This window comes from Paenibacillus hodogayensis (assembly GCF_039536325.1).
Classification (GTDB): Bacteria; Bacillota; Bacilli; order Paenibacillales; family NBRC-103111; genus Paenibacillus_AB; species Paenibacillus_AB hodogayensis.
In genome coordinates, this window is sequence record NZ_BAAAYO010000001.1 from 1332953 (window position 1) to 1390623 (window position 57671).

Consider the following 57671-nt stretch of genomic DNA (forward strand, 5'->3'; position numbering starts at 1 on the left):
ACGCACTCCATATGGAGTGCGACTACTCTATCCGCTACACAAAGTCGCCGATTAAGCGTTTCAATCCACGCACTCCATATGGAGTGCGACTTGTATATAGTGCAACTCAAGCTGCCCGTAAAGTGTTTCAATCCACGCACTCCATATGGAGTGCGACAGCAAAAATCGCGTGATCAATACTAAATTAGCATCAATCACTTTGATTTACGCAAGAATCGATCTAAAATAATCATACGTACAAACTTGACTTTTTTTGAAATCAATCATTTTCGATTGATTTCGACAAATTTCGAGGTGCGAAGGAACCGGGATTTTTATGGGAGCTTCACATTCGCACCTAAAATAAGCGAGCCTTCCATATCATAGGCCACTTTGGCCAGACGTTTTCGCCCCTCGCCGGTAACGGTACTTACATCGTACGTAATTAAAACAAGCATAGTACAACAACTTCGACAGAAAAGGACGATATTCCTCCAATTCCCCCTGAATCGTTATCACGAGCAGAAGCGCTTACGCTTAAGGACATATCCCGTGAGCGCCCCACACCCTCGCGTGAGCCATCCCGTGAAACAAAGCGATCATTTACCCTTCCTTCTTCGGCACGATCAGCTTGATTTGGTTATTCTCCTTTGTTTAATACCGAAAGCGCATGTCAGGCAATACTCGCATGGATTGCCCCTTTACAAACGTTTCCATTCGGCATACAGTAAAACCAATCTATCGCCCGCAACTCGGACGGTGTGCAGCGCCAAGGAGAATCCGAATAAAGCCGTATGCAACCTTCGAAAATGGGAGGAGGTCGACGTAATGTTTCTAAGATCGTACCGCTGCTGCCAGGTTAGCTCGGAATTTGGCGAATCGAGCGGAGGTATCCATCCTTTCGACGAACTGCTGTACATCCGGGAAGGTCATGCCGCCTTGGAATGGCGAGGAGGCTGCTTAGAGGCACCCGCCTCAAGCTTGTTTCTGCTAAACCGGGATACGCCGCACCGGCTCGTCTACAAAAGCGACAAGCTCAGCTTCTGGTTTATCGAGCTGGATATAATCGAACCGGACTGGTTTGTAACAGAGGAACAGGCCATTTGTTGGAACCGCTTGCAAGCCGGCAAATTAAATGATTCGTCCGTACTGAGAGTTCTCCGGCAAACGCTCGATTCGCTTACGGAATCGCTAGATAACAGCGAAAAGGGTATGCCCGAGTTCGGCGAGGAAATCATGCTGCTTGACGTCAAGAAGACGATCCGGCTCATTCAGGCCTACCTCGGCCAAAAGCCGGTTCCCGCCGCCATTCGCGACGGATCGACGCGGGAGCTTATCCATTCGCTGATGCGGCATATGGAAAGCAACTATTTCGACGATTTTAACCTGGAGACGCTCGCTAAAATCGTTCATTTGAATCCGTCCTACCTGGTACGGGCATTTAAATGGACGGCGGGCATCACGCCAATCCAATATTTGCACAAGCTTCGACTCGGTGCCGCCATCAGCTTTTTGGCCAATACCGACATGGGGGTTCAGCAAATCGCCGAGGCGACCGGCTTCGGAAGCATTCACTATTTCTCAAGGCTGTTCAAACAAAAATACGGCGTAAGTCCGCTGCAGTGGAGGCAAGCGCAAAGGAAGTAGGCGTAGTAAGGGGGCCGGAAACATAACTCTTGAACGGCCGATCTGCGAGCAGCGCAAACGCCGGGCTTTATAGAAAAGTCAATATTGTGCAAAGCGTCTCCCCCACACCGGGTTTCCCAAAGGTTTCGTTCCGAACCCCGTCTTCCCTATACTCATGCATATCCTCTAAAGACTGCTCTCCCTAATGCGGTGTACTGTAGGGATGTAACGAAATTACGTATGAGGGGGATGCAAATGAAAGCAGGATGCCGAACCGTAATTGCCGCCGTTTTAGTCGCCGGCTTGGCGGCCGGATGTGGCGGGCAAGTCGGACCAGAAGCGGAAGGCGGAAGAGAAAGCAAAGCAGACGTTTCCGCGCCCGTAACGTTAACGCTGTACATGCCGTCGGCTTTTCCGATCCAGGATTATATCGTGAATACTGTGAAACGCAAATTTCCCCATATTACCCTGCAAACGATCGTACGGGGCCCTGGTAAGCAGCCGGCGGAGCTTATTACGGCCGGAACGATTCCCGATTTGATTTACCAAAGCACCCCCTGGTATGCCGAGCTGCTCGATTTGAACATGCTATCCGACATGAACGACCTCGTGAAAAAAAATAAATTCGATTTGGGCCGGCTGGACCCGATCGCCATGGATGCCATCCGCATGTGGGGGGGCAAAGGGGAATTGTACGCCATCCCGTTCTACCGCAATTTCGGGGTGCTGTACTACAATAAAGATATATTCGACAAATTCGGAGTAGGCTACCCGCAGGACGGCATGACCTGGGAAGAGGCAGCCGATCTCGCCCTCAAAGTAACCCGGACCGACGGCGGAACGGAGTTCAAGGGGCTGGACGCCAGCGGCACCTACGAAGGCGTGTCTCAGTTGTCTGCGCCATTCGTGAATGAATCGGGCAAAGCGAACCTGCAGGCGGAAAGCTTCGTGACGATGATGAACAACCTGAACCGCATTTACACGATCCCGGGCAACAAAAAGGGCGCCAATATGCAAGATTTTTACAAAGGCACGGTCGCGATGTCGGCGTTCTGGAACGTGATCAACAACTTCGAGGAGATGTCCAAAAAAGGGACGGCGATGAATTGGGACATGGTGTCGCTGCCGACCTACAAGCAGGCGCCGGACCGATCGTACCAGGTCGATTCTCACAATTTAAGCGTTTCGGCGCTCAGCAAGCATAAGGAGGAAGCGTTTCAGGTTATCGCCTATTTGCTGTCCAAGGAAGTGCAGTCCGAAATCGTCAAGGACGGTTACGTATCCGCGCTCGTGGACCCCGATCTGCAAGCTTCCTTCGGCTCCAATCTGCAATCGCTCAAAGGCAAAAACGTGAAAGCGATCTTCAAGCTGAAATCGGCTCCGCTGTATAAAGTTTCGAAATACGACCCGATTGCCCAAGACGCTCTTGGGAAAGCGCTTACGGAAGTATTGGCGGGCCAAAAAGACGTCAATACGGCGCTGCGCGATGCAAACGAGCTGGCGAACCAGAACATCGACAAGCAGCGAGGCAAATAACGGTCGTTGGTTTATAGGCTCACACCTATCGCCGATCGGTTTCCAATGCTCCCACCAACCGCACAAAGGGCAGCTCGCCAGGCTGCCCTCTATCGTATTTTAATCTACACACTCCGTATGGAGTGCAACAGCCTACTAACCCATCCCCCAAAGCTTTCCTGCCAGTTTCAATTCACGTACTCCATGCGGAGTGCGACCCCGTTTTCTCCGCAAGCTGCGTGTTGATACTGCCGTTTCAATCCACGCACTCCATACGGAGTGCGCCCCCAGTAAGTACACGCCCGTCAGCGCCTAATCTGTGTTTCAATCCACTCACTCCATACGGAGTGCGACAGCAAAATTGCGTAATTAATACTAAATTCGCATCAATCCCATTGATTTGTGAGAGAATTGATCGAAAATAAACATACGTATAAACCGGCGGCAGATGCTTGCTTCAATGTATGAGTCGGATGAATTCCTATACGCCTAAGCATTTCTAAATCCATTTCCTATAACTTTTGAGGATACATGTTTCATATCCGTTCGATCAGCGTCACACCTGCAGGGAGCCTGTCACGGTCCAGCGTAAACGCATAATCGCTGAAGGAACGAACAGGTCCCTCCGAGACTTTAACCGCTTGAATCAAATCCAACAATTGATGCGCCGGGGCATTGCCGAGTTTGCTTGAATGCTCGAATACAATCAACTTCCTCACAGTCATTTGTCCACGGGAAGCGGAACGATCATGTTCGAACAGGTTGGACAGCGCTTCTAGCAGAAGATTCAAATCTTCCTCCGTGAACCCCGTCTTCTCTGCCAAATAAGCCGAAATATAGCCGTCCATTCGGTATAAAGCATACGGCACAACATGCTTACGCCCCATTTCCCGGTCTTTATCTGCCCCTTCTTGTGTTACAGCTTGACGAGTAATCGTCACTTCTTGAGCAAAGATCGGATCCAAGCTGCGGGCAAATGTGAATTGTACCGGTCCCCGCACTTGTCCGGTGTTGACCTTGGTCGTCATCACCGCTCCGAACGTACGAATGTCGAAAAAGTTGTTGCACATCCAAGCCGTTAAGCGGGCTGCCTCCTCGCTGTCTTTAGGCTTTAGGTCCTTAGCGTCTGCGTCGGACGGTCTGAGTGCCCTGTAGGCTTTGCGGTGCTGTTCGTTAAGAACGCCTCCTTCCGTCACATAAATGTGGCACCCAGGCTCGCCGGATCGGGTCAACTCTACATAATTTCTGACTTTACGCTTCAGGCATACATCCGTCACGATACCGTGTCCGGTCTCCGGATCGATGCGAGGCATATTGCCAGCGTCCGGGTCTCCGTTCGGATTACCGTTTACAACTTCAAAAAACAACGAGAACTCCAGTCGTTTCGTAAGGGCCGTATCCCTCTTATTGCTCAAATCTTGCTCCAACGTCGCCATAATCTTCTCGCCTCTCCCATTTCAAATATGATTCAAATCTAATGTAAAAGTTTCTTCTGCCCCATGATAGCTTTACTGTGCCGCCTCAGCAGCTGCCGCAGCCTCCTGTTTGGCCTCGGCTGCTGCCTTGATCTGCGATGCGAAATGCTGCTTCTGATGGTAATACCCCAGTACAAACACGCCTTGGCGCTGCAAATCCAAATGAGCGGGGAAGCTGTGAACTTCCTGTAAAATCTCTTGCACCTCACGGTCGCGGAAATCGCCATACCGGGATTTGCTCATATGATGCTGAGAGAGTTTTAGCAGAATAGGGAATACGGCACCCGGATTGGAGGAAGCGGCGCCAAAATAACGGTCCTTGATCGTCGCGTTTAATTTCCCGCTCGCCGCCTCCTGCTGTGCTTTTTCTAAAACGGCAAACAGACGTCCTAGCCTATAAGCGGGCTCCTGAGCTTGCGAATTCAACTCCACAGTCAGCTCCTCCTTTAAATGGTCGTTTCTGAAAATGCGGCTATACCGGCTCAAGTAAGCTTTCACAATCGAAACACGCAGATGATTTACGGTACCGTCTGCACGAATACGATTGATGATCATTGTAAACAGGGATAGCGGATAAGCTTTGCCTTGAATAACTGCCCGAAGCAGCTCTCCCCCAATAATAGACGGCGGTCCCTCTCCGACCTTTCTCCCGTCTCCGCCCACACGCATCGTTTCAGCCAATATTCGGTAGATCGTTGGCGTCTTCAAGTGGTGCTCTTCGTACCCCGCTAATGCCAAGTCGGCAACATGCCGACCGAGCCTGCTAACCAATTCCCCGAAGTTTCCCTGCCAGAAAAAGCGGACAGCGACCCGCGCATTATTTGGAGATAATCCCATGATGAAAAAGGGCGTGTTTCCTTGCGGAACCATATCCGAGTCAAGACGCGCTCCATTTCTGGCCCGTTTCAATATGTCTTGCACCTGCTCCGTCAGTTGCGTATCCTCCACAGGCTCCGGCTGCGAATCGAAATAAGCTGCAAAGGATGCCTCTATTTGCTCTGCATCCGTCGCTTGTCCGGACCAAAATACGACCGTCATATCCCCAATCCACATTCGATTGCGCGGGGAGGAGAGCAGATGATTCAGGGCCGTCGTATACCCGAACATGGCGGTTCTGCCGACCGGAGAGTTATAACTTTGCATACTGTCTTTACCGTAGGATTCCGCAGAATGAAAGTTAAAAGAAACCAACGACGCGCCGGCCGATTGGGCGTTACGAATGCCTTTGATCTTATCGTGCGTACGGGCAATCGGCACATTCGACTCGCCCGTCAAGAGGCATTGACTATTGTAGTCGGATTCAGCATCGGCTTGTTGGCGAGAAACAATCCAAGCAGTCCGCACCGCATCCGCCTCATCTATGCGGGCATGCTGAGTACAAAGCCGAAAAGCCATATTCGTATCGATGCCCTTGTCCAAATCGTTCATAATATGCTGAAGCTGCGGATGCTCCCGAACCCGTTCGGGATCCCATAGATCGTAAAAAGCCAGCATGGCTCGAACTACCGCAAGCTTCTTCTCGGATTCCTTCGCGTATTGCAATACGTCGCGCGCCAGTTGACGGGATGCTTCGAATTTACGCAAAGCATCCGTCTTTTTTTTCTCGGCAATCTTTTCGTCCGGGACTACCGAATAATGCCCGAGCAAATATTCGGCTTTATCACTCAGAAAATAGGGCGCTATTCCGCTGGAACGGCTGGACTGCTCTGGGACAACTAGCAATTGCGGTACCATTTTCTTTCCTTGTTTCATACGAATATCCGTTACTTGCAGCAGGCTCCCATCCGGCTCGATCTCCAGTAAATACGAAACTTTCCCCGCACTAAAGTATAGCGGACTAACCCCCGACGACGGGTCTTTCGCCAGATCCATATAACGTTGGTACAGTGACTGTAGGATCATACGAATTCAGCTCCTTCTTCCCAAGAAGGAACTTCAATGACTCCATTTCGCAAAGCAGCCCGAAAAAAACGCGGAGTCATATTTCGTTGGAAATCGATGTCATGCAGCATCCAACCGAGGTCACGATCCCCTGTATCTGCGTAAAAGGAACGCGGGAGCAACGCCTCTGTTTCCACTAAAGCAAACTGGGCGGCAAACTCGCGGCAGCCAAGATAGGGGCGATGAAAACATTGCCCCTGCCGGGCACGGCGCAAAAAAATGTTGTAATGCTTCTCCGGTGAATCTCCTTCTCCGACCGCTTGTGTCATCTCGAAGTGAGCCTCAATGACATAATCCGGATTTTTCAACATAAGCGTGGCTCTTTGCTGTCTCTCTTCCGTTACGTTCTGATACAGGACAGCCGTCTTCCCGCTTATAGCGCTTTTAATGGCCGAGGTTGATAATTTATTCTCGATCTCGTTGCGGCGAACGCTTTCGAAGCGTATTTCATTCAACACATGAATACGGTCGATCACCCAGCGGATTGCCGGTTTCCAGTGAATGGCTTCCAAGACACCACGCGCGGCGGAAGGAGTCATCGCATCGTAGCCGACTCGTTCCACCTTCATTTCCGGTCTAGTAAAGCAGGCATAGTCACCCCAGACATGGAGCTTGATTCCGTAACCCAAGTGAAAAACACCTCCACATCCTTGTACGACTAATTTAAAATGAGTTAAAATGGTGTAATAAGTATCAAACTAGGAGGAGTAGAGAAGTGTTGCCCCACTTCTCTACTAATTATACTTGGTTGAGGAATTACATTTATAAGCATAGAGCAGATAGTCCCTTACATAAACAAATAAGGGCTATTTGTGTTTAATCGAAAGAGAAGCAAAAGTAGTTGCCAGCATATTTCCAAACATTAGCATTAGGGCTAAACACCCATACGTAGTCAACATTCAATCCCTCCTTAGATAATTTCAATATTTACCCAAATAAGTATATCACCGTATTAAACCATTTTTCAATATATTAATATTAAAATATAGAAACATATCAATGAAATTTAGGTAGTATTTCAATGAAAATGAACATAACACTTACCTGAAGGCAAGTGTTATATTCAAAATCATAGAACGCATCTCAATGTTTCAATCCACACCCCTACAATAGGAGCGACTTGATAAGCTATCCTTGTAGGACAGGTCAATTCAACTCCAATTATATGGGGCGTTTTAAAAAGTTGCAAATATCAAGTTAAGAATCGTGAACTTCCTCCGCATGAAACTTCTCGGAAAATGGCCGTATACCTATGTCCTCGTCATACCAACGGTCCGGATTCAACAAACGGTATACGCCCTCCCGAACCTCTACAATTTCCCCAGCTTTAAGGAAAGCCGCAAATTCGTTAGGATACAGTTGTACTACATAGGACTGCAATTTGCGCAAAATATCCGTAAACTCTGTAGCGTTAGGCAGCGCCTCCAGTTGTTTACGAGACGCATCGTCGTAGCCTACAATAACCGGCTGGGCATCCGTCTGGATCAGTCTGAAGGCGCGAGAAACCGTTTCAAAAGGGAAAGAGAGCTTTCTGGCGTGCTCGTCAAGCATGGACAAGATGCCATATTTGTCTGTCCTGTCATACCTTCCACCTTTCTCTCCTAACGTCTGATAAAAATACAGCTCCTTAAAATAATGCTGCAAGGCCTCTAAGCTTAACGGGTCCTGAGCAAACAGTTTCAACGTTTTGGCGGATGCATTCGCGGTCAGACCGAACCATCCTGTCCGCAATGTCTCAGACGTCTCAAATACATAAGCCGTGCTTCTGGGACTAGTACCATTACGATTGCACCGTCCCACTGCCTGAGCAATGGAATCCAGACCAGCCAATTCTCGGTAAACGACTGGAAAGTCTATGTCTACGCCGCATTCAATCAATTGAGTACTGACCAGAATACAGGGGAGACCGCGATCGAGCCGGTCGTAAATTTGCTCCAGCTTCCGTTTTCGGTGATGCGCGCACATCCGAGCGCTTAAGTGAAAGACCGACTCCGTATTGATGGAGGTACGAATTTTTGTATAGAGTGTTCTTGCCGCCTTTCGCGTATTCACGATACAGAGTGCCTGACGGTCACGAGAAATCCGTTCCGTCAACAGATCATAATCCGTGTGGCCCATCGACTCCAGACTCACCCGCCGAAACTGCTCGAAACGGAGAGGCAAATCGGAAATCATTTCGCGAACGGAGACAGGCTTGGTAAACAAGGGCCGAATGTCGGGCTGGGTCGCCGTACTTAATACGACCGTAGCTCCGTAATGACGGGAAAGCTCCTCCAATGCGTGTAGACACGGTTTATAAAATTCTCCGTTCATCAATTGGGCTTCATCCAGCACAATAATGCTGTTAGCCAGGTTGTGCAATTTACGGCAACGAGATCGTTTATTCGAAAATAACGACTCAAAAAACTGCACATTGGTCGTGACAACGATAGGAAAATCCCAATTTTCCGCTGCCATGGCCAGCTTTCTCCTCATTCGCCGATGTTCCTCCAAAGTATCGTCCGCTTCTTCGTCCAAATCGTGCTGAACATTGGAATGATGCTCCAGCACATGTTCCGTGCCGAGCACCTCGCCGAATTTTTTGGCAGTCTGTTCAATGATACTTGTGTACGGAATCACGTAAACGATACGGCGAAGCCGGGGATGACGAGATGCGTGATACAGAGCAAATCCCAGAGAAATCAATGTCTTCCCGCTGCCAGTAGGAAGGGTGAGCGAGTATATTCCTGGCTCACCGTCGGCTTGTCGCAAGCACTCCTCCAATAATTCGGCTCGGATTTTATCGATCCAAGTACGTGGATTTGAAAAATTCGTCTCCATGTACCGCTTGTATCGCGGCAGCAATTCAGACACTGATGGTTGATATGCACGCAGCCGGGCTTTGGCAGGATCGGCATAACGCTGCGTGTCAAGCGAATCGGCATCTACGAGACAAGAAAAAATCATGCGCACAAACATCGAAAACTGCATACCCGCATGCATGCCTGGGGGATGGGGAAAGGCCGGCGGCTTATCCGTTATACCGGGCAGATGCTCTTCCATCGCTTCCCGAAAAGGATCGATGGGTTTAAGCAGCCTCCTTGCCAAGCAGCGCTCATCGCCAGCGTCGTTTCCGAAATCGGCCAGTCCCGTATGGTGCCCGGCGATACAATAGGCAAGGAAAAGGTAAAAGCGATTTCGGTCATCCTTCCAAAGCACCTGGATATATTGCGCTCCGGCTGTGGCATGATCGACAAGAAAAGGTGAACCATTTAGCCTGCGCTGAAATGCAACTGAAAACTTCCCAGCATCATGCAGCATTCCAGCTAACCTCCCCCAGGACTCAGCGTGAAACTGGGAGGCGAAGGAAGCCGCTATGTCCGCGACCCCATGCAAATGAGCAGTCAGGGTCTGCCATAGATCTTTATCAGCTCCTGATGTGCGGTGGGCAAAATACTGGATAAATGCCAACCCCTTCATAAACTCTTTTCTGGATCAAAAGAACCAATATATCCCGTATTATCCCTAAAACCAGTTCTTTTCTATTAATCTCAATTCTACCTTATGTTTTATATTCCTTCTTTTCCAAATTTTAATTAATAACAAAAATTCCATATGAACAAACCGTCAGAGAAATTTTCCCGGACGGTTTGTTGTGACTGTTTTGAAAGCACGCGGGAGATACGGTCGTCAGCTACGAGGTATCGTCGTTCTCGCCAGAACTATGACGAGCATGGTTTCAATCCACGCACTCCATACGGAGTGCTACTGGACGAATACCCTCCATTCCTATGGAAGTAGGTGTTTCAATCCACGCACTCCTACGGAGTGCTACAGCGAAAAAAGGGACATCGATACCTAATTCCCATGAGTCATAGCAAAATCAAGAGAATCCAGTGAAAATAAACATATATCCAAACTTGACTTTTTTAAACCCACTCAAAATCGACAATTCATGACAAATTCTGAGGTGCGAAGGAACCGAGATTTTTATGGGAGCTTCACATTCGCACCAAGAATAAGTCTAGTCGAGTTTATTTCTGCTGGCAAGCATAAAATACGGCATTCCATCCAGGCTTGCCGGGCCATAGACCCGAAATACAGTGGAAGAAATGCCCTGCTACCTCCCACCAAACTTGTATTCATCCATATAAAAAAAGGAAGCCCTCCGCAGGCTCCCCTAGCTTTTCACACATCAAACTCCAACTGCTTCTTAGCCTGCGCAATGAAGGCGACCGGCGTAGGCGTAATCTCTTTGTTGTACTCGACGGCCCCGATTTTGAGCACGAGCTCGACTTTGTATTTTTGCGCATATTCGGTACTGTTCAAGAGGTCGACGCGGCTCTTGAGACGATCGATAACGAAGTTGGCCCCCTCCCGGTCGGTGAACAACAGCATACCCCATGTCGGATTGTCCCGGTTGAGCAAATACAAGGAATCGTTCGTGCGGATGCTGGTCTGGCCGATCTGGGACAAGTCGTGCACGGCCTCCATCAGCTTCTCCTCGCTCACCATGCGCCGGATCTCGTCCCAATACTTCACGCTGAGCACGAGCAGGGTCAACGGGATGTTGTAACGCACCGACAACGCCATGAAGACGGTCGCGTCGCTTTGAAAGGATAAGCTGTTTTTGAGGCTCGTGCTCTCATCCATCGTCGCCAGCGACGAATTGATTTTTTTCAAATCTTCATTCTCGATCTGCAACTGCTTGCTGGCCATCGTGAACAACCAAGTCGCTATCGTAAATACCGGGGTCATGATCAGCCAAAAATAGTTTTGGGTCCCAACGAGGCTGCCCGCCACCACGGTCTGATACAAGGTGAACGTGCCGTAGCCGAAAACAAACAGGATGTTCAGGATCAAGCCGGTCGTCACGTTCGTAAAATAGGTGATGACCGCGATCAGAAAAGCCAAATTCAGAAAGATGATATTCTGGACATACAGGTTCGGATCGGCAGCCGTAAACACGATGCTCACGAAGCAAGCGATGAACAGCAGCAAGAACGCTCCGTCCGATACCGTGCTGCTTTGGAAACGCCTCATCGTCCTCTCCCTCGCTTCGTTGTCTTCTTATGCTTGCGGATCATCAGAATCAGGGAAACGAGCACCAGGATGAGCACCAGCGCGGCGGCCGCGGTAAAGCGGACTACGTCCTTGCGGGCCAGCACCTCGTTCAGGATGGAGGGGGCTTCGGGCTCGGCCAGCTTTTTGAAGCGGTACGCCTGAACCTTGCCGTCCTTATCGGTCACGACGCCGTCCCCGGACACCTTCCACAGCGTGCCTTCCATAGCGATCAGCTTGGAGGCCAGATAAGCATATTCCGGCGCCCCGCCCGTAACGGCCAACAGCCCGTTTCCTTTCCCGTAAGGTGATTCGATCAATTGCAGCGAACCGATACGCTTCCCGTAGCCGGACTCGATGCTCATTTTCTCATTGGAGAGAAATCCTTCCCCGTTCGGATCGTAGCGGAAATAAAGACTGTCGTTGTTGTCGCGGATTACCTTGTTGTCCCGGTAGCTGCCGAACGCAATGACCTGCCGTTCTTTCAGCTCGGCCGCTCCGACCTGATCTTCGTAGAAGCGAACCTCGCCCGTATTCGTCTGGGCGTATTGCCCGAGCAGATTGAACAGGCTCGTTATCGTCTGATACGTATAGGCGTCGCGCTTATTCGGGAGCACGACCCCCACCTGATTGTAGCTGCCGTCGCGGAGGAACGGATACGGGTAATTGTTGAAAAGCAAATCGGCCCGGTCCTTCGTGTTCAATTGCAGCACCGAATCTTTGCCGACAAACGCCCACGGCATCTGGTCCTGGTTTTCGATGCAACCCGAGTTGCTTTTCAGTTCCAGATCGAAGGCCACGGTAATGGTAAAGTTGCCGGAAATATTGAGATTTTTCGGAACCGGCAGCGCCAGATGATCGCCATCCGCCAGCTCGGCGGACAGCTTCTTGCTGCCGATCGGCGTCTTGTTGATCAGCACGGTAATCATGGAACGGTCCATATCCAGATTGCGCGCGTAGCGGAAATCCAAATTCAGCTTGCTCGCATCCGCCAAGGAACGGTTGCCCGGCAGCGCGATGAAATACGATTTCTCGCGGTGCATCGATCCGGTCAACTTGTCCCCGCTCTCGGTCAACGTCAAGTTGCGGCTCACATTGACGGCCGGCGTCTCGACTTCCGTCGACGCATCGACGACCTTGACGTTCGCCTCGAGCTGATTGAGCAGCTCCTGATTCGCCGCCAACCGTCCGGCCTTCACGAGCAGGCCGGCATCCCGGGAAGTGACGATCAACGTCGGCTGGCCGGCCGGACGAACCAGCTTGAGCAGCGCTTTGTCCTGAAGCTCGGCCGTACCTACCAACGCTTGCAGCTCGGCAGGCAGGTTGTCGTAGAGAGCGACCAGTACGACCGCCCGCTTGCCCTTCACTTGGTCCGGGCCGTACTCCACGAGCGGAATGATGCGGGATTTCAACGAATTCGCCTTGGCCAAGCCCGACAGGGCATACGTCGCCGCTTCCAGCTCGGCCGTATCGCCTTTGGCGGAGACGGCCACTGCATTGGCGCCCTCCTCCACCGTATCGAGGCCGATAAAATGCCGGTTGAAGTCGCGGATGCTGTCCTTCATTTCCTCATTGGCGTACTGGACCGACAGACGCGACGTGTCGAACACCTGCAGCCAGTTGTCCCGCGTATCCGCAGGCAGGCAGGCGAGCTGCGGGTTCGGCTCTGCCGTCTCCACATGGCCTTGTATCGTTAAAGCATTGACCCCTTTCACGAGCAAGGAAGCGGGCACCGCCACCGCCAGCTGCTGCTTCTGAGCATCGCTCGCCGCCGGACGGAAGGAATGGAAGGGCGTGCCGTTCAAAAGCAGCGTTACGCTGGAACGCTCGCTTTGCGTCAATGGGGACGCTTTGTAATCCAATAGAAGGCTGACCGTCTGCACCTGCCAGTAGTTTTCGATCTGAAAAAACTGCTCGACGGAAGGCATCCAGCCGGACAAGGAGGTGCCCTGGAACGACGTCCCGTACGTTTTGGGACCGGTCGCCCCTCCCTCCGTGCCTTCGGCGCGGGCCGCAAGCGGATGAAGCAGCAGCAACGAGCAAATCATGGCTATTACCAGCGATCGTTTGTTCACAAATCTTCTCTCCTGCCCTAGAAGCGTTCGGTTTTGTACCACTTTACTTCTCTTTTAAACACCAAGTCCTTCAAATACGTATAAATGCCATAAACCGCGACCACCATCCACATCTGGCAATACGAGACGTACATGAGCATGATGATCCATATGTTCGAAAGCCGCATTTCGCCCTTCTCGGTCACGAGCGTAATAAATGTGCCGACCACGAACAGCGTAATCGCCAGCAGCCATAGGAAGGAGCTGAAGCTGGCGATCGTCGTTCGGACGTACCCGAGCGCGTTCATGACGAGCAGCAGATCGGACATGACCAGCGAAGTCACCAGCAAAAAATAGATCGACAGCAGGTACAATATATCAAAGCGGATAATTCTGGCTTTCGGATCGAACAGCAGCGGCAAGTTTTTGACAATGACGTACACATTGCCCTTCGCCCAGCGCGTTCGCTGCTTGAACCATACTTTGACCGTCTGCGGCTCCTGCTCCCAGGTAACGGCTTTGGGCTGAAACTTGATCTTATAGCCCATCATGTAGATACGAAAGCTGATTTCCGTATCCTCGGCGATCGCCTTCACGTCCCAGCCGCCGATCCGCTCGACGATTTCCCGTCTCATGATGAAGTTGGTGCCGGGAATGGTGCACAGCTTGAACAGCCTCCACCGCCCCGCCTGCGCCATCCATTGAAAGGACAGCGTCTCGATATTGATAAAACGCGTCAGCAGATTCGCGTCGCGGTTGCGCGTGCGGAACTTGCCGATGACCGCGCCCAGCGAAGGATCGTTTGTAATCTCCGACACCAAATAATGCAAAGCTTTCCGCTCGGGGGTGTTGTCCGCATCGTAGATCGCGATCAGCTCGCCTTTGCTCAAGGCGAAGCCGAGGTTGAGCGCATTGGATTTGCCCTTGCCCCCCGTGACGCTGTCGGTGTTCAGAATCGTCAGGTTGCGTCCGGCGTGCTTCACTTGAAGCTTGCCCAGCAGCTCGCTGCTGTTGTCGGAGGAATTGTCATTGATGACGATAATCTCGTAACGGTCGCGAGGATAGTGTAGCGCCAGCAGCGCTTCCACCGTCTGGGTAATGACCTTGCCTTCATTATGAGCCGGCACCATGATGGTGACGAACGGCACTTCTCCCGAGAGCTCCGGGTCAGGCTCGTTCTCCAGCTTCATGTAGTACAGGTAACCGGCCACGATCAGCACGACGTTCACCAGCAAAAGCGACCATATGCATATTACCGAAATCAGCATCAATACGTCTGCAAGGGTCATTGTTTTCTCCCCGGATGAATATATTTGCGTTTGTACAGCCGGTACCCGATCAACAGGAAACCGCTGAAAATAATGAGCGTCGATAAAATCAGGATAATAAACACTCGGTTTTGTACCGTGAACAGGGCATCCAGGCTTCTGGGCCCTTCCTGGATGTACGTATGCGCGGAATCCACGTCCTCGTAAACCTTGTTCAGCAGGAGCGTTTTGCCGTCAATCTGGAGAAGCCCGTGCGCGGACTCGATCTCATGACGATCCGTCCGTACGGAATGATCCGAATTTTTGTAATCCGCGAACGTTCTCCAATCGTTCTGAAGCATCGCCAGCGTGTCCCGGAACTGCTTCTCGTCGCGTGGAAAATCGAACACCAGCGCGGCGTCCATGGGCAGAGGCTCCGTATTTCTTGCCGCCTCTCCATAGGCTTGGAGCTTCCCGGCTTCCAGGGAATATAGCAGGGAAGCGAACGTTTTGGAACGATCCGTCGGCGTCCGGTATACGATCCGTTCATTCGCAAACATGACGACGGAATCGAAGAGATCCATGCCTTGTGACGCGTAATGCTCGTCGTACGTCCAATACATCTCCGCCCCGACGGCGAGCGGCGCAATGCCGTACTCCGCCAGCGCGTTCACGAAGGCCGACATCTGTTTCTTCAGAGTCGTATAATCTTGACTGATCGTCGAGGCGACGAACGGCGCATGCACCACAATCGTACCATTGCGCGACTGCACATATTTCAGCGTCTCCAGATAGCGCTGCACCGCAGGGTAATCGAAATTGTCGAGCACGGGCCGGACGCTTGCCATGAACGGAATGCCCGACTCGTACAGCCGGTCCGCCATACGCCTCAGCATATCCAGATCGGAGAAAGGATAAATTTCTTTGAAAACGGCGTAATACCGGCTCTCCCCGCTGGCTCCGAGCCAATCCCGCAGAAGATAAGATACCGCAATTTCGCTTAAATCGCCTTTTTCCATAAACGGCACATACCCGTAACGGCCCTGGACGACCCCGTACGGAGACGTTTCCGGCCGGTTGCTGGAGCTCCAGCTGCCGTAAGCCTTGCCCTCGTATCCGACGATAGAAGAGAACAGCTCGGCTCGAATGGACGGCCCGGTGAACGGCCCGATCTTCAGTCGGACAATCGCTTGCCCGCCCGGCTCTTCCCGCAGCTTCAAGGCTTGCGCCGCCTGTTCCGGCAATTGGGCCCCGATATGCAGATAGCGGCCCCGGTACTGCTGCAGATCGGTCAAGTAGGCCGCGGGCGGGCCGGTCAAGTCCGGCGCATTGCGGATGACGATTACGTCGTCATAGTTTTTTAACGTATCCGGTTCGTACTTGTCGAACGATTTCAACGTCACCTGGACATCGAACGAAGCCAGCAGACGCTGGAGCGCCTCAACATTCCCCTCCTTACGGGTGCCGTGAGACAAGCTGTCGTACATGAGCAGCGTCTGTACGGGCCGATCATCGCCGCCGGAGCCGGCGGCCTGGGCGAAGAGGCAAGGAAACGCAAGAAGGATACATAGCGGCAATAGCAATATCGGTAAAACCTTCTTCCGGAACATCGCCTTCCTCCCATCGTGTAGAAGATCCGCCGAACCCGACTTTAGGACAGAGCGACTGCGCCTTTCTGCTCCAATACCGGACGGGGACCTGCCTCCGGTTCCGGATCCGGCTCGGGATTGCGGAACATCCTGCGTCCGAGCAAATCGGCCAGCGTCAGGAAGGTGACGAGATCGAAGCTTGCCGTGAACAAAAATTCGTGCTTGGACAAGTCCGCGTCGCCCGCCCCGATAATCGAGACGAGTATCCCCGATAGCCCGACTAAAATCATCATCGTCATCAGCGGCGTTCGCACCATATGCCTGACATGGCCCGAACGGGCGGCCTCGACGAACGAAGGCATGTACATCCCCACCACGAGCAGCGTCCATATGATAATGAAGCCGAACGTTTTCGGGGCGAGCGCATCCTTCAGCACGCTGTAGCCGGAGAAAAACGAGGTCTGCGTGCCAAAGGGCTTCCCGACCGACAGCTCGTAGTTCCCCATCGCCGGCGGACGGATCGTGAAACCGCTGCGGGCGGCCAAATTGAGCATTTTGCCCGCCTGGTCGAGATGCCCCATATAATAAGTCAAAATGGAGACAAAACCGTACTTGCTGTAAAACTCCTTCTCCAGAACTTCGGAATTAACGTCCACCGTCGTATAAGCCAAATAATGGTTGCTGCGATTGAGAACCGCATATTGCTTATCGATGCCGAACGTCTTGAGCGTTGCCTCCGGGTCGGTGGAGTCCATGAGCACGCCGCGCGTCATCGCATGGTATTGATTGATATTGACGAATTCCTTCGGAATGAGCGTATACGTGCCGATCCCTGCTGCGAACAAACCGACCATGATCCCCGCTGCTATCGTCCTGTACGTCCTGCCCGGCCGCAGCCAGATCAGGATGGCGCCCGCGAAGCCGATAATAAGGCCCACGGGAGCGTTCTGCTGCTTGCTGGTCGTCAAAATCAAGGCGCTGACGGCGAACACCGCCAGCATGACATAATCGTTGTACCGGTTCCGGTAAAGCAGCAGCCCGGAGGCGATGACGAGCATGGCCGTAATCATCACGACGCTTTCGCTGTAGAACGAGCTGAAATAGGCGGTATAGCCGGTATCCGCAAACATAAACAAGGCCAGCGCGGCAATGACATATCCGATCTTTCGCGAAAGCCTCCAAGTGACGGCCTCGACCAGCAGGAAAACCGCTATCGTGTACAAGACGGTGAAGATAGCCGTCTGAAAGCGGATATCGAATACCGCCGAGCTGTGGAATAAACCGTTCAGCAGCATCGCCATACGGATGAACAGCGTCTGCGACGAAAATAATGCATCGCCGTTCTCGTTGTAATATTGCAGAACGCCGAAGGTTTTTACAAAATAGCCAAAGTATTGGCTGTCGTAATCGGGCGCATTGAAGTACAATCCGTTTCCGTACAAAATCCGGAAGAAGTCGCCATTATCCGCCATCCCGATAAAAGGCGGCACGAATAAAGCGAAAACCGTGATCAGGAACACGCCGGCTGCAGCCGCCGCTGCTGGCGACACTCGCCGGACGATCAGACGCAGAACGTTACCCGCTGACATGCTGCAAGCCTTCTTTCCCGTTAGTATGCGTACGCCAGCAAAGCCATCAGATTATCGAACGAATACGCTTGGCCGGAGCCCGTATCGCCGAACCCTCCGTACAACGGGCTGGCGCTGTCCGATACTTGAAACTCTCTCATTCTCCGAATGCTATCTTCATATAAAGAGGAATCGCCGAGCTCCGCCCCGATCATCGCCGTTATGGCGTAAATCGCCGTCGACCGAATATCGGTGGCCGGCTTCCCGTCCCTCGTATACTGGCCGTACAAGGTGCCGGCCTTCACCTGTTCTTTCACGTAACGGATGCTGGAAGGCTGATGCTGCCGGACTTCCGCAAGCTTCAGGATCGTCAGCAGCGACTCGACCGTCTGGATCGTTTCCGAGCTGTAGGCGGCTTTCTTGTACACGTACCGGGTTTCGTAGAACGGAAAATCGTCGGAGATGTACCCTCTCTTACTTATACCCAACATGTTGCCGATAAAAGCAGTTTTGTCCTTGTCGGCAATAGGCAGGAGATTCAATGTTTTTACATCAATATAACATAAAGTGACAAAATCATTCGTTAGATAATAGCGAATATCGTAAAAATCGTACAAAAATCCGTCCTTTGCATTGTGCTCGTAAAACCGCAGCCCGTAAGCGTTCGCCTCGTCCGTATAGGCTTGATCGCGGAACGTTTGTCCCGCTTCGTAAAGACTGCGAATGATGCGCAGATCGTCGACCGCGGCATTGACGGGGTACTTTTTATCGTGCAGGGGGCTGTACCTGTAGCTGAACCCGGACGGAAGGTCGAAAATCCGCTTCGTTCTCGCCCACTCCTCGTCAAACTTCCGACGCTGCCCGGTTAGAGCATAATAGCGCATCAGAAGACCGGACGACTCGCTAAGCACCTCGTGTCCGGTAGCCGCCTCGGCGGATTGGCCGCTCTCCTTCAGGTTCGTATAGACGCCGTTCGGACCCGTCAGGCGGGTTTGAATAAAAGCAGCCAACAGGTCGCGGCTCGTTCTCATCGAGGTCTCGTTCCCATATGTTTTCTGGGGCAACAGGGAGATGTCCGTTCCGATCGTTTCGGGCTTGTGGACAGGCTTGCAAGCCGCCAGCGCAACGAGGAGTACCATCCCGCTAATGCCGAGAACAGCAAGCTTTCTCATAAACAACGCGCTCCCTAATGCCTATTCTCGTCGATCTTTCCATGAGCCCATTTCTGTCAATTGCTTCAACTCTATTATTATATAGCACTTCTCTATTTCATGACGAATTGTATATTTTACTATTTTTTAAATAATTGTAAATATAGGACGTTCGGCACTTCCCAAACATTCGACTGGTAAACTTTAGGTGGAATTAATCCTTATATCGGCAGCCCTCTCCAAATAGTGAAGGGCTAATCCGCGAAGGTTTGCGGGATCATTTTGGATATGGATAAGGGGGTTTCATTTCACTATTTTATGGAGAAAAAGCGGTGTGGAGGACTTGGGAGGGGGCTGGGGACGTTTTAGCGGAAAGCCTACCGTCTAGTTCTGCTTTTCGTTTCGTCCCCTGCCCCATGATATGCCAAGCCCTGCTGTTTACGGTGGCGTCTGTTGTTAGGCAAGCCTTACGATCAAATTCTTGTTTCAATCCACGCTCCCCTACGGAGAGCGACTTTGGCCGGTAAAGAGGGGCGGGCAAAAAGCTGGGTTTCAATCCACGCTCCCCTACGGAGAGCGACCGACAAAACCGGTGCCCGCGTCCGCAGCGAAAGGTTTCAATCCACGCTCCCCTACGGAGAGCGACTATCAACAATCGGCCCGCGAATCCATTCAAAACGTTTCAATCCACGCTCCCCTACGGAGAGCGACCTGAAATACCGGTAATCGGAGCCGCCAAAAAGTGTTTCAATCCACGCTCCCCTACGGAGAGCGACGATGAAAACCTCTTGCTCAACGATTTCCCCGCCAGTTTCAATCCACGCTCCCCTACGGAGAGCGACAATCAGGAACGTACGATTAAGGCCGCGATCGAGGAGTTTCAATCCACGCTCCCCTACGGAGAGCGACCGATTCGCCGTCCGCGTGAAAATGCACTCCCCGCAGTTTCAATCCACGCTCCCCTACGGAGAGCGACCGGCGCCAGAGTTCGACTTTGTACTCGTCGTAAGCGTTTCAATCCACGCTCCCCTACGGAGAGCGACGATAAACACGGCGAGGAACATGGAGATGTATTCGTTTCAATCCACGCTCCCCTACGGAGAGCGACACGGCATAATCCGCATAAACATCCAACGGGTTCGTTTCAATCCACGCTCCCCTACGGAGAGCGACGCGTCCTTCAATCAACAGTACGCCGCGCTATGGGTTTCAATCCACGCTCCCCTACGGAGAGCGACAGCGCGCCTGAGAGGCCTTGTCTGACAAGGGCTCGCAAGCGCTTCAGTGCGAATCTGCTTTTTCAGACCCTTTCGAGCGGGCTCTAACGTCCATCAAACGCCGAAATCCCTTGCGGGACAACAGGTGCGAATGTCACGGGATTTTCATGTGAGCTTGGGGTTCGCACCTAGTACAAGACTTGGCTTTGGACTGGAACCCGGTCTAGGCCCGGCGCTCGTAAAGCTGGACGATTTCCAGGATCACCTTCGTCGCTTGGATCATGTTGTCTACCGAAACATACTCGTACCGGCCATGGTAGTTCTCCCCGCCCGTAAACAAGTTGGGCGTCGGCAGCCCCATATACGAGAGCTGGGAGCCGTCCGTCCCGCCGCGAATCGGCTGAATGACCGGAGCAATACCCAGCTTTTCCATTGCTTCGCGGGCGATGTCGACGATTTCCATAACCGGTTCGATTTTTTCGCGCATGTTGTAATACTGGTCCTTGATCTCCAACTGGATGCGCTCTTCTCCGTAAATCGCCCGGAGCTCCTTCACGGCTGTCTCCAAGTCGGCCTTTCTTCCCTCGAAACGCTCGCGGTCAAAATCCCGAATCAAGTAATGCAGCTTCGTTTCCTCGACATTGCCTTGAATGGAGATGAGATGAAAAAATCCCTCATAGCCTTCCGTCCGTTCAGGCGCTTCATCGGCGGGGAGTCGGCTGTTCAGCTCCATGGCGATTTTGGCGGAGTTGACCATTTTGCCTTTGGCCGTGCCCGGATGGACGATTTTGCCTTTGCATGTAATCCTCGCCGCTGCCGCGTTGAAGCTTTCGTACTGGAGCTCGCCGAGCGGGCCGCCATCCATCGTATACGCATACTGGGCTCCGAAAGCCGCCACGTCGAAGCGATGCGGTCCCCGCCCGATCTCTTCATCAGGCGTAAACGCTACGCGGATTTTTCCATGCCGGATCTCCGGATGGCGGATCAAATAGGCCATTGCGGTCATGATTTCGGCCATTCCCGCCTTGTCGTCGGCACCGAGCAATGTCGTCCCGTCCGTAGTGATCAGCGTATGACCCGCATAACCGGCCAATTCGGGAAAATCGCGCGGAGATAGTACAATCCCCAAAGCCTCGTTCAGCACGATATCGCCCCCGTCGTACCGCTCGACGATTTGCGGCTTGACGCCCGCCCCCGTAAAATCGGTCGCCGTATCGATATGGGCCAGAAAGCCGATCGTTGGCACAGGCTTGTCCGTATTCGCCGGCAAGGTCGCCATGACGTAGCCGTTCCCGTCTATCGTCACTTCCTGCATTCCGATCCGCTGCAGCTCCTCGACCAGCATCCGGGCGAGCGTTAATTGCCCCGGCGTGGACGGGCACGTCGAGCTGCCGTCGTCCGATTGAGTGTCCACTTGCACGTATTCGGTGAATCTGGCTATGATCTCGTCCTTCACGTCGTCAGCTCCTTTTACGATCATTTTTTACTGCAAGGTGCAGCGTATTGAAAACGGTGGTGTTAAGCGCATTCCTAAGCACATGAACCAGCTTCACGATATCTGTACGCGCATAACGATGAGATACCTTACTTACTCAAACTTCATGACGCTACCCATGAACTGGTCACCTCTAATAGCTAATGCCAAAAAGAACCTTATTTGTGCAAAATCATCATCTGTTTGGAGTAATAGCGTTCTTTTGAGCACTAGAATGGCCGAAATCCCGCGAAATAAGCGAATTCTGAGAAATTTCTCTCATATTAGTGTCAAAAGGAGCATTATTCTCGTGAATTCGCTGCATTTCGGCCCTCATAATGCTCTTTTGGACATTACGAGCTCCCTCGCCCCCTCCTGCTTCAACCGACTCCCCTCAAGAGAGCGGAAGCCGGATTTCGAACACCGTGCGGCTGCGGTCGCTTTCGGCGCGGATCGCCCCTCCGTGCAGCTCGATGATTTGCTTGGCGATCGCCAAGCCCAGACCGGAGCCACCGGTGCTTTCGGAGCGCGATTTTTCCACGCGGTAAAAACGGTCGAAAATATGCGGCAAATCCTGTGGCGGAATGGGGCTTCCGTAATTGATAATCTCCACGACCGCCCCGTCGTCCGTCAGCTTGACGTTGACGTCGATATAGACGCCGTCCTTGCCATAATTGACCGCATTGCCCAGCAGGTTGTCCAGCACGCGGGCCAACTTGTCCCCGTCCGCCTGAAGCATCACTTTATGCGGAGGAAAGGACAGTCGAATTTCCATGCCGGCCTGGCGCATTTCGTATTGAAACTGCGCGGTAAGTTGACCGAGCAATTCGACCAGGTCGAGGGATGATTTGCGCAAAGTCAGGCCGCTTCCGCTCAGCCGGGTATATTCGAACAGGTCGTCGATCAGCGCGTGCAGCCGCTTCGATTTCTCGTAAGCGACGTGGACATACTGCCGCAGCTCCACCTCGTCGCGGTAGCGATCCTGCTCGATCAGCCCGAGATAACCGGTTATGGACGTTAGCGGCGTACGCAGATCGTGGGACACATTCGTGATCAGCTCGCTTTTCGTTCGCTCCGCCCGGCGTTCGTCTTCGATGGACGTTTTCAACTGCTCGGACATTTTGTTCAGATTGGCGGCAAGCTCGCCCATCTCATCGTTGTAACGCACCGGAATGCGCTCGTCGAAATGGCCGTTGGCTATACGCTGCACCGCCTTCGTAATGCGGACCAGATACACGATCCGCCTATGGCTCAGTACGAATATATAAATAACGAATAGAAAAATGCCGGCTACGATGAGGACCGTCGACAAGCCGAACATGTTGATCATTCGTCTGGCCAACACGTACAAGCCCAGCGGATTCAACTCCCGGGTGGCATACATCAGGAAAAACAAGCCGAGCAAACTTAGGCCGGCCAAGGCCAAGCTCAGAATAAACAAAGCCAGCAGTTTCCAGCGGAGACTGTAGAACAACTTACCGATCAAATGCAATCGACCAACTCTCCATGAATGGATAAGACGCTTCCTCCATTATGCCATAAGGATTTTCAGAGTTCCAATACATCCCTGAAGCCCGCGACCCGCCTGGAAAAAGCATGACAAAAAACTCCAGCACCGCGAGGAAGCGGCGCTGGAGCAGATATTCGGGGAATGACCGGAGGGATACGCAGGCTACCGGTCGAATTTGTACCCGACTCCCCAGACGGTGTGAATCCATTTTTGGCCGGAATCCTTCTCCAGCTTGTCCCGCAGCTTGCTGATATGTACCATAACCGTGGTAAAGGTTGGGGAATACGGCTCGTTCCACACCCGCTCGTAGATCGCTTCGGCGCTGAACACCCGTCCGGGCTGGCTCGCCAGCATGTACAAAATACCGAATTCGATCGAGGTCAGATGAATGGGCTTGCCGTCCATCGTCACGCTATGCGTCGCCTTGTCGATCTCCAGCGAGTCGAACGTCATCACGTTCGCGTTGCGAGTTTTGTTCGCCTTCACGTTCAGCCCGTACGCCCGGCGCAGCAGCGAGCGGACCCGGGCCAGCAGCTCCAGCGGATTGAACGGCTTCGTCATATAGTCGTCGGCGCCGGTCATCAGCCCCATAATTTTGTCCATATCTTCCGTCTTCGCGCTCAGCATGAGAATCGGCATCGCATGGCTGGAGCGGATTTGCCGGCATACCTCAAGGCCGTCGAGCCCCGGCATCATGACGTCCAGAATGACGAGACTGGGGACGCTGCGGACCAGCCGCTCCAGCGCCTCTTCGCCATTATGGGCTTTCAGTACCTGGTAGCCTTCGTTCACGAGATAGATTTCGATCAAATTCGCTATCGCCTTGTCGTCGTCCACGATCAGAATCGTTTCGCTCACTATCGGTAAACTTCCTTTCCACACGTTCGCTTCCTGTTATCATACGCCAAAAAGCCCAAAAGCGGCAATACCGCGTATCGGCAGCGGAAAAAGCGGGAAAACAAGAAAATGAAAAGGGGAAAATAAAATAAACAAAAAATTATTTTGCATACCGGACCCATTTCGATTATAGTCTAAAGCCGTACCGTTTTTTATTTGAAAACGAGGTGAATTATGGATCGCAAGCAAACGAAAATCAACTGGGTCGTCGCCGGCTTGCTGCTCGGCATGTTCGTCGGAGCGCTCGACCAGACGATCGTCTCCACGGCGATGCCGACGGTCATTACCGAATTGGGCGGCTTTCAGCATTATGTATGGGTGTTCTCCGCCTATATGATCGCGACCGTCGTCGCCACGCCGATATTCGGCAAGCTTTCGGACATTTACGGACGCAAGCTGTTTTTCCAGCTCGGACTCGTGCTGTTCCTGATCGGTTCGGTGCTGTGCGGCATCGCCGGCAGCATGACGGAGCTGATCGTCTACCGCGCGATTCAGGGGATCGGAGGCGGCGCGCTGATGCCGATCGCCTTCGCCGTCATCTTCGACATTTTCCCGCCCGAGAAACGGGGCAAGATGAACGGCCTGTTCGGTGCCGTATTCGGCTTGTCGAGCGTGTTCGGTCCGGCGCTCGGCGCCTACATTACCGATTACATCGACTGGCGCTGGGTGTTTTACATCAATGTGCCGATCGGACTGGTCGCGATTGCGCTCATGCATTTCGGCTACCGCGAGAAGGCCGTCCACCGCAAACAGCAGATCGACTGGGTGGGCGCGACGTCGCTCGTCGTGGCGATTCTCAGCTTCATGTTTGCCATCGAATTGGCCGGCTCGGATACGTACGCCTGGGGCTCGTGGCAAATTATCGGGCTGTTTGCGCTGTTCGTCGTCTGCTTCGCGTTGTTCCTTGCCGTCGAGCGCAAGGTGGCCGATCCGATCGTCGAGCTGAAGCTGTTCAAAAGCCGGCTGTTCACGGCCAGCCAGGCGATCGGTTTTCTGTACGGCATTATTATGGTGTCCGGAGCGACGTATATTCCGCTCTTCATCCAGGGCGTCTACGGCGAATCGGCCAGCGCGGCCGGTCAGACTCTGACCCCGATGATGCTGGCGGTCGTCGTAAGCAGCATGCTCGGCGGACCGTTGATCAACAAAATGTCCTACCGCAACATTATGTTGATCTCTACCTTCATTCTCGCCATAGCGATGGCGCTGCTCGGCACGATGACCGTCGAAACGCCGCGCTGGACGGTCACGATGTACATGGTGCTCGTCGGACTCGGCATCGGCGTCAACTTCGTCGTGCTGAACATTTCCGTGCTGCACGGATTGCCCGGGCAATATAAAGGAGCGGCCATTTCGCTCATTACGTTTTTCCGGACAATCGGATCGGCGCTGGGCGTTACCGTGCTGGGCGTACTGCAAAAATCCGACTACAAAGCGCGCATCGGATCGTTATTCCCCGACCCGGCGCAGGCCGAGCAATTCGCCGACCCGAAGGCGCTGCTCATCCCGCAAGTCCGTGCGGAGCTGCCTTCCGATGTGGTGCAAAATGCCACCCATGCGCTGGCCGGTTCGATTTCGTATTTGTTTATGCTTTCCATCCTCATTACAGCTGTCGGCCTCGTCTTCGTGCTGATGCTCGGTCGCGACCGGATGGAGCTGCCTTCCGGGGACAGCAAGCAAAGCGGTATGGAGCCCGGTCCCGTCGGGCATATGTAAAAAAAGCAAAGCCTGCGGGCGAGCGCAATCCGCTCCCGCAGGCTTTTTTGTCCGCCGGCTTTGTATTAGCCTTTCAGCCGTTCCTGCTCTTCCAGATGCTTGCGGAGCCGGATTAAATAATCCGGCGCATCCAGCGGATCGGTGACGATCAGCTCAATGATGCACAGCCGACTCGTCTGGGCCTGCTCTGCCGCTGCAATCGCCTCATCCAGCTCGCGGTTGGTGCGGGCTTGGGCCGTGAATGCCGTACCGCCAAAAGCTTCCGCGAGCTGCGTATAACGCCAGGCGGGAATTTGATTGTACCGTTGATTGGCGGTCTTGACGTTCAAATACTTTTCGATCGTATAGCCGTTGTTGTTCAGAATAAACAAAATCGGCCGGCAGCCGTTGTCCAGCATCGTGCTTATTTCTTGAACCGTCAGCTGCAGGGAACCGTCCCCCGTAAACAACAGCACCCTTCTATTCGGCTTCGCAACGCAAGCCCCGAACGCGGCCGGCGTTGCATAGCCGATACTTTGCCAGCCCTGCTGAACGACATAATCGGCGCCCGCCGGAAGCCGCACTTGCGACATGCCGTACGCAAAGGTTCCTGTTTCGACCACAACAATATCTTTGTCTTTCAACATGCGCTGAAAGCGCGGATAATACGAGGCCGCGCGCATCGGCTGATCCGGTTCCCCGATTATAGCATCGTAAGGGAAAGAAACGGGAGGCAACCCTCCGTTCCGTTTCCAGCCGGCCGCGCTCAAGGCCGCGATCAGATCCGCTGCCATAACCGGCTCGTATCTGGATTCCCCGACCCGTACATACTCCGGCTGAATGTCCACGAGGCGGAGACGGTCGAGCTTTGCCGTTTCATTCCCCGAATTGATGTCGGTCCACACCATCCCGACCGCAATTACACAATCTGCGCTCTCCACGATATGTTTTACTTGTTCGCTGCCGAACGCTCCGCCGTATACGCCGATATAGTTCGGGTGTCGTTCGTCAAAGCTGCTCTTGCCAAGCAGGAGCGAAGCGGCCGGTACGTTCAAACGCAGCGCAAGCTGCTGAACGGCATCCCGGAGTCCGTAGCGGAGCGTTAGCATATCTGTCAGCAGCACCGCATGGTTTGCCCCGTTCAGAAGTCCGCCGATATGCTGAACCGCCGCATCGAGCGCAGGCTGGCTGCTAACGGTTTTCTTCTCTTCCGGGGCAACGCGACGAACGATGGGCTTGGTGACCAAATCGATTGCGACCATCAAATAAACCGGCTTGCGCTTTTGCTTGGCTATGCGAATTGCCTCCGGAATCTCCTGTTCGGCATTCTCAGGCGTCAAGATCGCCGTGTAGGCGCACAAGTGCGTGTACATTTGCCGGAATACGTCAAAGTCGCCGTTCAGCAGCGTATGATGCATCAGCTTATGCGCCTGTTGATCCGTCGATTTGGGAGCTCCGACAATATGCACTAGAGGCACATATTCGCTGCTCGCTCCCGCAACCGTATTGCAGGCGCTCATCTCTCCGACGCCGAAGGTCGTAATAAGCGCCGACAGGCCTCGGAGACGTCCATAGCCGTCGGCTGCATAACCGGCGCCCAGCTCGTTGCGTCCGTTAATGAAGCGGATTCCTTCATACCGCTCCAATGTATCCAGCAGGCTGAAATTGTAATCGCCGGGAATGCCGAAAATGTCGGTAATTCCTTCCGCCTTCAAACAATCGAAAAGGTACTGTCCGAGCGTGAGAGAAGATACCGGCATGGCGGGTGCGGGTTGCTTCTTATCCGTTCTCGTCGCTATTAATGTCAATGGTCTATATTCCTCCTTGTTAGCTTTCGCAGGAAAGCCAGTTTTGCCCTTGTATGGGCAGGTCTCGCAGCTTCCGCTCTAAATTGCCCCATTTGCCCCTTCGACATTCCCGGTTGTTATCCGGTTCTACTAGTACAAAGTCAGACTCAAGGGATCGAATCTTCGAGTCTTCCCTAATACACAGGATTAGCACTGACTTTGTACTAAGGCTGCAAAAATCGGACTGCCATGGAGTCTTTGCTTAATACCTGGAATCGATACCCTTGTTCTTGCAGCAATCGGATAATATCCGGCAGCGCTTCGACAGTTGTTGTTTTACCGGCCGAATCGTGCATAAGCACAATAATCGTTTGCTTCCCTTGTGCTCCTTGCCGTACCGACTCGACGATATCCTCGCGTTTTTGCATTTTGGACGCTGCATCGGTCGAACTGACGTTCCAGTCGAAATACACATATCCCTCTTCGCTTATCGCAGCGGCAATATCGGACATAATGCGGCTGCCGCCGTGTTTGCGGGCTTGGTGGTTGTTGGACCCTCCGGGAAAACGCAACAGCTCCGGGCGCTTCCCTGTCGTCTGTTCCAATAAGGTATTCAGCTTTTCTACATCTCGCTTGAACGAAGCGACGGACTTGTACACCGTCGAGTAGTCATGGGAAAATGTATGGTTGCCGATCGCATGCCCGCTATCCGTTATTTTTCGGTACAGGTTCCGCCCTTGCTCAGAGCCATTGCCGATCACGAAAAAGGTTGCCTTGACACCAAATGTGTTTAAAATGCCGAGGATGTGTTCCGTGTTAAGGGAAGGACCGTCGTCAAAGGTAAGATAAGCGATTTTGGCGGGTACTGAAGCTTTCGGGACGGAGGAAATCAATGGCTCTCGCACAGATTCGCCAGTTGGCGCCGGTTCGCCGGACGATTCCTTGCCGGTATCGGCGGCGTTTTCCATTTGCGGCGAATGAGTAGGCGGTCCCGATTGCAACGGCGGCCCGTTCGCACAAGCAGATAATACAAACATAATCGCTGCGGCATAAATCCAACCTCTGCTTTTCAATGGTATCCGCCCCCTGTTCCAATCTATTGGTAGTATGTCGTTGTCCGCCGTTCGACTATGGGTACCAATGTTTGCCTGACGCACGATTGGAACTTCATCCGATCGACAAAAAAGCCCGCGATGGACGCGGACTTGAATGGTAAATCCGTTTCAACTGCCGCACTCCTGTTCCTTCATTCCGCCGGGATGACGTATCCTGTCTTTGCAGATAGTATTCGACTTCCCTGAAAGCGTCTCCAATCTTTGGCCCGGCACCGTTTGCGGCAGGCGCCGCCATTTGCACAAAATCGACTTTTTTGCCGGTCAAACGCGCATCGGCTTCCGTTTCGTATGGTAAACTGGTGAATATCCAATCTGGAACCGTGAACCCGTTGAAACGGTTCGTTATCGAGGTGAGCTGCCATGTACTTGCGCAAAATCGAGACTGTGGATTTACCAGCCGTGGTGGGCAAAGAAACCGGAGGGGGCATTCATCCGTACCACGAAATTCTTTTCATATCGGAAGGGACGGTACTGCTTCAATGGATAAACCGGGACTATGTGGCGTCCGCGCCCGCTCTATTCCTGCTGTCTCCGAATACCCCGCACACGCTGATCAGGAAATCGGCCTTCTGCCGTTTCGGTTTCATCGAGCTGGACATGGAGGGCTCGACGGAATTTCCGAACCTCGCCCAAGCGCGCTTATGGAACGGGATGCAGTCCGACAAAGATCCGCTCGGGGCGGGGATCGCTTCGATTTACGAGATGGCCTTCCAAATCTGGAACAACCTGAATCCGCTTAACCCGTACAAATCGATCGCCATGGACCTGATTCCACTGGACATCCGCAAGCTGCTGCTGCTCGTCTCCTGCTTTCTGAACGCGCGGGAGCCTCGGCTCGCCGACCCTTCCCGGGTTCCAGCCTTTCCGGATAAAGCCGATGCCACCGAACGGATTCATAAGGTCATCCGATACATGGAATCGAACTATCAGAACCCGCTGACGATCACCCTGCTGGCCTCCCATGTTTATTTGGACGTCTCCTATTTCATCCGGTCCTTTCATAAAATCGTCGGCAAAACGCCGCTTCAATATTTGCACGAATTGCGCCTGAACGCCGCGATCAGCTTTTTGTCCACGACAAAGATGTCCATCCAGGACATTACGAACGAGATCGGCTTTCAGAGCATTCACTATTTCAGCAGGCTGTTCAAGCAAAAGTATGGAGTCAGCCCGTCCTTGTGGAGAACGCGGCACATCAGCTGAAAGAGACCGGACGTCAGGGAAAAAACGCTTTCCCTGACGTTCGTCCTAAACCGGAGAAGTCATTCGTAGGGAACGGGCAGTTCTTTGCCGGCTTCCGCCGACGTGCCGGTCGTCTCCAGCACCGCGATGACCCGCCGCGTCTGCTCCGGCTTCACCTCGAGCTCCGCGCCGTTCATCAGATGATCGGCGATATTGCGGTAGTACGCCATCGGCTGGCTCGGTACGTACGGAATTTTGCTTTCGACCTGGACGCCATTCTCCTCGGTGTGCAGTGTCAGCTGTCCGTCGCCGTTGTCCACGACGGCGCCCTTCGTCCCGAGAAAGCGGCGGGCCGCCTTGCCGATCCGGGCGATCGAGGATTGCTGCACATGGGCGAACGCGCCGTTCTCGAAGGAGAGGATGCAGTCGATATGATCCTCGTTCGTCGTTTCATGCCAGACGCGGTTTTGCACGAATCCGCGAACGGAACGAATCGGCCCCGGCACGGTGCGGAGCAGCCAGTCGACGTAGTGCGCCCCCCAATCGTAGAACGCGCCTCCGGATAGCTGTTTATCGGAACGCCACCAGTCGCGCGGACGCTGATAGGAACCGAAAAACATCTCGACATGAAAAATATCGCCCAATACCCCTTTGCCGATCAAATCCTGCAGCGTCAAAAACCAGTCGTCCCATCTGCGGTTATGGTATACGCTCAGCATCAGTCCTTTTTGTGCCGCCAGACGGACGAGCTCATCCGCCTCCTCGGCATGGATGCACATCGGCTTCTCCACGATGCAATGTTTCCCGCTTGCCAGTATTCGCTTGGCGAGCTCCGCATGCGTGTTATGGGGAGTAATGACCGTAACGAGGTCCAAATCGTCCTGCGCCAGCAGCTCCGCTACATCGGTATAAGTGCGGATGCCAGGGAAGTCTTGGCTGGCCTGCTCCGCTCTTGCCGGGTCCAGATCGCAGGCGGCGGCGAATTCGAAACCGGCCTCCATCATTTGCCGAGCATGCGCCATGCCCATGTTGTACGCTCCGCCGTATCCGATTACGGCGCTTTTCCATACCCGTTCGCTTGCCATCGTCTTCCTCCGCCTTCGTTATTTGGCTTTAAGCTCGGCAATCTTCTTGGTGAATTCCTCGTCGGCCTGACGGAGCGCCGTATTGATATCGCTTTTGCCGGTGACGTAGTTCAGCAGTTGATTGCTTGCGCTCGTCACTCCGTCCCGATCGAATGCCGTAACCGGCGGAATGACCGGATACGTTTGGGTAAACAGCGGCTTGAGGTTTTTGCCTTTGGCAGCAGGATTGTTTTCAAACGCATGCTCCAGCAAGGTCGTGTCCTTCAGCGCGGATACGCGTCCGTTCTTGCTGGCTTCCGCCTGCACTTCGGGATCGGTGCTCAAATAAGCGATGATCTGGAAGGCCAGATCGCCATGCTTGCTGCCTTGGGGAAGCAGGAAGCCGTCGGAGAACAGGCCGGCATTGACATTCGGCTTCGCCTTGAGCGTCGGGAATGTGACGACGTCCCAACGGAACCCTTCCTTCTCCGCGGCAACCATGTCGGTGTTTTGCAGCAGCAAAATATCCGGGAGCATGGCCGTTGTCTTCGCCTTCAAAAATTCGTCTCTCGTGCCGAACGGGCTTTTGAGCGGCTGGTTCGACACGTCGTTAATCCGCTTGAACAAATCGAACAAAGCTTTCCAGCCGTCGCTCGTGAGCTGCGATTTCTCCGTTTTCGCATCGATAAAAGCAAGCTCGCTTTGCATTTGCAGACGGTTCAGGGAATACGGCGGACGAAGGCCGACATAGCTCGTATCGCCCTCGGTGCGCGTCAGCTTCTTGCCGAGCTCGATCACTTCATCCCAGTTCATATTGTCCTTCGGATAAGCGACCCCGAATTTGTCGAATAAGTCTTTGTTGTAGTGCAGGGCGAACGCGAGGACGTTGTACGGCATGTAGAAGATTTGGCCCTGGTCCGAATAAGATTTGATATTGTCGATCATTCTGGTATCGTATTTGTTAAAATCGAAGCCGTTCTTCTTCGCTAGCGGCTGCAGGTCGATCGGCACTTTGAGCGGCGTCAGCATGTTGATGTTGGTCAAGCCGCCCCAGATGATGTCCGGAATCTCGCCGGCTTGCAGCAAATCCTCGATCGTGCTGCCTTTTTGGTTTTTGACCAACTCTAGCGTCACGTTCGGGAACTTCTTCTTGACGAACTGGTTGATATATTTCTCGAAATCGTCGAGCACCGTATGGGCGTAAAATTTCAGTGTGACGGGTTCCGCAGCCTTCGTTGCGGCCGTGTTGCCCGGCGTTGCCGCGCTTTCCGGCTTTTTCTCTCCGCCGCAGGCAGCCGTAGCGGCTGCCATGGCTAGAAGCAAGGATGCGAGCGCTATTTTCTTCATGGGGTTAAAGCCTCCTGTAACCGCTTAGTCGCGGAATGATGGTATGCGATGGAACGTGGTATAGTTGGCGTCGTGGAAATTGTGGGCGCCGTTCAATGCCGTGCGGGACACGAACAGCAGATCGTCGCCGTCGACGATCCAGTCCACGTACTGGAAGCCGACCTGCCTGTCGTTCTCGGGCCAGCCGTTGTGCTCGTAATTCAAGATGTCCCGGACGACCTCCCAGCGCTCCATGTCCGCCGAACGGACCAGCGCCAGCACGTTACGCTGACCGGCATTTGTTCCGGTGACCCGGCTGACCAGGGACCAATATTTGCCCGAGCGCTCGTCGTAATGGACCGTAAACTTGGACATATTGCCGTGGAAATCGATCGTTTTGCCGAAGACGAGCGGCGCGTCGGGACGTTCCGCATCAGCATACAGCACGATCGTTCTGCCGTAATTCGGAGTGCCGCCGATCGTCTGGTAGCGGGGAATGACCGCGAGACGCCCGTCGGGGGCGACAACGGCATTGCCCTCCAGCAAATTCGGCAGCGAGCCGCCGCTGATCGCGCCCGGCCATTGCGGATCATACGGGAGGAACGGCGTCGTCGTCCAGCTTGCCGCGTCGAGCAGATCCGCGTCCTCCGGCGCGGACAGCATCCCGGTCCGATGGCCTCCGGCCTTCCAGGCGCCGCAGTCGATCGACGTCCAGATCCGGTTGCGGTGCACGATCACCGGCATCGGCGCCTTATGCGGACCGCCCGTTTCCCGAGTGCCGCCCTTCATCAATATCGTCGGGGCGCCCCACGTATCTCCGCCGTCCTCGGAACAGCCGATCAGTAAATCCCCGTATTCCGTGCTTGTGGCAAGCATATACAGCCGTTCGCGATGGACGAACAGCTTCCCCCAGAAGCAGGGGTACAAGTAGGAGACGAACCGCCAAGTCCGCCCGTCGTCGTCGGAGCGGAAAACCATGCTCAGATTTTGCCCGGCTTCCATCCAGAACACATCGTGAGAAACGACGAGCCGGCCGTCGGGCAGCTTGACGATCGAAGGACTGGCCGTCGACCGTCCGGAAAACTCGTACGTTCTATCTTCCGGATGAATGTAATTGACGATCGTCCCCGGCACGAGACCGCATCGGAACAGCCGGGCCGGGCCTACGACGGTAGCTGCGGAGCCGTCCCCCGAAAGCCGGGTCAAATGAACCCGGTAATCGATCCCGTTATCCAACCCCGATATGGTAACGCTCTTATGATCCTCGTCCGCATCGAACCGCCGTACGATCGGCTCCCGGCCTGCCGCCTGCAAATTCACCTCCAACAAGCAAGCCCGGCTGTCCCCCTCTCCCTTTCCATTCGTACGCCAGCTAATCTGTGCCTCTCTGTCTCCCGGCGCTATCCGATCGATATGCAGCTCTTCCGCGAGGCTGCCGGTTTCCCCCGTCCAGCCGTCCGTGCCGCCGCTATTCCATGCCCGCCTTGTCAAATTGCCGTTCACCCGCGTCGCTCCCCCCTCTGAATCGCCTGCTGTTGCTCGTGATCGCTTTCAGGTTCTAATCATAGCAAACCGGGCACGGCGGGTCTTTAGAGAAAATCTCTTAATATGCCTTGCCCCCTCCCGAAGAGAAATCGCTTTCTCGTGCTTGCTTCTCATACCTATTTGCACAATATCGTCATGACAAAAAAAAAGAGAAGCTTGAACAATCTCAAGCTTCTCAATGACCTTCGGGCCTGACGGCCCCGCACCGTCGGTTAACCGACCAGACTACGTCGCGCTACTTCAAGCCCCGTTAAGGTGCATAAGCGCAATCTGGCGTATCCGTTCCTTATCCTTACTTTAGTGTGGCAGCGAAACTGCCCCCGCCCTTACGGGCATTCGCGCACCAGCTCGAGAATTTGGGAGAAATCCGTAATGAGATGATCTGCCCCGTCCAGCTCGCTTGCTTCGCCGAACTCCGCGTAGCGGCAGCCGATGACGGTCAAGCCGTTGCCCTTGCCCGCCTCGACGTCGGACGAGCGGTCGCCGACCATCCAGGCGGAGCGGATGCCATGGTGCTCCAGCAGCAGCCGCACGAGGTCGACCTTGGAGCGGGTCGCATACTCCCCGGCGCTGTACAAGCCGGTAAACAGCTCCGCAAGCCCTTTGCGGCGGATCACCTCTTTAACGTACACCTCGAGTCCGTTGCTGGCGACGAACAGCTTGATGCCTTTGGCGTGAAGCGCGCGCAGCGTCTCCTCGACTCCGGGGTACAGCACCCCTTCGCCGCGCTCCAATCCTTCCGTCTGATGGCGCAGCAGCAGCTCGTCGGCGCGGGCTCGCACCCGTTCGTCCGCATCGGGCAGCACCCGCGCCCATATATGCTCCAGCAGCATGCCGAGGCTGCTCAGCACGAGCTCCTTCGGCGGCGTTCCTTTCGTATACGTACCTTCCCGGTTTAGTTGATCGAAGGCGGCATCGTAGGCGGGAAGCAGCAGCGTTTCGGTTTGGAACAGCGTCCCGTCGAGGTCGAATAGCATCGCTTCCGGACATGCTGATTTCATGATTGCGCAGTCTCCTTTTGGATAGGCCGATTTGGGGTAATACTATTACCCTATCAAAGCATGTCCGATCGTCCGGTGTCAACATCCGGCGATTTCGGAAAGCAGCGCAAAATCGCCTCGAACACGGGCGAAACGTTTTGTTCGGATTGTCTAGCAAAGAAAATAATTTTCATGTATAATGGAAATATACAAAAATAATTTTCTTATCCTGAAGAGGTGAACGCTCTCGCCATGTCGGATTTGTTGAATTCGATTCACGAGCAAATGCCGGGCCTGAACCCGAAGGAGCAGGCGCTGGCCGCCTTTATAGCCGAACATCCGCAGCTGGTCGTGCGCATGAGCATCACCGAGCTGGCCGATCAGTCCCAGACGAGCGCCGCCACCGTGTCCCGCTTCTGCAAAAGCTTTCACACCGGCGGCTTCTCCGGCCTGAAGATGCAGCTGGCCACGGAGCTGGCGCTGCAGCCTGCGGCGGATTCGTACCAGGATATCGTCGCCGGCAACACGCTGGAAAGCATCGTCTCGGCGATGGAGACGAACCATATCCGTTCCATCTCCGACACCTCACGCCTGCTCGATCCGAGGCAGTTGGAGAAAGCCATTGCCGCGCTGCACGGAGCCGGCCAGATCGACGTATACGGCGTGGCGACCTCCGGCGTCGTCGCCCAAGACTTTTATCAGAAGCTCGTGCGCGTGGGCAAAAAAGCGACCGCCTTCTCCGATCCGCATATGCAGATTACGTCGGCCTCCGGTCTTGGCGAAGGCGATACGGCGTTCGCCATCTCGTATTCCGGCGAAACGCCGGAGACGATCGACGCGCTGCGCTGCGCCAAGGAACGCGGGGCCGTGACTGTGTCGCTGACCAAGTACGGCCCGAGTACGCTGTCCGCCTTGGCGGATATTCCGCTGTACACGTCCTCGCTGGAGGAAGGCATGCGCCGGGGGGATATGGCTTCCCGCATCGCCCAACTGCACGTCATCGACATTTTGTTTACGGGGCTGATCAGCGAATCGTTCGATGATTATGTGCCCAAGCTGGAGCTTTCTTATCAACTGGTGAAAAAATATCGCAAAGAAAAAGGGAGATAACTAGCATGAATATTTTAACATTCCGCTCCACTCAAGAATTGAACGAAGCGGGGGCGGGCATCATTACCGGCCTCGTTCAGACGAACCCGCGCGCGGTGCTCGGCTTGGCAACGGGAGGAACGCCTGTCGGCATCTACGAGGAAATCGTAGGCTCCCACCGCAAAGGAATGGTCAGCTTCAAATCCGCTACCTCGTTCAACCTGGACGAGTACGTCGGCATCGCCGAGGATCATCCGGAAAGCTACCACGCTTATATGAACCATCATCTGTTCGCGCACGTCGATTTCGCCAAGGAACGCAACCATATTCCTAACGGCAACGCGGCCGATCTGGAGCAGGAATGCGCCCGCTACAACCAGTTGCTGGAAGATGCCAAGCAGATCGACCTGCAGCTGCTCGGACTCGGCCATAACGGACATATCGGCTTCAACGAGCCGGATCATGCGCTGGTCAGCGGCACGCATATCGTCAAGCTGCGTGACGAAACCCGCGAGGCGAACGCCCGGTTTTTCGACTCGATCGAGCAGGTGCCGACGCATGCGCTCACGATGGGCGTAGGCACGATTCTGAAGGCGAAGATGATCCTGCTCGTCGTGCGCGGCGCGGACAAGGCCGAGATCGTCCACCGCGCCTTGACCGGACCGATTACGACCGAATGCCCGGCTTCGCTGCTGCAAACGCACCCGCACGTCGTCGTGCTGCTGGATAACGAATCGGGGAGGCTGCTGAACGCATGAGCGCAAAACGGATCATCACGAACGCAACCATCGTCACCGAGCACGAAGTGATCGAAGGCGGCCATATCGTTCTGTCCGGCGGAACGATCGAAGCGATCGGGCGCGGCCCTGCGGCCGCCGACTCCGCGGCCGAAACGATCGACGCGGCCGGCGGCTGGGTGCTGCCGGGCTTCGTGGACGTCCATGTGCACGGCGGCTATGGCGCGGACTTTATGGATGCGAGCCGGGAATCGCTTGATACGATTACGAAATTCCACGGAGGCAACGGGACGACCTCTATCGTCGCGACGACGCTAACCGGCCCGCGCGAGCATTTGACCAAGGTGCTGGAAACCGTGCATGCGTACATGCAGGGCGATATGCCATACGCCCAAGTAGTCGGCGTTCATCTGGAAGGACCGTTTATTAACGTGAAATACAAAGGGGCACAAAACCCGGCTTATATCGTCCCTCCGCAAAAGGAATGGCTGGAGGAATGGCATGCGGCTTACCCGGAACTGATCCGCCAGCTGTCTCTCGCGCCGGAGCAGGAAGGGGCGCTGGAGCTGATTGCGTGGCTGCGCGAGCACGGCATCAACGCTGCGGCGGCGCATACCGACGCCACCTACGATCAAGTGATCGCGGCGGCAAACGCCGGACTGAACCAGGCGGTGCATACGTTCAATGCGATGACCCCGCTTCACCACCGCAATCCGGGCACCGTCGGCGCCGTTCTGACCGACGACCGCATCCATGCGGAGGTCATCGCCGACGGGCACCATGTTCATCCGGCCTGCATCGGGCTGCTGACCAAGGTGAAGACGGCGGATAACCTGATCATCATTACCGACGCCATGTCGGCGGCCGGGCTTGACGACGGCATCTACGATCTCGGCGGACTCGCCGTGCAAGTAAGCGGCGGGGTGGCGACGCTCGTCGAAGGCAACAGCCTGGCAGGCAGCACGCTGACGATGATCGAGGCGCTCCGGTATGTGACGTCCCGCGTCGCCCTGACCGTTCAGCAGGCGAGCCGCTACATGAGCGGCAATCCGGCCCGGCAGCTCGGCATCTTCGGCCGGACCGGCAGCCTCGAGGCGGGCAAGCAAGCCGACGTGCTGCTGATCAGCCCCGAGCTGGAGCTGCAGCGCATCTGGGCCGCCGGCCGGGAAATCGAGCCTTACCGGGCGTAGTCGAGCGAGGCGTTAGCCGGCTTGGGTGGTGGACAAGCAGGGGGATAGATGGTTTGGGTGGTAGATGGATTGGTGATAGATAGCCAGGGTGGTATCCGCAAAAGTGACTCCTTTTCGCTGAGATAATGCGCTTTCGAACACTAACATACGTCTCTCGCACGAAATAGCCCGCTTTGGCCGGGCTTCGCGGCACCGTAGTGTCCAAAGGACCAAAGGAACACTATATCCGCAAAAGTGACTCCTTTTCGCTGAGATAATGCGCTTTCGAACACTAACATACGTCTCTCGCACGAGATAGCCCGCTTTGGCCAGGCTTCGCGGCACCGTAGTGTCCAAAGGAGCACTATCTCCGCAAAATTGGCTCCATTTCGCAGGGATAATGCGCTTTCGAACACTAACATACGCCGCTCGCACGAGATAGCCCGCTTTGGCCGGGCTTCGCGGCACCGTAGTGTCCAAAGGAACACTATCTCCGCAAAAGTGGCTCCATTTCGCAGGGATAATGCGCTTTCGAACACTAACATACGCCGCTCGCACGAGATAGCCCGCTTTGGCCGGGCTTCGCGGCACCGTAGTGTCCAATGGAGCGCTATATCCGCAAAAGTGACCCCTTTTCGCTGAGATAATGCGCTTTCGAACACTAACATACGCCGCTCGCACGAGATAGCCCGCTTTGGCCGGGCTTCGCGGCACCGTAGTGTCCAAAGGAGCGCTATATCCGCGAAAGAGCCTCCATTTCGCTGAAATAATGCGCTTTCGAACACTAACATACGTCTCTCGCACGAGATAGCCCGCTTTGGCCGGGCTTCGCGGCACCGTAGTGTCCAAAGGAGTTACTACTTAGGTCAGCCAAAAACTGAAAATCATGGCGAATGGCAGCGGAGAGTGAGGCAAGAATGGGGAGTTGCTGTTTGCGCAAGGTGGAGATGAAGCTGCGGGCACGAGCAAATTGATCCGCTCCTTGACGGGTGCGGAACGTGCCGGAGATTTTATGTTTGACCTTGGCCATGCGAAGATCGCGTTCGGCCTGGTTGTTATCGAAAGGAACACGGTCATCCCGAAGAAAACGGAGAATCGCCTCCTTGTGAAGTCGGAAGCGCTCGCCGAGATTGGCGGCCTTGCTCTTGCTTTTCCGGCCGCAAGGCCCGGTCTTCTCCCGCTTACGACCCCGCTGCGATTCAGACTTGCCGAGCCGTAAGATCGCCTCATATCGAGAATCGATATAGGTCAAGGTGTTGGGAGCCAGAGGGCGGTTGGCTTGTCGTGCTGATCGGACCAGTCGCCAACTCTGTTGAAGCAGGCCTTTCATCTGCGAGGCCCAGTGATGATGGTCGTACTCCGCGATGCCCTGGCATTCCCTCAAGAGATGGGCGCCGCATAAGGCATGTTGAAAAGAATACTTCTCTTTGAAATAAGGCATATTGCAGTCGTGCACGAGAATGCCGGTGTAACGGGGCAAGAGGCCGAGGTCATCGAAAGCCTTGCTGCCGCGGTGTTCGTGAACCCCTTGAAACGTCCAGTTGGGGGTAGACAGATTATGCAGCCACACCTTGGACTTGTCCACCCGAAGGGTCGTCTCGTCCGCATGGGCAACCTGGGAGCTCAGTACCCGCTTACGAATCGTCTGTTCGTAGGGCGCCAGTTGCGTGTGGGCCCTATCCAGACGGGAAAGAAGTGTCGCTTCACTGGGACGATGACCGGTCAGATCGGTAAAGATCTCGCACGTCCGACTCAGGGGCAGCATTTGATACGCCATCAGATAAACCGTCCAGGTAGTCAGGCTATCTCCGTACTGAACCGGGGCGTTGACTTGGTCTGGAAAAGCGGCCTGTTGCATGGAACGGCAGTGCGGGCAGCATTTCTTCTCCGCCCGATACTCGGTAATGAGGAAGCGAGGTTGCGGGAGGTCGAACACTTGGCGCTTCTCATACCCTTCGCTAGGTTCCCCGACAAGGGAGGCGGCACAATGCGAGCAAGTCGTCACCGGGTGCAGAATAATTGTATCGGGATGTTCGGACAGGTGCAGGGTATGTCCCGTGTGGCCTTTGGGGGCTCCCTTTTTTCCACCAGACTTGCGCGAATTCGAGGGTTTACGGAACCCATCGCTGGAAGGTGGTTTGCTGCTATTTTGACTATTTTGACCCAATTGCCGTTCCAATTCGGCCACCCGATTTTCGAGTGCGACAATCCGGGCAGCCTGCTGATCGATGATTTCCAGCAGCCGGGTAATGACCGCAGCAATTTCGCTTGGTGTACCGTGGCTGATTCGTTCAATCTCTTCCGGACTCATTTTCATAGCCAGTCGATCCCCTTTTCCCTTCAAAACTCGGTTACCCATTTTTAACCAAGTTTTTCATGTTTGAAAAGGGGACCTAAGTAGTAACCCAAAGGAACACTATCTCCGCAAAATTGGCTCCATTTCGCAGGGATAATGCGCTTTCGAACACTAACATACGTCTCTCGCACGAAATAGCCCGCTTTGACTGGGCTTCGCGGCACCGTAGTGTCCAAAGGAACACTATATCCGCAAAAGTGACCCCTTTTCGCTGAGATAATGCGCTTTCGAACACTAACATACGCCGCTCGCACGAGATAGCCCGCTTTGGCCGGGCTTCGCGGCACCGTAGTGTCCAAAGGAGCACTATCTCCGCAAAAGTGGCTCCATTTCGCAGGGATAATGCGCTTTCGAACACTAACATACTAGCCTCTATCGCCAGTGTCTGCAATCCGCTCAAGCCCCTGAAACAAGGTGGCCTGCGAAAGGTTTTCGAGTCGGCCTCTGGCCTCTCCCAATAAAGACAATCGGCCCGCCATACGCGAGCCCCGCACCAAAAAAGACGACCGGTCCGCACATGGCGGATCGGTCGTCTTCGATTCACTCTTTATTTTTCCCAAAGCGCCTTGACGCCCTTATAGATCAGCGTCCCGGAAAAAACAATCATCGAAAGCAGCCCGGCCCCGTCCAAAACCGGTTCTACGCCGCTCAGGAACGAATCGGCCGCCGGCATGGCCGTCAGCACGTAACCGCCCAATATGCCGCCAACGTAGGTGAGGAGTTGTTTATCCATGGATCTCCACCTCCTGTCCGCTTGATACTGCCAGTTTATGCAACGATGCGGCAGCGTGCTTGGACAAGAGGCTGTTTTCTATGAAACTACTTTACAAATCCTTGCTCTTTGATCTGCTTCGCCGCTTCGTCGACATACGTTTTATACTTGAATGTCGTCTCAAGCGTCTTGAGGAAATCGGCATATTCGGCGATCGGCCGTTTGCCGGTGACGAACTTGATCATCTCTTCCTCGGCGAATCGGTCGGCGTCGGCTTTATTAAAGCCTGTCGGCGGAATGACCGAGCTGTCGAACGAGGAGATGCGCGGCGTCTTGATGGCGAACTCGGTCGCTTCGGCCTGATTCGGGAATTTGATCGCCAAATAGTCTTTGTTCGGGCGCCCGGTGAACTGGTACAGGTTGAAATAGTTGCCTTCCTTCGCCATCAGGTCGGTCGGCACCAGCTTGCCGTCCTTCATGTTGTAATGCTTGCCCTCCAGACCGTACATGACGAGCGTGTTGCCTTCTTTGCCGGAGATGTAATTCAGCACGTCGAACACCTTTTGCAGCTTCGCTTTGTCTTTCTCCAGCGCCTTCGGGATTACCCAATAGCGGGACGGCCGGTCGTAATCGTAAGAGCCGTCGAATTGCCCGCCCGGTCCTTTCACCGGCGTCATTTGCACCCAATCCGCCTTCGGATTGATTGCCTTGTACTGGGCGACGAATTCGTCTTTGGCGATGTCCGTCCAGCCTTTGAAGATCAGCCCGGCTTTGCCCTGGAACGCCTTCTGCACCTCGACGTTGCCCTTGTTGGTCATCAGTTCCGGATCGACCACGCCAGCGTCGAACAGCGACTTGATATACTTGAGCGCCTCCGGCATGCCGGGATCGTAATAGGCATTCATCACCTTGCCGTCCTTCTGGTAGAACGAACCGGGCAGGCCGACTCCGTAAGCGCCCAAAATGGTGGCGAAGCTGTCCAGTTTGGCGCCGGTGATGCCGTACGTGTCTTTTTTGCCGTTACCGTCGGGGTCCTGCTCGGTAAACGCCTTGGCGACTGCCGCGAACTCCTCCAGCGTGGTCGGCACTTTCAAATTCAGCTTCTCCAGCCAATCCTTGCGTACCCACATCGAGCTGAACGGCACGTCGGCAGTCCGCGGGATGGCGTACTGTTTACCGTTGACCGTCACCTTCTTCAAAATATTCGGCGTCAGGCCGACGACAAAGTCCTTCGCCGCCCTCAGCTCTTTGTCCATATAAGGCGTCAGGTCGAGCAGCAGCCCCTTGTCGGCGAATTCCTTCACATCGGGAAAATCCACGGAAAACAAATCGGGATAATTGCCACCGGACAGCCTTACCCGGATCTGGTTTTTATAGTCGTCGCCCGAAGCGATCGCCGTCAGCTGCAAGTCGACGTTCAGCTTCTTGTCGATCGTCTTCTTGACATCGTCGGCATCGGCCGCAGGCAAACCGGAGGCGGCCATCGCCACTTGCAGCTTGACCGGCGCGCCGCTTTCCGCCGGCTTGCCCCCTTCCGCAGAGCCGCTTCCATTCCCCGTCTTTGCGGTATCCGAGCCGCATCCGGCCAGGACGCCCCCGGCGAGCAAGACCGTCGCGAGTCCAAGCGGCGCCCATCTTCGGGCCGAGTGTTTGCTTTCTCTTTTGGCTTCATGCATACGTTCCATATAGGTCCCCTTCTTTCTGTCGGATTATCCCTTAATCGAGCCGAGCAGCATGCCCTTCGTAAAATGCTTCTGCAAAAACGGATACACGACCAGCACCGGCAAGCTGGCGAAGACGACCGCGGCCATCTGCATCGTGACCGTGGGCACCTGATCCTCCGCGTTCTCCAGCGGCTGCTGGGACAGCATCAAAATTTCGCGGACGACCACCTGCAGCGGGAACAGCGACCGGTCGGTCACGTACATGATGGCGCTGAAGAACGAGTTCCAATGTCCGACAGCGTAGAACAGGCCCACCGTAATCATAACGGGCAGCGACAACGGCACGGTCAGCCGGAACAAAATGCCGAACTCCTTCGCTCCGTCGATGCGCGCCGATTCGAACAGCTCCTCGGGCAATTGCTCGAAAAAGCTTTTCATGATCAGCACGTTAAAGCTGGAAACCGCTGTTGGCAAAATGAGCGACCACAAGCTGTCGATCAGTCCAGTCGCTTTGACAACCAGGTAAGTCGGAATGATGCCGCCGCTGAACAGCAGGGTGAACACGATCATGAGCATGAAGTAGCGCCGGCCCGGAAGCTGTCTGCGGCTGAGCGGATAAGCGAGCAGCGCGGTCAGGATCAGGTTGATCGTCGTACCGATAACCGTAATGTAGACCGTGACGCCGAGCGAGCGCGGAATCGCCGACGTGCCGAGCAGCTTCTTGTAGGCGCTGAACGTCAGCTCTTTCGGAATCAGCACGTAGCCGCCGTGACGCAGCACTTCGGCGAACGGGGTCAGCGACACCGAGAATACGTAAAGCAAAGGGACGACGGCGGCGAGACCTACAATCGCCAGGACAAGGTAACTGACCGCCACGAACCATTTGTCTCCCGTGTTGGTCACCATATGCTTTCCCCCCATCGTTTCGCGAAACGGTTCGACAAGTAGACGAGGATGAGCCCGATGGCCGATTTGAACAGGCCGACAGCGGAGGCGAGGCTGTAATTCCACTGTTGAAGCCCGGTCCGGAACACCCAGGTGTCAAGAATGTCGGCAACCGGATAGACGTGAACGTTATACAACACGTAGATTTGCTCGAATCCCGCGTCCAGCATATGCCCGAGCCGCAAAATCAGCAGCAGGACGATGACGTGCCGGATGCCTGGCAGCGTAATATGCCATACCATGCGCAGCCGGCTGGCCCCGTCGACGCGCCCCGCCTCGTAAAGCGTCGGGTCGATGCCGGCGATGGCGGCCAAATAAATAATCGCGCCCCAGCCGAGATTTTGCCAGATTTCCGAGCCGACCAGCACGCTGCGGAACCATTCGGTCGAGGACAGGAACGGCACCGCCTTGAAGCCGGCATCGACAAGCCAACGGTTGACGACGCCCGAATCCTGCGACAAGAACATCAGCAAAATGCCGTAGATGATGACCCAGGACAAAAAATGCGGCATATAGCTGAGCGTCTGAATGAGCGATTTGAACCAGCGTACCCGGCATTCGTTCAGCAAAATCGCCAGTATGATCGGCGGCACCATGCCGAACAGCAGCTTGTAGACGCTGATTAGGAACGTGTTGGTCAGCAGTTGGGCGAAATAGGGAGACTCGTAAAATTGCTGAAAATATTTGAACCACGGGTCCGCCCAAGGGCTGCGCAAAATGCCTTCCATCATGTCGAAATCTTTGAAGGCGATAATGACCCCATACATCGGTACATACTTGTAGATCAGGTAGTACACGACGCCGGGCAGCAGCATCAAGTAAAACTCTTTGTACGCCCATAGCCCTTTGAGCCGTTTGTGCAGCCTGGGTCCGGCTGCCGGCGAAGCGGGGCGCTTCGCATCCATGGTGTGATCGGGCTGCATCGGATGTCACTTCCTTTCCCGGAAAACAGATTGTCGTTTTGCATCTGACGGGCAAAACACGTAGATTTAAGCTTCGGCCACCACTTACGGACGCTGGGACTAGAGAACTTGCCTGGCTAGCATGCTGCCCGTAAACACTTCCTTCGAGGCGTTGAAATTCATGTACAGCCCGCCGGCAAATTCCTCGTTCCAGTCGTTCCGGGATTCCCGGCCGAGATCGTACGGAACGCCGGAGGCAGCGGCGAAGTCGCCCTCATACGTGGCGTCGATAAGGCGTCAGCCGTTATCCAGTAAGCGCTTTCTTTGTTTGCGATCCAAAACCTCTAACGCTCGAAGCGCCTCCTTTTCCAGCTGCACGGAAGAGCTCTCGTCATCAGGCCGGCGATATGGACCGACGGGTCCAGCTGGACGGTCCGCCGGCCACTCCGGGCTGCGGTAATCGCCGCTCCGACGCCACCGGGCGCCGCTCCGTATAGCGCCACCTCGTAAGCTTGCCTGGTCATGAAGCCTGTTCCTCCTGCTTCTGTTCGGTAGTGGGATGATCGCTTGCATGTTCTTGTAATAACGATAACACCCATGCCGCAACCGCATAAGGAACATTTTTTGTGTGCCGATAGAACAAATTTGGGGATATGTTCGGATTGATCTTCAGCAGCCCGGACGAAACTTGCGCCGCGACCGACCCGAGCAACGCAACCTGATCGACCCCTTGGCTAACCTGATCAATCCATACGCCGAACAAGACCGGCTCGACCATCCGGAGCACCGATCCATGGGGCGTCCGTTCAGCTCGAGCCGTGCCGGTATTCGTTGGGCGTGCGTTCCGTCCAGCGCTTGAATATTTTAATAAAATAGTTGGTGTTCGGAAAGCCGACCCGCTCGCCGATCTCCGACACCGGCAGCACGGTTTCCTCCAGCAGCTTCTTCGCTTGGCCAACCCGCGCCTGCTGCACGTAATGAATCAGCGTAACGCCGGTTTTCTTCTTGAACAGGCTGCTGAAATAAGCTTCGTCCATCGTCACAAGGGCCGCCAGTCCTCTGAGCGTCACGTCCTCGTGCAGATGGCGGTGGATGTACGCAAGCGCCTTGTCGATCTCCGGATGGCCCGTCACCGGCTGCGCGCCGGCCGTCCAGCGCTCGGCATACCGTTCCGCCCGTTCCAGAAGCCGTTCGCCCAAGGCGCGGTGGGTCGTGCAGCCCAGCAGCGAATCCGCCGGTACTCCGCCATGGCCGGCAATACGGGCAAGCGTCCGGTCGATACGGACCGCAGTCTCCTTGACCAAGGCCATCGGCAGGCGCTGACGTCCGATCGCGCTCCAGCCGGAACGAAACCGGCTGCGGAATTCGTCCATATGGCGCTGCTCGAAGCTTTGAATCCATTCCCGTTCCGTCTTCCAGTCCAGGGACGGCGCTTCCTCCGCTGCCGCCCCGCCGGATGCCGGCACGGCAGCCCCTCCGACGGCGCTCTCGTACCAGTGCCGGTCAAGCGCCCTCAGCGTCTCTTTCCAGACGCGCAGCACGTCCCGGGGGGCGGAAACGGGCGAGCACGCGAACGCCCAAGGCGCCGCGGCCCCATTCGCCCTGCGCCCGACGGGGCCGGATGCCGGATTCCAGACGAACACCGTCGTTTGCCCGGAATGGGGAAACAAATGCATGACGGTCCGGCTGTCCGTTGAGACAAGGCCGAGCTTGCGGAAGTCGTCAAGCGTAAACGGCTCCTCCCCGTGCAGGAACGATCCGACCCAGACGGATGCATACGGCTTCCCGTCGGCGTCTGCGAACGACATCGCGGCTGCTGCCGGCCCCTGCCCCGTGGCGGCTTCTCCTGACCCGCCTCCATGTATAGCCTGCCACATCTGCCCGTAAAACCGGACGAACGATTCCGAAACCTGCTGCGACCGTATCCGCAAGCTTCCTGCAAGCTCCCGGTCGACCTTGGACAGCGCCTCCCCGAGCGACTGCTTGTTCATCGAAAGCTTCAGCAAATAGCCGGAAGCGCCGTATTCCAGCGCCTGACGGGCATATTCGAATTCGTTCATGCATGTCAGCATGACGAAGCGGCAGTCCAGCCCTTCGCTCCGCGTCTGCTTGAGCAGCTCGATTCCGTCCATCTCCGGCATGATGATATCCGCGATCACGAGATCGGGCGCCTGCTCCCTCATCCGCTCCAGCGCCTCCCGGCCGTCGCCGGCCTCCGCCGTTATCGTGAAGCCCATCTCCTCCCAGTTCACAAGCTGCCGGAGCGATCGTCTGACAAACACTTCGTCTTCAACGAGCAGCACTTTCCACATCGCGGACACCTCCTTCGGAATAAGGCGCGGATACGAGCAGAGGGAAGCTTAGCCGTACGCGCGTCCCTTCGGACAACGGCTCGATGTCCATCCTCGCCTCCTGCTTGAACAGCAGCTCGAGCCGTTCCCTGACGTTATTCAGCCCGATGCTTTTGCGCTTGCGGGCGGCGTTCTGCGAGGCCGCCGGATTCCAGCCGACGCCGTTGTCCTCGACCTCCAGAAAGCAGCGGCCCGCCTCGGCATAGGCGCGAATCCAGATGATGCCCGCCCGGTCTTTGTGCGACAAGCCGTGGAAGATCGCGTTCTCCACGAGCGGCTGCAGGCTAAGCTTGGGAACGAGCGCATAGGCGAGCCGTTCGTCGCATTCCCAGCGCACCTCGAACGTACGGTCGTAGCGGAAAGACTGAATCGACACGTACGCCTCGGTCAGCTCCCGTTCCTCCTGAAGATGGATCAGGTCGGCCTCCTCGTTCAGGCCCGTTTCCAGCAGCTTGCCGAGCGACACGCAGATGGCAGCCGTCTCCTCGTCTCCTTTGCTCAGCACATTCCATTTCACCATGTTGAGCGTATTGAGCAGGAAATGCGGGTTCATCTGCGACAGAAGCATTTGGAAGCGCACCGCCTCCTTCTGCCGTTCCTCCGCTTTAAGCCGGCGCATCAGCGCCTGCAGGTCGCTTACCATCTGGTTGAACGCTTGCGCCAGAGCGAGCAGTTCCCCTTTGTAATTGCCTGTGAACAAATGGGTCATCAACTGCTTGTCGGCCACCTCCGCCATTTTCTTCTGCAGCAGCCGCAGAGGACGCGTCAATGTGGAAAGGATCAGAAACGTAATGACGACGAACAACAGCGTGAAGAGCAGGAAGCTGGTCACCATCCGCTCCTTCACCTCGGCGATATTGCCGAAGAACAGCTCCAGCGGGAACCGGCCGGCCAGCGTCCAGCCCATCGCGGGCAGCGGCATGGCGTTATATAAATAAAACCCTTCGATACGGTGGAAGCTCTCCTCTTGCCCGTGCAGGCCGGACAACGTCGCCAGCAGACGCACCTCCGTCAGATCGCCGGTTCCGCCGAGTATCGTTCCGTCGCCGTCGAGCATGTAGAAATCCTGGGTAATGGGAAAGCTTCTGGCCATGGAGGACAACCACGCCTGCACGTCGATGCCGATGCGGATCAGCCCGATCGGCTGGCCGGCGCTATCGCGGTACGCCGAATACAGCACGATCAGGCTGGAGCTTTTGCTTTCCTCCACGCGCACGTCGGATTCCTCGTAAGGCGCCCATAAGTAAGCTTCGGTGCCGTTCTTCAGATCGGCCAGCTGCGGCCTGTTCATCTGTTCCTCGTAGCTCAGCGGCTTCCTCGGTACATAAGAGGCGTACTGGCGGCCGTTGCGGTCGAGCAGCGAATAGTAGACGAAGGGGGACGAAAGCGTCTTGCTTCGGAGTTCGTTCCACAGTTCGTCCATCCGCTTGATTCGGTCCGCTTCGCCAAGACCGTCGCTGCCGTCAAGCAGCCCGGCCACGGTCGGATCCATCTCCATGCGGACGGCGATGCGGAACGCCGTGGAACGCATATCCTCGAAGATCAGCTTGAGCTGCTCCAGCTGTTCGGTGTTTTGGCGGACGATCTGCTCGGTGAACGATTCTTCGATCTGGGAAACGCTGTGAAAGTTAAGGAACGAATAGGGGAGCAAAATAAGCAGCAAAAATACGAGAAACAGCCGGTTTTTCAGCGATGAGAAGGCGAAGAAGCCGAGCTTGTCTTTCAAGAAGCACACCTCCGTCGTGTAAAGTTCGCGTGCAGATAAGTTTGAGGGTAGCATGCCTTGCGCAATTGCGCCAGTCTGTTTTTTCGGACTATTCCGGTAAATCGGAAGCGCTTTCTCTTCCTTCAACGTAATGCAGCCGGTCTTTCCGATCAAGTTTTAATTTAGTTGAAATTATAGAGAGGAGAATTCAAATACCGCAATATGGAAACAGTAAGAAACACATGGCCCACGAAGGAGCGATCTTTATGCCCAATTCTCATGGAACATTTACCAAAAAACCGCCTGCCGTAACGTTCGCCCAAGTATTGCTTTATCTTGCGGCGCTGCTGAACGTCGGTAACGGCATTTACTCCCTTGGCAGCACCGATGCCGTCAAAACCGCGATCTGCATCGCCATGATCGTGTTCGGCATTGCCGCCGCTTTCGTGGCGTCCCGGCTGAACAAGCCCGATCCCGCCCGGCGCCAGGCGGCCATCGCGTTGTGCGGCGTGCTGATCGTTCTACGGATCGTGGAGTTTGCCGTCTGGTCCAGCATCGGATTTTTGCTCGGTCTGATTTTGCCGGTCCTCGTCATCTGGAGAGTAAGCGGTCCCGAAGCGAAAGCCTGGTTCCGGTAACGGAAAAAGACGCCTCCCCAACCCGCGAAAACAAGCGGAAAGAGAGACGTCATTCGTTTGCCTATGGCTGGATTTCGTGCAGCTCGAGATCGTCGATCCACGCGTAATCGTTAGCCGTCTGGCTGATCGATCCGTAAATGCCGATGGCGACGGCGTTCGGCGCGGCGGTAAAGATCAGCTCGACCTGCTCCCAATCGGTATGGAGTCCCGCCGCCTGCCAGGTGTAGGAGATCGTGCCGTTGCCGGCCTTCAATTGTCTGACGCCCAGGGAGACGGCTCCTGCGGTTGCGTTGTTCTTGACCCATCCGCGCAAAGCATACGTTTTACCCGGTACGACCGGTACGAAGCTGGCCGAATTGGTCAATATCGTGTTGTTGGCGTTGGCCGAGTCCGGATTCATCCGTACGGAAGCCTGGCCGCTGTGCGCTACGTTTCGGTCCCACGTATTGCTGTTCAGATTCCAGCCTTCCGGTTGACTCGTGCCCGGCTTGAGAAGCTCGAAGCTAGGGTTGACGATCGGGTTGCGGTCGATCTTCACCGGCAGCGGCAGCAAGTGCCGCACGAGACCGTCCGCCGAGACCGCGATCGTCAGTCCGTATATGCCCTCGTCGAAGGAGGACGGAACATTAATGCTGCCTTGTATCGTCTTCTCCTCATAAACCGCCAGACTGACGGTTGCGGGAAGGGTTACGCCCAGCGGTCCCGCTTGGCTGTAGGTCAGCCCGACCGTCACAGGATGCGCGGAGACGTTTTTCAGCTTGACGGTGAACGGGTAGCTGCCGGTGCCGCCCGCTTGGATCGAGCCGGGAGACAGCTTCGCCTGTACCGGAGACAGCACCGCAAGCCGGGCGGCACCGCTGCGGACGAGCGGCTGGCCGTCGTACGAATAGCTCAACTCGGCCGCTATCTCATAAACCGAGGCCGCTACGGAAGCCGGAACCGCGAACGTTTCGGTGTAACTGGAGCCCGTTCCCGCCGTCAGCGTGCCGATCGTACGCTGCACGTCGGGCTGCTGAAACGCCGCCGGCAGACGGAGATCGAGCCGGGCGTTCTGCACCATCTTGCTCCCCGCGTTCGATACGCGAACATGCAGAAGCCAGGAATCTCCGGATGCGACTTGCCCCGGCGTGGTCCACGCTTCGAGCAGGATCGTCGAGCCGGCGATCGGAGCGACAATCCCTCCGATTCGCTCCACCGCCTGCTTCAGCTGCGCTCTCTTGCCGCCGAGCGCCGCATCCGTCTGCGAATCGAGCCAAGCTTGCATCTGCGCCAGCTGCGTCACGGCCGCTACGGCGTCGTCGGTCGCCGCCTGCTCTACCGGCTGTGCCGCATCCAGCTTCTGGACGAGCGTCTGAAGCCGTGCGCCAAGCGAGCCCGTCAGCGTCTGCCAATCGGCGGCGGAGAGCAGCCCGGCAGCAGCGGCATTTTCCGCGACCGCCCGGCCGGCTTCGGCTTTGAACGAGGTGATGCGGAAGACTTGCGCCTCCTCCGGCCCGAGCCGCGCCGTCAACGCATTTCCCCACGTTCCCCACCGGTCATGCGCGCCGCCGTACACCCTTTCCACCACACTGCCTTTGGCTGCGAACGGAATGTCGACCGTCCGCTCTTCTTTCCTAACGTTCAAAGCGACCGCATACGTCTCGGCGCCAAGATGCCAGACACCCCATTGCGTATCGGCGCCAATGGAGAGATCGGCCCGCGTTCCTTTCAACGTCAAATCGGAGATCAGCTTCATTTCCGCGCTGAAGGCGGTCAAGCCCGGCCACAGGTCCGTTTGCCGAAGCTCCCAGTTCGGATCGTGCAGCGAATAATAGCCGATTCCTTTCGCTCCAGCCAACAGTGACTGGTAAGCCATGTTGCGTACTTGACCCACGGTCGGCTGATCGGTCAGCGGGCGGTAAGTCTGCAGCAGCGTCCATACCGGCTGAACGCCCCCCGTCGCCGTATAAGCCTCGCGAATCCAGTCTCCGACCCGTTCGATCTGCGGCGCCGGCAGCGCATACGGATAAACGTCGGTCGTAAGCACGTCGGTCGCTTGCGCGCTGGACCCGTAAGCCGCTTTATCCGATTCGACGATGTAGGCCGGGTGAACGGAGTCGATCGAGCGTACGAGCCGGTATACGTCCAGCAGCGCATCCTGCGAAATTCCGTTAATCGTCGGCTCATCCATGATCATCCAGGTCAATACCGCGGGATGCGACTTGAACTGCGTGACGATGCTCTGGATGGTGCCGAGCTTGTCGGCCGCGTCGAAGTACAGAACGACCATTGCCTTCAGCCCGTTCGCCTGGGCGGCATCCAGCGTTGCTTGCAGTTGCGCCGCATTCGACGTGCGAGGCCCCTGCACCGTATTGACGCCGAGCTGGTTGAGCAGCGGATAATCGTCCACCCCCGCGTGGTAAGCGATCACCGGGAAGAACGGCTCACCGTTTACGGTCAGCGTCCGGTCGGCCCGGATCGCCGATGGCCGGTTCCAGCGGTAGAGCGTCTGCTCCTTCTGCGAACGAATCGTCCCCGTCGCCTCCTTGAACACCGCCTCGATCCGGTAAGGGCGGCCCGTCGTCATGACGGACGGATCGAAGACGACGTCCATCGCCGCGCTCGCCGCCAAGCCGCTGCGCGAGAATACCGGCGCGCCTCCGGCTGCGTCCGTGATGCGCACGTCGACCGTCCTTCCGGCGAAGAGGCCGTCGTCAGGGAGCAGCTCCAGCAGCGCGTGTCCGGCGGTTTGCTCCGAATAATAGTTCAGCCGGTCGGGCTTCAGCGTCAGCTCCGGCTTATCCCGTTTCTTGACGACGGATGCGTCGTCCAGATAGACGGTTCCCGTTCCGTACAAACGATAGTATGCGAACATGTACCGTGCTCCCGCAGGGGCTTCCGTTTCGGCCGCGTATATGTGCCATTGGCCGTCCAGATGAGCGGCCGGAGCTTTGAACGGGTAACCGCCGAGGCTCGTTTTCCCGTCTATGTCGGCGTAATATTCGATCTTCATGCCGACTTGGCCGGTTACGGCGCCAACCGCCTTAAACATGGCGGCCACCTCGTAGGCGGCGCCCTCCTGCACCTGCACCTTTTGCATAATCCACGGGTTCGCGCTCGTCGCCGCCTCGATGGATATGCCATACGAGCCGCTGTAGGCGGCTGCGGCAGCGGCCTTTGTCGTCGCGCGTTGGGCGACCGGAATGTACCAGACGTCCGGAAGCCCCCCGACCAGCTGCTCGAAGCCCGGGTTGACCAGCAGATTGCCGGCAGGAGGCGGATCGGCCAAAGCCCGCTTCGGGTACACTGCCGAAACCGTTTGCAGCAGCAGCAAGCAGACAAGCAGCATCGCGAATGCATGTTTCTTCTGAATCATAACAATCTCCTCCTGATCGCTTTGCTCCGGGCAAAGCTGGCGTCGTCAAACGTGAGCGGAGACGATGATGCGTACAAAAAAACGGAAAGCCAAGCAGGGCGAAGGGAGCGGCCCAAGTCGTTTCGACGATTCCGGGTGGACTAAACGGCTCTTACCTGCCGGACCGATCAAGAACGGTTTACTTGCTGCCCGACTTCGCGGTTTCGATCGCCTTGTTGGCTTTCTCTTCGGCTTCACGCAGCGCGCTGGCCACGTCCTTCACTCCCGAAGCGGCGTCGGAAAATGCCGCGTTCAGAGCGCTCGACAACGCATTCTGGTATTTGGTCAGCGTAATCGGCTCGGCGAACTTGTCCGGGATGATCGCCTGAACGTTTTTGCCTTTAAGCGCCGGATTCGCCGTGCCGAATTCGTTCTTATAAGCGCTCTTTTTAAGCGCGGGCACGATTCCGTTGTTGATGTACGTCTGCTGCACTTCTTTGGAGGTCAAATAAGCCAGCACCTTAAACGCTTCGTCGCGATGGGTGCTCGTGGTCGCCACGTTCAGGAACACCGGGTACGGACCGGAGCCTACCCCCGGCTTCTCCTTGTAAACCGGCAAGCCGACGACGTCCCAATTCAATTGCAGCAGCAGGTCGCTGTACGATTGCCCGCCTACGGACGCGAACATCGCCACCGTCTTGTCTTTGTAGAAAGGCGTGGACGGCGTGCTGATCGTCGTTTTGTCGAATTCGTTGCCCGGGATGCGGTAGAAGCGGATCAGGTTGTCGAATACTTTTTTCCAATTGTCGTTGCTAAGCGCAGCCTTGCCGGTCTTCGGGTCGATGAACTCCTGGGACAGCTGGTTCATGCTGGCGATGTGGCTGAAGGAGGCGAGGAAGCCTTTATACTGCACGCCTCCGTCGGTGCGCGTCAGCTTCACGGCCAGATCGTAAAGCTCGTCCCAGGTCATGCCGTCCTTCGGGTAGGGGACGCCGAATTTATCGAAGATGTCTTTGTTGCAAAAGATCGCGGAAGCCGGAATTTTCAGCGGCAGCCCGTACAGCTTGCCGTCGCCGGCTTTGCGCAGCATTTCCACGGCGCTCGGCTCCAGTTGCGACAGGTCGTATTTGTATTTGGCGATCAGGTCGCTGACGTCTCCGCCAAGTCCGGTATCGGCCAGATCGGCGATCGTTCCTGCGGAAGAGCTGATCAGGTCCAGTTTGACGCCTGACGCGATCAGCTCGGACAGCATCGTTCCTTTTTCCCGCGAGTACAGCTTGAACGTCACATTCGGAAATTTCTTCTTCACGACGCTTCCGACGTCTTTATCGAACATCTCCTGGGTATACCCCGACGAGTTCTCGTAATACGCCAATTCTACCGGTTTGTCGATTGCGGTCAGATCGTTCCCGCCCTTGTCCTTCTGCTCGGCTTCGGTCTGAGGGGGCTCCTTGGAGGACGAGGTGGAACCGCCACAAGCGGTTAATGCCAACAGCACGCTTGCCGTCGCCAGCACGGCCGTCCCTTTGACCGCGAAACGTCCTGCCCGACGCCGCGCCGCCGTGACCGCGCCCGTTTTTGCCGCGGGACCGCTCTGTTCCATCCCTTTCTTGTCGCCGGCTTTGCCCGAAACCGCTCCGTCTCCTTCTTCTGCTGGCGCCTCTCCAACCGTTCCGCTGTCTACAGCTTCTGCGGCCCGTTCCGGCTCCGTCCTCTCCTCCCGCTTCGCGCTCCTCCCCCCGCTCTCCCGTCTTGCCGGCAAACGCTTTCTATGCATCCCCGTCTCGTCCGTCGTTCGCCCAAATTCGTTGTGCTTCAATGTCGCTCTCCCCTTCGTGTGAAATACTGTAATCGATTACTTAACTCCATTAATAACACATCTGTTTTTCCGAAAACATGAAGTATATAATATGGGCATGAACAAAATTGCTGACTTGGAGTGAAACGATTGCCTCCTACCGGACAAAGATCGCAGGTCAGAGTGACGTACGCGGATTACGCCTATCATTACGAGCGGTTTCGGAGCCACAAAAGACGCAGCAAAGGGTATCATATCCGGCTGCAGGTGGAAGGGCAATGCCGGCTTTGGGTGAATGGACAATGGTTTCTCGCCGCGCCGGGAGACTTGAGCTTTATGCAGCCGGGCGATACCGTCCAGGTGGAGTTCGACGGCGATCCCGGCGGCCGGGGCAAGCGACATCTGATTAGCGGCAGCTACTATTTGTCGTGCGGAGGCGAATGGCTGGAGCAGTGGTGGAGGCAAACCGAACGGCCGGTTGTCGTGAACATTCCTCTTCATCAAAACGTGCTTTCGATCCTTCAGTCGATCGTTCTCGAGCATAGGATGACGAAAATCGGTAGCGGAGACAATGCAACCGCTTACTTGCTCAGGGCGCTTTGTCTTATTCTGGACCGCGTAGCTGCGGAAAGCTTGACGGGCAAAGAAAACGAGCTGCTTCAAATCGCCCAGCGGATGAAGCATTACGTCGCCGAGCGGGCAACGCTGCCGATGCGCGTCGACGATGTGGCCAAGCATGCGGGATTGAGTCCGTCCCGGGCGTCGCATCTGTTCAAATCGGTGTTCGATCAGACGATTATGGAATATGCGATGGAGGTACGCCTGTCGATCGCTTGTGACAGAATGAAATTTACCGCCATGACGCTGGACAAAATCGCCGAGACGTCCGGCTTCGGCAGCTACACATATTTTCACCGCGTGTTCCGCGCGAAGTACGGCATGTCCCCGACCCTTTACCGGCAAAATAAATGAAAAAGCAGCATTCATGACTATAATGAGCCTATCTCCAGCGTAATGGAGATGAGACCGGTCCTGACTTTCTATCCGATTGGGGACAGCGCGTTCACGCTGTACAAGGACCAGACCACGAAAGCGGGGATCCTTGTTGGAAGTGACTACTCGCCTTGGAGGCTGGGCAACCATAGCGTATGGGGGGGCAATCCGTACCGGTGGACTGATTTCCATTCCGGACACAGTACGTGAAGCAGCCCGTTGTTGCCTGCTCTTGCTCATATGCTGGAGCAATCGCCCGACCACGATGTCGCCGCACTGCTCGACCGGATGTGCGCGTTCCAAGCCGTTTCCGTGCAGCCAAACGGACAATACCGGTTTATCGGGTTCGAAAGCGGCGAGACGTCGAGCAATGCGCTTATTCATACATGCGCTCCACGCATGAGGAGCCGTATGCCGTCCGATCGGCAGCCGCCGTCCCGTGCCTTGGAAGCGAATAACAACCGGACTAGCAGGATATTACACGCTCCGGCACACTCCCTTTGAACCAGCCGTCCATTTTTGACCGGACAGCGGGAAACAGAGGGAGTTTTCCTCGTCTGCAGATGGTTACAGGTTCAATCCCCCCGGCGTAGCCCCCAGTACTTGCGGTAGACCCGAATAAAATGGCCAGTGTCGCGAAATCCGGTCGAGGCTGCGACTTCGGCGACTTTGCCCCCGCTCTGCATCAGTTGTTTCGCGTACGTCATCTTCTTCTCCAGCACATAATCGGAGAAGGATACGCCCGTCTCCTGTTTAAACAATCGGCTCAAATGCGACGCATTCACATGCAGCCGCTCGGCCGCATCGCTTAGCGTGAAAAATTGCTCCTTCATCCCCTCGTTGACCATTCCCGTCAAGCGCTGCACAAGCGGATGCATAGACGAATTACGCGCATTACGCGAGTACGCCGTCACTTGCTCCGCAGCCTGGAACAGCAGCAGGCGGCTTTCTTCCCGCGACGTCATGGTCTGCAGGCGCAAAAACTGCTCGTAGTTGGCGTCCAGTACATCCTTCATCGCCCAGTCTTTGCTCTTCATGAAGCGAACCAGCAAGCCGCTCAAGTACAAATAGTAGGCGTGAATGTCATCCTCGTCGCGAGCTTGCCCGGTTCGCTCCTTCAGCAGCCGCTCAAGGGCGCTCCGGGTTTTGTCCCAGTCTCCGCGCTCGAGTCCGATCTCCAGATGCTTCTCGCCGCCATGGGAGCCGAGCGACGGCTCTTTCTCGCCTGCTGTATGGGACGTCCGCTCCGTTTCTTTGCGTGCGGGAGCATCCGATTTGCCCCGGATTGCGCCAGTCCGGCCGCGGCTCGGCTCCGAACCGTGCGTCAGTTCAATTTGTACCCGCTCCGCAGCCGATTCCTCGATATGCAGCTGGACGCAGCCGGACAACCGGTCGTAAAACCAATGGAGAGAGGCCGTCGCTTTTCTCGCCTTGCCCGCTTCCTTGTACTCTTCTTCGTTTACGGTCACCCGGGAAGGCTTCTTGTTCGTGTAAACGAATAGATCGTAGCTGCGCTTGGCCGGCATCCCGGAGTACTGCCCGACCCGCCGTCCGACCCGCACGACAGTCTGGCCTTCCTTCGAATCGCACGTATACGAGGTGGTGGCGACGGCTCCCGTCAAGTAGCCGAATGACGTCCCGTCGTCTTCATACAGCGTATATTCACTGAATCCGTACGGATACACGTGCAGGCTCATGCGGGCAACCGATTTTTGCCCGATGTAATCCATTTCCGGCCACATCGGCACAATCGCCCCGGCACGCAAGAACAACGGCCCTCCGACATATTCCGGCAAATCGCATTCCAGCTCCTGCGATCCGCGATGTCTCTGTCCCGACCAGTAGTCGATCCATTCCCCCGCAGGCAGATTCACCCGGTTGGTGAAAGCGGCTACGAGAAAATCGCCGCCGAACATGTACTGTGTAAGGTGGTTGGCAAGGTCGGGATCATGCGAATAGACGAGCGGCATCGCCCGAATCATCGGCATCCCGGTAAGCGCAGCCGTATGGGCGGCCGAGTAAATGTACGGAATGAGCCGGTATCGCAATTTGGCGTACTTTTTGAAAATATCGCGCAAGTGGCTTTCCAGCAAACAAGGGTGCCGCCAGTAGGCCCAACTGTTTACTTTGCACCAGGATTGAAAGAACCCGAAATGAATGCTCTCCGGGGAATGAATATTCATTTCGTTCGCTACGTGATGCAAACCGGACAGACTATCATTCAAAATGGCAATCAGCGTCCGTTGTTCGCCCTGCTGATCGATGCCGCCCTTAAACAATGCCGCATACTGCTGAATGCCC

Annotated in this window: 41 protein-coding genes and 1 CRISPR repeat array (1 of these 42 cut by a window edge); of the genes, 9 read left to right on the forward strand and 32 right to left on the reverse strand. The window is 55.4% G+C overall.

Going from position 1 to position 57671, the window contains the following annotated elements:
- The first annotated feature begins 807 nt into the window (after positions 1–807).
- Entirely contained in the window at positions 808–1626 is an 819-nt protein-coding gene (locus ABD796_RS05400) for a helix-turn-helix domain-containing protein (protein ID WP_344903959.1), read from the forward strand.
- Between the two features lie 234 nt (positions 1627–1860).
- Positions 1861–3141 carry an ABC transporter substrate-binding protein gene (locus tag ABD796_RS05405; protein WP_344903962.1) on the forward strand — a complete coding sequence of 427 codons (1281 nt, stop codon included), beginning with the start codon at positions 1861–1863 and terminating at the stop codon, positions 3139–3141.
- 515 nt (positions 3142–3656) lie between these two features.
- Here the strand turns inward: ABD796_RS05405 and cas7c are convergent.
- From cas7c to ABD796_RS05470, 13 genes are all read right to left on the reverse strand, one after another.
- Positions 3657–4556 carry a type I-C CRISPR-associated protein Cas7/Csd2 gene (gene cas7c / locus ABD796_RS05410; RefSeq protein ID WP_344903965.1) on the reverse strand — a complete coding sequence of 300 codons (900 nt, stop codon included), beginning with the start codon at positions 4554–4556 and terminating at the stop codon, positions 3657–3659.
- Between the two features lie 72 nt (positions 4557–4628).
- The gene (cas8c, locus tag ABD796_RS05415) at positions 4629–6497 is read right to left on the reverse strand and encodes a type I-C CRISPR-associated protein Cas8c/Csd1 (protein ID WP_344903967.1); all 1869 of its coding nucleotides are present in this window, start codon (positions 6495–6497) and stop codon (positions 4629–4631) included.
- Positions 6494–7165, reverse strand: a complete 672-nt coding sequence (cas5c, locus tag ABD796_RS05420; protein WP_344903970.1) for a type I-C CRISPR-associated protein Cas5c — start codon at positions 7163–7165, stop codon at positions 6494–6496. Before cas5c ends, cas8c begins: the two co-directional genes overlap by 4 nt.
- Positions 7166–7733: 568 nt before the next feature.
- Complete coding sequence (cas3, locus tag ABD796_RS05425) at positions 7734–9995, reverse strand: CRISPR-associated helicase Cas3' (protein WP_344903972.1); 2262 nt, start codon at positions 9993–9995, stop codon at positions 7734–7736.
- A 708-nt stretch (positions 9996–10703) separates the two neighbouring features.
- Positions 10704–11558 carry a GGDEF domain-containing protein gene (locus ABD796_RS05430; RefSeq protein ID WP_344903975.1) on the reverse strand — a complete coding sequence of 285 codons (855 nt, stop codon included), beginning with the start codon at positions 11556–11558 and terminating at the stop codon, positions 10704–10706.
- Entirely contained in the window at positions 11555–13651 is a 2097-nt protein-coding gene (locus tag ABD796_RS05435) for a cellulose biosynthesis cyclic di-GMP-binding regulatory protein BcsB (protein ID WP_344903978.1), read from the reverse strand. Before ABD796_RS05435 ends, ABD796_RS05430 begins: the two co-directional genes overlap by 4 nt.
- 17 nt (positions 13652–13668) lie before the next feature.
- The gene (locus ABD796_RS05440) at positions 13669–14919 is read right to left on the reverse strand and encodes a glycosyltransferase family 2 protein (RefSeq protein ID WP_344903981.1); all 1251 of its coding nucleotides are present in this window, start codon (positions 14917–14919) and stop codon (positions 13669–13671) included.
- A complete protein-coding gene (locus ABD796_RS05445) occupies positions 14916–16487 on the reverse strand; it encodes a DUF2334 domain-containing protein (RefSeq protein ID WP_344903984.1) in 1572 nt (523 codons plus the stop codon). The genes ABD796_RS05440 and ABD796_RS05445 overlap by 4 nt, the downstream gene beginning before the upstream one ends.
- Positions 16488–16528: 41 nt before the next feature.
- Positions 16529–18055 (reverse strand): glycan biosynthesis hexose transferase WsfD, encoded by a 1527-nt coding sequence (gene wsfD / locus ABD796_RS05450; RefSeq protein ID WP_344903987.1) that lies wholly within the window; start codon positions 18053–18055, stop codon positions 16529–16531.
- Positions 18056–18075: 20 nt separating this feature from the next.
- Entirely contained in the window at positions 18076–19206 is a 1131-nt protein-coding gene (locus tag ABD796_RS05455; RefSeq protein ID WP_344903990.1) for a hypothetical protein, read from the reverse strand.
- 462 nt (positions 19207–19668) lie between these two features.
- A CRISPR array of direct repeats spans positions 19669–20423; the repeat unit is 32 nt; unit sequence GTTTCAATCCACGCTCCCCTACGGAGAGCGAC.
- Between the two features lie 202 nt (positions 20424–20625).
- The gene (gene pepT / locus ABD796_RS05460) at positions 20626–21858 is read right to left on the reverse strand and encodes a peptidase T (protein WP_344903993.1); all 1233 of its coding nucleotides are present in this window, start codon (positions 21856–21858) and stop codon (positions 20626–20628) included.
- A 412-nt stretch (positions 21859–22270) separates the two neighbouring features.
- Positions 22271–23362, reverse strand: coding sequence for a sensor histidine kinase (locus tag ABD796_RS05465; RefSeq protein WP_379117731.1), 1092 nt, complete (start codon positions 23360–23362; stop codon positions 22271–22273).
- A gap of 186 nt (positions 23363–23548) precedes the next feature.
- A complete protein-coding gene (locus tag ABD796_RS05470) occupies positions 23549–24244 on the reverse strand; it encodes a response regulator transcription factor (RefSeq protein WP_344903999.1) in 696 nt (231 codons plus the stop codon).
- 213 nt (positions 24245–24457) lie between these two features.
- Here ABD796_RS05470 and ABD796_RS05475 point away from each other — a divergent pair, with 213 nt between their 5' ends.
- Positions 24458–25999, forward strand: a complete 1542-nt coding sequence (locus tag ABD796_RS05475; RefSeq protein WP_344904002.1) for an MDR family MFS transporter — start codon at positions 24458–24460, stop codon at positions 25997–25999.
- 65 nt (positions 26000–26064) lie between these two features.
- On the opposite strand, the gene ABD796_RS05480 is transcribed toward ABD796_RS05475, so the two are convergent.
- The gene (locus ABD796_RS05480; RefSeq protein ID WP_344904248.1) at positions 26065–27738 is read right to left on the reverse strand and encodes an alpha-keto acid decarboxylase family protein; all 1674 of its coding nucleotides are present in this window, start codon (positions 27736–27738) and stop codon (positions 26065–26067) included.
- 251 nt (positions 27739–27989) lie between these two features.
- The gene (locus tag ABD796_RS05485; RefSeq protein ID WP_344904005.1) at positions 27990–28922 is read right to left on the reverse strand and encodes a polysaccharide deacetylase family protein; all 933 of its coding nucleotides are present in this window, start codon (positions 28920–28922) and stop codon (positions 27990–27992) included.
- Between the two features lie 318 nt (positions 28923–29240).
- On the opposite strand from ABD796_RS05485, the gene ABD796_RS05490 reads away from it, so the two are divergent.
- Positions 29241–30083: an AraC family transcriptional regulator gene (locus ABD796_RS05490; protein ID WP_344904008.1), complete on the forward strand. Its 843-nt coding sequence runs from the start codon at positions 29241–29243 to the stop codon at positions 30081–30083.
- 59 nt (positions 30084–30142) lie between these two features.
- Here the strand turns inward: ABD796_RS05490 and ABD796_RS05495 are convergent, their stop codons facing one another.
- From ABD796_RS05495 to ABD796_RS05510, 4 genes are all read right to left on the reverse strand, one after another.
- Positions 30143–31147, reverse strand: coding sequence for a Gfo/Idh/MocA family protein (locus ABD796_RS05495; RefSeq protein ID WP_344904011.1), 1005 nt, complete (start codon positions 31145–31147; stop codon positions 30143–30145).
- An 18-nt stretch (positions 31148–31165) separates the two neighbouring features.
- Complete coding sequence (locus ABD796_RS05500) at positions 31166–32473, reverse strand: ABC transporter substrate-binding protein (protein ID WP_344904014.1); 1308 nt, start codon at positions 32471–32473, stop codon at positions 31166–31168.
- 24 nt (positions 32474–32497) lie between these two features.
- Entirely contained in the window at positions 32498–33955 is a 1458-nt protein-coding gene (locus tag ABD796_RS05505) for a sialidase family protein (protein ID WP_344904017.1), read from the reverse strand.
- A gap of 368 nt (positions 33956–34323) precedes the next feature.
- Positions 34324–34998, reverse strand: a complete 675-nt coding sequence (locus tag ABD796_RS05510) for an HAD family hydrolase (protein ID WP_344904020.1) — start codon at positions 34996–34998, stop codon at positions 34324–34326.
- A gap of 231 nt (positions 34999–35229) precedes the next feature.
- Between ABD796_RS05510 and ABD796_RS05515 the strand changes: the two genes are divergently transcribed.
- Genes ABD796_RS05515 through nagA form a run of 3 tightly spaced genes read left to right on the forward strand, consistent with a single transcriptional unit; the run spans position 35230 to position 37993 of the window.
- Complete coding sequence (locus tag ABD796_RS05515; protein WP_344904023.1) at positions 35230–36087, forward strand: MurR/RpiR family transcriptional regulator; 858 nt, start codon at positions 35230–35232, stop codon at positions 36085–36087.
- Between the two features lie 5 nt (positions 36088–36092).
- Complete coding sequence (gene nagB, locus ABD796_RS05520) at positions 36093–36824, forward strand: glucosamine-6-phosphate deaminase (RefSeq protein ID WP_344904026.1); 732 nt, start codon at positions 36093–36095, stop codon at positions 36822–36824.
- Complete coding sequence (gene nagA / locus ABD796_RS05525) at positions 36821–37993, forward strand: N-acetylglucosamine-6-phosphate deacetylase (protein ID WP_344904029.1); 1173 nt, start codon at positions 36821–36823, stop codon at positions 37991–37993. Before nagB ends, nagA begins: the two co-directional genes overlap by 4 nt.
- Positions 37994–38756: 763 nt before the next feature.
- Here nagA and tnpC read toward each other — a convergent pair.
- The 10 genes from tnpC to ABD796_RS05570 form a co-directional block, all read right to left on the reverse strand.
- Positions 38757–40289, reverse strand: coding sequence for an IS66 family transposase (gene tnpC / locus ABD796_RS05530; RefSeq protein WP_344904032.1), 1533 nt, complete (start codon positions 40287–40289; stop codon positions 38757–38759).
- Between the two features lie 586 nt (positions 40290–40875).
- Positions 40876–41061, reverse strand: a complete 186-nt coding sequence (locus tag ABD796_RS05535) for a hypothetical protein (RefSeq protein WP_344904035.1) — start codon at positions 41059–41061, stop codon at positions 40876–40878.
- An 86-nt stretch (positions 41062–41147) separates the two neighbouring features.
- Entirely contained in the window at positions 41148–42725 is a 1578-nt protein-coding gene (locus ABD796_RS05540; protein WP_344904038.1) for a type 2 periplasmic-binding domain-containing protein, read from the reverse strand.
- A 24-nt stretch (positions 42726–42749) separates the two neighbouring features.
- A complete protein-coding gene (locus ABD796_RS05545) occupies positions 42750–43610 on the reverse strand; it encodes a carbohydrate ABC transporter permease (RefSeq protein ID WP_344904041.1) in 861 nt (286 codons plus the stop codon).
- On the reverse strand, positions 43604–44554 hold the full coding sequence (locus tag ABD796_RS05550; RefSeq protein ID WP_379121121.1) for an ABC transporter permease: 951 nt from the start codon (positions 44552–44554) through the stop codon (positions 43604–43606). Before ABD796_RS05550 ends, ABD796_RS05545 begins: the two co-directional genes overlap by 7 nt.
- A 117-nt stretch (positions 44555–44671) precedes the next feature.
- Positions 44672–44842 carry a hypothetical protein gene (locus ABD796_RS35600; RefSeq protein ID WP_379121124.1) on the reverse strand — a complete coding sequence of 57 codons (171 nt, stop codon included), beginning with the start codon at positions 44840–44842 and terminating at the stop codon, positions 44672–44674.
- Between the two features lie 53 nt (positions 44843–44895).
- Positions 44896–45075, reverse strand: coding sequence for an FAD-dependent oxidoreductase (locus tag ABD796_RS05555; protein WP_344904044.1), 180 nt, complete (start codon positions 45073–45075; stop codon positions 44896–44898).
- The gene (locus ABD796_RS05560; protein WP_344904047.1) at positions 45072–45329 is read right to left on the reverse strand and encodes a hypothetical protein; all 258 of its coding nucleotides are present in this window, start codon (positions 45327–45329) and stop codon (positions 45072–45074) included. The genes ABD796_RS05555 and ABD796_RS05560 overlap by 4 nt, the downstream gene beginning before the upstream one ends.
- Positions 45330–45357: 28 nt before the next feature.
- A complete protein-coding gene (locus tag ABD796_RS05565; protein ID WP_344904050.1) occupies positions 45358–46863 on the reverse strand; it encodes a response regulator in 1506 nt (501 codons plus the stop codon).
- Positions 46841–48628, reverse strand: a complete 1788-nt coding sequence (locus ABD796_RS05570; RefSeq protein ID WP_344904053.1) for a cache domain-containing sensor histidine kinase — start codon at positions 48626–48628, stop codon at positions 46841–46843. The genes ABD796_RS05565 and ABD796_RS05570 overlap by 23 nt, the downstream gene beginning before the upstream one ends.
- A gap of 245 nt (positions 48629–48873) precedes the next feature.
- Between ABD796_RS05570 and ABD796_RS05575 the strand changes: the two genes are divergently transcribed.
- Positions 48874–49245, forward strand: coding sequence for a hypothetical protein (locus ABD796_RS05575; RefSeq protein WP_344904056.1), 372 nt, complete (start codon positions 48874–48876; stop codon positions 49243–49245).
- A gap of 61 nt (positions 49246–49306) precedes the next feature.
- Here ABD796_RS05575 and ABD796_RS05580 read toward each other — a convergent pair whose 3' ends face one another.
- Together ABD796_RS05580 and ABD796_RS05585 are read right to left on the reverse strand one after the other, a co-directional pair.
- Positions 49307–52600 carry a carbohydrate binding domain-containing protein gene (locus ABD796_RS05580; protein WP_344904060.1) on the reverse strand — a complete coding sequence of 1098 codons (3294 nt, stop codon included), beginning with the start codon at positions 52598–52600 and terminating at the stop codon, positions 49307–49309.
- Between the two features lie 178 nt (positions 52601–52778).
- The gene (locus tag ABD796_RS05585; protein ID WP_344904063.1) at positions 52779–54398 is read right to left on the reverse strand and encodes an ABC transporter substrate-binding protein; all 1620 of its coding nucleotides are present in this window, start codon (positions 54396–54398) and stop codon (positions 52779–52781) included.
- Between the two features lie 129 nt (positions 54399–54527).
- On the opposite strand from ABD796_RS05585, the gene ABD796_RS05590 reads away from it, so the two are divergent.
- A complete protein-coding gene (locus ABD796_RS05590; protein WP_344904066.1) occupies positions 54528–55349 on the forward strand; it encodes a helix-turn-helix domain-containing protein in 822 nt (273 codons plus the stop codon).
- A 596-nt stretch (positions 55350–55945) separates the two neighbouring features.
- On the opposite strand, the gene ABD796_RS05595 is transcribed toward ABD796_RS05590, so the two are convergent.
- Positions 55946–57671: the 3' portion of a TIM-barrel domain-containing protein gene (locus ABD796_RS05595; RefSeq protein ID WP_344904069.1), read on the reverse strand. The gene runs 1214 nt beyond the window's last position; 1726 of the gene's 2940 nt are visible here — the last part of the coding sequence; the start codon falls outside the window, past its right edge — the gene reads right to left on this strand; the stop codon is at positions 55946–55948.

Coding starts and splice junctions, on each gene's coding strand:
- ABD796_RS05480 (WP_344904248.1), bottom strand. CDS start 27,738: ATGCCGGTATCTTCTCTCACGCTCGGACAGTACCTTTTCGATTGTTTG.
- cas7c (WP_344903965.1), bottom strand. CDS start 4,556: ATGGCGACGTTGGAGCAAGATTTGAGCAATAAGAGGGATACGGCCCTT.
- nagB (WP_344904026.1), top strand. CDS start 36,093: ATGAATATTTTAACATTCCGCTCCACTCAAGAATTGAACGAAGCGGGG.
- ABD796_RS05545 (WP_344904041.1), bottom strand. CDS start 43,610: ATGGTGACCAACACGGGAGACAAATGGTTCGTGGCGGTCAGTTACCTT.
- ABD796_RS05445 (WP_344903984.1), bottom strand. CDS start 16,487: ATGTTCCGGAAGAAGGTTTTACCGATATTGCTATTGCCGCTATGTATC.
- ABD796_RS05515 (WP_344904023.1), top strand. CDS start 35,230: ATGTCGGATTTGTTGAATTCGATTCACGAGCAAATGCCGGGCCTGAAC.
- ABD796_RS05565 (WP_344904050.1), bottom strand. CDS start 46,863: ATGTGGAAAGTGCTGCTCGTTGAAGACGAAGTGTTTGTCAGACGATCG.
- ABD796_RS05455 (WP_344903990.1), bottom strand. CDS start 19,206: ATGAGAAAGCTTGCTGTTCTCGGCATTAGCGGGATGGTACTCCTCGTT.
- cas3 (WP_344903972.1), bottom strand. CDS start 9,995: ATGAAGGGGTTGGCATTTATCCAGTATTTTGCCCACCGCACATCAGGA.
- cas8c (WP_344903967.1), bottom strand. CDS start 6,497: ATGATCCTACAGTCACTGTACCAACGTTATATGGATCTGGCGAAAGAC.
- ABD796_RS05430 (WP_344903975.1), bottom strand. CDS start 11,558: ATGAGGCGTTTCCAAAGCAGCACGGTATCGGACGGAGCGTTCTTGCTG.
- ABD796_RS05405 (WP_344903962.1), top strand. CDS start 1,861: ATGAAAGCAGGATGCCGAACCGTAATTGCCGCCGTTTTAGTCGCCGGC.
- tnpC (WP_344904032.1), bottom strand. CDS start 40,289: ATGAAAATGAGTCCGGAAGAGATTGAACGAATCAGCCACGGTACACCA.
- nagA (WP_344904029.1), top strand. CDS start 36,821: ATGAGCGCAAAACGGATCATCACGAACGCAACCATCGTCACCGAGCAC.
- ABD796_RS05490 (WP_344904008.1), top strand. CDS start 29,241: ATGTACTTGCGCAAAATCGAGACTGTGGATTTACCAGCCGTGGTGGGC.
- ABD796_RS05495 (WP_344904011.1), bottom strand. CDS start 31,147: ATGGCAAGCGAACGGGTATGGAAAAGCGCCGTAATCGGATACGGCGGA.
- ABD796_RS05560 (WP_344904047.1), bottom strand. CDS start 45,329: ATGGTCGAGCCGGTCTTGTTCGGCGTATGGATTGATCAGGTTAGCCAA.
- ABD796_RS05555 (WP_344904044.1), bottom strand. CDS start 45,075: ATGACCAGGCAAGCTTACGAGGTGGCGCTATACGGAGCGGCGCCCGGT.
- ABD796_RS05550 (WP_379121121.1), bottom strand. CDS start 44,554: ATGGATGCGAAGCGCCCCGCTTCGCCGGCAGCCGGACCCAGGCTGCAC.
- wsfD (WP_344903987.1), bottom strand. CDS start 18,055: ATGTCAGCGGGTAACGTTCTGCGTCTGATCGTCCGGCGAGTGTCGCCA.
- ABD796_RS05535 (WP_344904035.1), bottom strand. CDS start 41,061: ATGGATAAACAACTCCTCACCTACGTTGGCGGCATATTGGGCGGTTAC.
- ABD796_RS05575 (WP_344904056.1), top strand. CDS start 48,874: ATGCCCAATTCTCATGGAACATTTACCAAAAAACCGCCTGCCGTAACG.
- ABD796_RS05580 (WP_344904060.1), bottom strand. CDS start 52,600: ATGATTCAGAAGAAACATGCATTCGCGATGCTGCTTGTCTGCTTGCTG.
- ABD796_RS05400 (WP_344903959.1), top strand. CDS start 808: ATGTTTCTAAGATCGTACCGCTGCTGCCAGGTTAGCTCGGAATTTGGC.
- ABD796_RS05475 (WP_344904002.1), top strand. CDS start 24,458: ATGGATCGCAAGCAAACGAAAATCAACTGGGTCGTCGCCGGCTTGCTG.
- ABD796_RS05440 (WP_344903981.1), bottom strand. CDS start 14,919: ATGACCCTTGCAGACGTATTGATGCTGATTTCGGTAATATGCATATGG.
- ABD796_RS05510 (WP_344904020.1), bottom strand. CDS start 34,998: ATGAAATCAGCATGTCCGGAAGCGATGCTATTCGACCTCGACGGGACG.
- ABD796_RS05500 (WP_344904014.1), bottom strand. CDS start 32,473: ATGAAGAAAATAGCGCTCGCATCCTTGCTTCTAGCCATGGCAGCCGCT.
- ABD796_RS05540 (WP_344904038.1), bottom strand. CDS start 42,725: ATGGAACGTATGCATGAAGCCAAAAGAGAAAGCAAACACTCGGCCCGA.